52 protein-coding genes (1 of these 52 cut by a window edge) are annotated in these 55,279 nt (G+C 65.7%); 20 read left to right on the top strand and 32 right to left on the bottom strand.

Features of this window, described 5'->3' with window-relative positions; translation table 11 throughout:
• The 3 genes from CAG11_RS24020 to nudC all read left to right on the top strand — a co-directional run.
• Positions 1–609 carry the 3' portion of a class I SAM-dependent methyltransferase gene (locus CAG11_RS24020; protein WP_085598246.1) on the top strand. Its footprint begins 168 nt before the window's first position, so only the last 609 of its 777 coding nucleotides appear in the window; its start codon lies beyond the left edge, outside the window; its stop codon occupies positions 607–609.
• A gap of 131 nt (positions 610–740) precedes the next feature.
• A complete protein-coding gene (locus tag CAG11_RS24015; RefSeq protein WP_053129166.1) occupies positions 741–1,553 on the top strand; it encodes a crotonase/enoyl-CoA hydratase family protein in 813 nt (270 codons plus the stop codon).
• A gap of 6 nt (positions 1,554–1,559) precedes the next feature.
• Positions 1,560–2,390, top strand: a complete 831-nt coding sequence (gene nudC / locus CAG11_RS24010) for an NAD(+) diphosphatase (RefSeq protein ID WP_022644247.1) — start codon at positions 1,560–1,562, stop codon at positions 2,388–2,390.
• On the opposite strand, the gene CAG11_RS24005 is transcribed toward nudC, so the two are convergent.
• Positions 2,358–3,137, bottom strand: coding sequence for a TSUP family transporter (locus tag CAG11_RS24005; RefSeq protein WP_022644248.1), 780 nt, complete (start codon positions 3,135–3,137; stop codon positions 2,358–2,360). The two genes, nudC and CAG11_RS24005, sit on opposite strands and share 33 nt — an antisense overlap.
• Positions 3,138–3,261: 124 nt before the next feature.
• Complete coding sequence (locus CAG11_RS24000; RefSeq protein WP_085598245.1) at positions 3,262–4,497, bottom strand: acyl-CoA dehydrogenase family protein; 1,236 nt, start codon at positions 4,495–4,497, stop codon at positions 3,262–3,264.
• A 333-nt stretch (positions 4,498–4,830) separates the two neighbouring features.
• Between CAG11_RS24000 and sfnG the strand changes: the two genes are divergently transcribed.
• The gene (sfnG, locus tag CAG11_RS23995; RefSeq protein ID WP_085598244.1) at positions 4,831–5,916 is read left to right on the top strand and encodes a dimethylsulfone monooxygenase SfnG; all 1,086 of its coding nucleotides are present in this window, start codon (positions 4,831–4,833) and stop codon (positions 5,914–5,916) included.
• Between the two features lie 153 nt (positions 5,917–6,069).
• On the opposite strand, the gene CAG11_RS23990 is transcribed toward sfnG, so the two are convergent.
• Both CAG11_RS23990 and CAG11_RS23985 read right to left on the bottom strand, forming a co-directional pair.
• Positions 6,070–6,549, bottom strand: coding sequence for a nuclear transport factor 2 family protein (locus CAG11_RS23990; RefSeq protein ID WP_085598243.1), 480 nt, complete (start codon positions 6,547–6,549; stop codon positions 6,070–6,072).
• 58 nt (positions 6,550–6,607) lie between these two features.
• Positions 6,608–7,171 carry a TetR/AcrR family transcriptional regulator gene (locus CAG11_RS23985; protein ID WP_085598242.1) on the bottom strand — a complete coding sequence of 188 codons (564 nt, stop codon included), beginning with the start codon at positions 7,169–7,171 and terminating at the stop codon, positions 6,608–6,610.
• Between the two features lie 179 nt (positions 7,172–7,350).
• On the opposite strand from CAG11_RS23985, the gene pssA reads away from it, so the two are divergent.
• Positions 7,351–8,694 (top strand): CDP-diacylglycerol--serine O-phosphatidyltransferase, encoded by a 1,344-nt coding sequence (gene pssA / locus CAG11_RS23980; protein WP_085598241.1) that lies wholly within the window; start codon positions 7,351–7,353, stop codon positions 8,692–8,694.
• A gap of 167 nt (positions 8,695–8,861) precedes the next feature.
• Here pssA and CAG11_RS23975 read toward each other — a convergent pair whose 3' ends face one another.
• The 7 genes from CAG11_RS23975 to CAG11_RS23945 all read right to left on the bottom strand — a co-directional run bounded on the left by CAG11_RS23975 (position 8,862) and on the right by CAG11_RS23945 (position 16,554).
• A complete protein-coding gene (locus CAG11_RS23975; RefSeq protein ID WP_085598240.1) occupies positions 8,862–10,046 on the bottom strand; it encodes an MFS transporter in 1,185 nt (394 codons plus the stop codon).
• Positions 10,047–10,184: 138 nt separating this feature from the next.
• A complete protein-coding gene (gene efeO / locus CAG11_RS23970) occupies positions 10,185–11,009 on the bottom strand; it encodes an iron uptake system protein EfeO (RefSeq protein ID WP_085598239.1) in 825 nt (274 codons plus the stop codon).
• 36 nt (positions 11,010–11,045) lie between these two features.
• Entirely contained in the window at positions 11,046–12,359 is a 1,314-nt protein-coding gene (gene efeB / locus CAG11_RS23965) for an iron uptake transporter deferrochelatase/peroxidase subunit (protein ID WP_085598238.1), read from the bottom strand.
• A gap of 18 nt (positions 12,360–12,377) precedes the next feature.
• The gene (gene efeO, locus CAG11_RS23960; RefSeq protein ID WP_085598237.1) at positions 12,378–13,577 is read right to left on the bottom strand and encodes an iron uptake system protein EfeO; all 1,200 of its coding nucleotides are present in this window, start codon (positions 13,575–13,577) and stop codon (positions 12,378–12,380) included.
• An 8-nt stretch (positions 13,578–13,585) separates the two neighbouring features.
• Complete coding sequence (gene efeU, locus CAG11_RS23955) at positions 13,586–14,434, bottom strand: iron uptake transporter permease EfeU (protein WP_085598236.1); 849 nt, start codon at positions 14,432–14,434, stop codon at positions 13,586–13,588.
• Between the two features lie 393 nt (positions 14,435–14,827).
• Complete coding sequence (locus CAG11_RS23950; RefSeq protein WP_085598235.1) at positions 14,828–16,120, bottom strand: glycosyltransferase; 1,293 nt, start codon at positions 16,118–16,120, stop codon at positions 14,828–14,830.
• A 74-nt stretch (positions 16,121–16,194) separates the two neighbouring features.
• A complete protein-coding gene (locus CAG11_RS23945) occupies positions 16,195–16,554 on the bottom strand; it encodes a response regulator (protein WP_085598234.1) in 360 nt (119 codons plus the stop codon).
• Between the two features lie 253 nt (positions 16,555–16,807).
• Here CAG11_RS23945 and CAG11_RS23940 point away from each other — a divergent pair, with 253 nt between their 5' ends.
• The 5 genes from CAG11_RS23940 (at position 16,808) to CAG11_RS23920 (ending at position 23,418) form a co-directional block, all read left to right on the top strand.
• Positions 16,808–20,296 carry a response regulator gene (locus CAG11_RS23940; protein WP_085598233.1) on the top strand — a complete coding sequence of 1,163 codons (3,489 nt, stop codon included), beginning with the start codon at positions 16,808–16,810 and terminating at the stop codon, positions 20,294–20,296.
• A complete protein-coding gene (locus CAG11_RS23935) occupies positions 20,296–21,111 on the top strand; it encodes a protein-glutamate O-methyltransferase CheR (RefSeq protein WP_085598232.1) in 816 nt (271 codons plus the stop codon). Before CAG11_RS23940 ends, CAG11_RS23935 begins: the two co-directional genes overlap by 1 nt.
• The gene (locus tag CAG11_RS23930; protein ID WP_085598231.1) at positions 21,108–21,713 is read left to right on the top strand and encodes a chemotaxis protein CheB; all 606 of its coding nucleotides are present in this window, start codon (positions 21,108–21,110) and stop codon (positions 21,711–21,713) included. The genes CAG11_RS23935 and CAG11_RS23930 overlap by 4 nt, the downstream gene beginning before the upstream one ends.
• A complete protein-coding gene (locus tag CAG11_RS23925; RefSeq protein ID WP_085598230.1) occupies positions 21,707–22,915 on the top strand; it encodes a hybrid sensor histidine kinase/response regulator in 1,209 nt (402 codons plus the stop codon). Before CAG11_RS23930 ends, CAG11_RS23925 begins: the two co-directional genes overlap by 7 nt.
• 125 nt (positions 22,916–23,040) lie before the next feature.
• Complete coding sequence (locus tag CAG11_RS23920) at positions 23,041–23,418, top strand: response regulator (protein WP_085598229.1); 378 nt, start codon at positions 23,041–23,043, stop codon at positions 23,416–23,418.
• Between the two features lie 6 nt (positions 23,419–23,424).
• Here the strand turns inward: CAG11_RS23920 and CAG11_RS23915 are convergent, their stop codons facing one another.
• From CAG11_RS23915 to mexE, 7 genes are all read right to left on the bottom strand, one after another.
• Positions 23,425–25,095 (bottom strand): ATP-binding protein, encoded by a 1,671-nt coding sequence (locus tag CAG11_RS23915; protein ID WP_085598228.1) that lies wholly within the window; start codon positions 25,093–25,095, stop codon positions 23,425–23,427.
• Positions 25,092–26,594 (bottom strand): ATPase domain-containing protein, encoded by a 1,503-nt coding sequence (locus tag CAG11_RS23910; protein ID WP_085598227.1) that lies wholly within the window; start codon positions 26,592–26,594, stop codon positions 25,092–25,094. Before CAG11_RS23910 ends, CAG11_RS23915 begins: the two co-directional genes overlap by 4 nt.
• 229 nt (positions 26,595–26,823) lie before the next feature.
• Positions 26,824–27,879 (bottom strand): HEAT repeat domain-containing protein, encoded by a 1,056-nt coding sequence (locus CAG11_RS23905; RefSeq protein ID WP_085598402.1) that lies wholly within the window; start codon positions 27,877–27,879, stop codon positions 26,824–26,826.
• Positions 27,880–27,950: 71 nt separating this feature from the next.
• Positions 27,951–28,850, bottom strand: coding sequence for a bestrophin family protein (locus tag CAG11_RS23900; RefSeq protein WP_053129206.1), 900 nt, complete (start codon positions 28,848–28,850; stop codon positions 27,951–27,953).
• Positions 28,851–29,200: 350 nt separating this feature from the next.
• Positions 29,201–30,622 carry an efflux transporter outer membrane subunit gene (locus CAG11_RS23895; protein ID WP_085598226.1) on the bottom strand — a complete coding sequence of 474 codons (1,422 nt, stop codon included), beginning with the start codon at positions 30,620–30,622 and terminating at the stop codon, positions 29,201–29,203.
• Positions 30,619–33,798: an efflux RND transporter permease subunit gene (locus CAG11_RS23890; protein ID WP_085598225.1), complete on the bottom strand. Its 3,180-nt coding sequence runs from the start codon at positions 33,796–33,798 to the stop codon at positions 30,619–30,621. The genes CAG11_RS23895 and CAG11_RS23890 overlap by 4 nt, the downstream gene beginning before the upstream one ends.
• Positions 33,799–33,813: 15 nt before the next feature.
• Positions 33,814–35,061: a multidrug efflux RND transporter periplasmic adaptor subunit MexE gene (mexE, locus tag CAG11_RS23885; protein WP_085598224.1), complete on the bottom strand. Its 1,248-nt coding sequence runs from the start codon at positions 35,059–35,061 to the stop codon at positions 33,814–33,816.
• A 295-nt stretch (positions 35,062–35,356) separates the two neighbouring features.
• Here mexE and CAG11_RS23880 point away from each other — a divergent pair, with 295 nt between their 5' ends.
• On the top strand, positions 35,357–35,800 hold the full coding sequence (locus tag CAG11_RS23880; protein WP_085598400.1) for a CopD family copper resistance protein: 444 nt from the start codon (positions 35,357–35,359) through the stop codon (positions 35,798–35,800).
• Between the two features lie 105 nt (positions 35,801–35,905).
• Positions 35,906–37,249, top strand: a complete 1,344-nt coding sequence (locus CAG11_RS23875; protein ID WP_085598223.1) for a hypothetical protein — start codon at positions 35,906–35,908, stop codon at positions 37,247–37,249.
• 181 nt (positions 37,250–37,430) lie between these two features.
• On the opposite strand, the gene CAG11_RS23870 is transcribed toward CAG11_RS23875, so the two are convergent.
• From CAG11_RS23870 to CAG11_RS23820, 11 genes are all read right to left on the bottom strand, one after another.
• Positions 37,431–38,918: a cytochrome D1 domain-containing protein gene (locus CAG11_RS23870; RefSeq protein WP_085598222.1), complete on the bottom strand. Its 1,488-nt coding sequence runs from the start codon at positions 38,916–38,918 to the stop codon at positions 37,431–37,433.
• A complete protein-coding gene (gene cobA / locus CAG11_RS23865; protein WP_085598221.1) occupies positions 38,915–39,745 on the bottom strand; it encodes a uroporphyrinogen-III C-methyltransferase in 831 nt (276 codons plus the stop codon). The genes CAG11_RS23870 and cobA overlap by 4 nt, the downstream gene beginning before the upstream one ends.
• A gap of 69 nt (positions 39,746–39,814) precedes the next feature.
• Positions 39,815–40,993 (bottom strand): heme d1 biosynthesis radical SAM protein NirJ, encoded by a 1,179-nt coding sequence (gene nirJ, locus CAG11_RS23860; RefSeq protein WP_085598220.1) that lies wholly within the window; start codon positions 40,991–40,993, stop codon positions 39,815–39,817.
• A 15-nt stretch (positions 40,994–41,008) separates the two neighbouring features.
• Complete coding sequence (locus CAG11_RS23855) at positions 41,009–41,512, bottom strand: Lrp/AsnC family transcriptional regulator (protein ID WP_053129224.1); 504 nt, start codon at positions 41,510–41,512, stop codon at positions 41,009–41,011.
• Positions 41,487–41,930 carry an Lrp/AsnC family transcriptional regulator gene (locus tag CAG11_RS23850; RefSeq protein ID WP_085598219.1) on the bottom strand — a complete coding sequence of 148 codons (444 nt, stop codon included), beginning with the start codon at positions 41,928–41,930 and terminating at the stop codon, positions 41,487–41,489. Before CAG11_RS23850 ends, CAG11_RS23855 begins: the two co-directional genes overlap by 26 nt.
• The gene (locus tag CAG11_RS23845) at positions 41,923–42,429 is read right to left on the bottom strand and encodes an Lrp/AsnC family transcriptional regulator (RefSeq protein ID WP_053129230.1); all 507 of its coding nucleotides are present in this window, start codon (positions 42,427–42,429) and stop codon (positions 41,923–41,925) included. Before CAG11_RS23845 ends, CAG11_RS23850 begins: the two co-directional genes overlap by 8 nt.
• Positions 42,426–42,884, bottom strand: a complete 459-nt coding sequence (locus CAG11_RS23840) for an Lrp/AsnC family transcriptional regulator (protein WP_085598218.1) — start codon at positions 42,882–42,884, stop codon at positions 42,426–42,428. The genes CAG11_RS23845 and CAG11_RS23840 overlap by 4 nt, the downstream gene beginning before the upstream one ends.
• A gap of 1 nt (position 42,885) precedes the next feature.
• Positions 42,886–44,064, bottom strand: coding sequence for a cytochrome D1 domain-containing protein (locus tag CAG11_RS23835; protein ID WP_085598217.1), 1,179 nt, complete (start codon positions 44,062–44,064; stop codon positions 42,886–42,888).
• A complete protein-coding gene (locus CAG11_RS23830) occupies positions 44,061–44,384 on the bottom strand; it encodes a cytochrome c (protein WP_053129239.1) in 324 nt (107 codons plus the stop codon). The genes CAG11_RS23835 and CAG11_RS23830 overlap by 4 nt, the downstream gene beginning before the upstream one ends.
• A 19-nt stretch (positions 44,385–44,403) precedes the next feature.
• Positions 44,404–44,718: a c-type cytochrome gene (locus tag CAG11_RS23825; RefSeq protein ID WP_085598216.1), complete on the bottom strand. Its 315-nt coding sequence runs from the start codon at positions 44,716–44,718 to the stop codon at positions 44,404–44,406.
• A gap of 24 nt (positions 44,719–44,742) precedes the next feature.
• Positions 44,743–46,431, bottom strand: a complete 1,689-nt coding sequence (locus CAG11_RS23820) for a cytochrome D1 domain-containing protein (protein WP_053129244.1) — start codon at positions 46,429–46,431, stop codon at positions 44,743–44,745.
• A 197-nt stretch (positions 46,432–46,628) separates the two neighbouring features.
• Between CAG11_RS23820 and CAG11_RS23815 the strand changes: the two genes are divergently transcribed.
• From CAG11_RS23815 to CAG11_RS23790, 6 genes are all read left to right on the top strand, one after another.
• Positions 46,629–47,423 carry a CbbQ/NirQ/NorQ/GpvN family protein gene (locus CAG11_RS23815; RefSeq protein ID WP_085598215.1) on the top strand — a complete coding sequence of 265 codons (795 nt, stop codon included), beginning with the start codon at positions 46,629–46,631 and terminating at the stop codon, positions 47,421–47,423.
• A complete protein-coding gene (locus CAG11_RS23810; protein ID WP_053129252.1) occupies positions 47,407–47,979 on the top strand; it encodes a cytochrome c oxidase subunit 3 in 573 nt (190 codons plus the stop codon). The genes CAG11_RS23815 and CAG11_RS23810 overlap by 17 nt, the downstream gene beginning before the upstream one ends.
• 10 nt (positions 47,980–47,989) lie before the next feature.
• Entirely contained in the window at positions 47,990–48,232 is a 243-nt protein-coding gene (locus tag CAG11_RS23805) for a cytochrome C oxidase subunit IV family protein (protein ID WP_085598214.1), read from the top strand.
• Positions 48,233–48,322: 90 nt separating this feature from the next.
• Positions 48,323–48,763: a cytochrome c gene (locus CAG11_RS23800; RefSeq protein ID WP_085598213.1), complete on the top strand. Its 441-nt coding sequence runs from the start codon at positions 48,323–48,325 to the stop codon at positions 48,761–48,763.
• Between the two features lie 3 nt (positions 48,764–48,766).
• The gene (locus CAG11_RS23795; RefSeq protein WP_053129261.1) at positions 48,767–50,194 is read left to right on the top strand and encodes a cbb3-type cytochrome c oxidase subunit I; all 1,428 of its coding nucleotides are present in this window, start codon (positions 48,767–48,769) and stop codon (positions 50,192–50,194) included.
• A gap of 78 nt (positions 50,195–50,272) precedes the next feature.
• Positions 50,273–52,111, top strand: a complete 1,839-nt coding sequence (locus tag CAG11_RS23790) for a nitric oxide reductase activation protein NorD (protein WP_085598212.1) — start codon at positions 50,273–50,275, stop codon at positions 52,109–52,111.
• A 20-nt stretch (positions 52,112–52,131) separates the two neighbouring features.
• On the opposite strand, the gene CAG11_RS23785 is transcribed toward CAG11_RS23790, so the two are convergent.
• From CAG11_RS23785 to CAG11_RS34180, 3 genes are all read right to left on the bottom strand, one after another.
• Positions 52,132–52,323, bottom strand: a complete 192-nt coding sequence (locus CAG11_RS23785; RefSeq protein ID WP_085598211.1) for a hypothetical protein — start codon at positions 52,321–52,323, stop codon at positions 52,132–52,134.
• Positions 52,320–53,003 carry a Crp/Fnr family transcriptional regulator gene (locus CAG11_RS23780; RefSeq protein ID WP_085598210.1) on the bottom strand — a complete coding sequence of 228 codons (684 nt, stop codon included), beginning with the start codon at positions 53,001–53,003 and terminating at the stop codon, positions 52,320–52,322. The genes CAG11_RS23785 and CAG11_RS23780 overlap by 4 nt, the downstream gene beginning before the upstream one ends.
• An 83-nt stretch (positions 53,004–53,086) precedes the next feature.
• Positions 53,087–53,218 carry a hypothetical protein gene (locus CAG11_RS34180; protein ID WP_256578694.1) on the bottom strand — a complete coding sequence of 44 codons (132 nt, stop codon included), beginning with the start codon at positions 53,216–53,218 and terminating at the stop codon, positions 53,087–53,089.
• A 360-nt stretch (positions 53,219–53,578) separates the two neighbouring features.
• Here CAG11_RS34180 and CAG11_RS23770 point away from each other — a divergent pair, with 360 nt between their 5' ends.
• On the top strand, positions 53,579–54,769 hold the full coding sequence (locus CAG11_RS23770) for an NnrS family protein (RefSeq protein ID WP_085598208.1): 1,191 nt from the start codon (positions 53,579–53,581) through the stop codon (positions 54,767–54,769).
• An 18-nt stretch (positions 54,770–54,787) separates the two neighbouring features.
• Positions 54,788–55,225 carry a hypothetical protein gene (locus CAG11_RS23765; RefSeq protein ID WP_085598207.1) on the top strand — a complete coding sequence of 146 codons (438 nt, stop codon included), beginning with the start codon at positions 54,788–54,790 and terminating at the stop codon, positions 55,223–55,225.
• Positions 55,226–55,279: the final 54 nt, after the last annotated feature.

The raw sequence follows: 55,279 nt of genomic DNA, 5'->3' as shown, positions 1-55,279 counted from the left end.
AAGTTCACTGCGCGCCTGGCGGCCACCGACGCCCAGGTGATCGCGGTGGAGCCCGTGGCGCAGATGCGTGCCCGGCTGGCCCAGGCCCAGCCCGAGGTCCAGGTCCTGGAGGGCAGTGCCGAGGCGCTGCCGCTGCGCGATGCCTCGGTGGATGTGGTGGTCTGCGCCCAGGCCTTCCACTGGTTCGCCAGCCCTGGGGCCCTGGACGAGATCCATCGGGTACTCAAGCCGGGCGGCCAGCTGGCGCTGGTGTGGAACCAGCGCGATGCACGGGTACCCTGGGTGGCGCGCCTGGACCGCATCGTCAACGCCCTGCAGGGCGATACGCCGCGCTACTACACCGGAGCCTGGCGCCAGGTCTTTCCCCACCCCGGCTTCGGCCCGTTGCAGGAAGAGCATTTTCGCCATGGACACCATGGCCCGGTGGAGGACGTGCTGTTCAATCGCGTGCGTTCCACCAGCTTCATCGCCGCCTTGCCCCAGGCCGGGCGCGACGAGGTGGACCGGCAGATCGCCGCGCTGATCGCCAGCGAACCCCAATTGCGGGACAAGGCCGAAGTCACGGTGCCCTACGAGACCGCGGCGTTTCGCACGGCGAAAGTGGGCTGAGCGGTTGCGCCATCACTGGCGGGGCAGGGCCTGTGCCAGTCCCGCTTTTGGCCAATGCGCTGCCTTACGGGGCGCGCTTGCCACTTGCTATAGTTCGGCCCTCATCTGCTCACCAGAAAAGGATCGCTGCCATGTCCGAATACCAAGCCTTTCGCGTCGAACTCGCTGACAACATCGCCCATGTGCAGATCAACCGCCCGGAAAAGATCAACGCCATGAACGCCGCGTTCTGGCGTGAGATCGTCGATATCTTCCAGTGGATCGACGAGACCGACGCGGTGCGAGTGGTGGTGCTCAGCGGTGCCGGCAAGCACTTTTCCTCTGGCATCGACCTGATGATGCTGGCCGGATTCGCCAACGAACTGGGCAAGGACGTGGGCCGCAATGCCCGCCTGCTGCGGCGCAAGATCCTCGAGCTGCAGTCCTCGTTCACTGCCGTGGACAACTGCCGCAAGCCGGTGCTGGCGGCTATCCAGGGCTACTGCCTGGGCGGCGCCATCGACCTGATCAGCGCCTGCGACATGCGCTATGCCGCGGCCGACGTGCAGTTCTCGATCAAGGAGATCGATATCGGCATGGCCGCCGATGTCGGCACACTGCAACGTTTGCCACGTATCATCGGCGACGGCATGCTGCGTGAGCTGGCCTACACCGGACGGACCTTCGGCGCCGAGGAGGCGCGCCAGATCGGCCTGGTCAATCGCACCTATGCCGACGCCTCCAGCCTGCTGGACGGGGTCATGGAAATCGCCCGGGAGATCGCCGCCAAGTCGCCGATCGCCGTGACCGGCACCAAGGAAATGCTCAGCTACATGCGCGACCACCGCATCGACGATGGCCTGGAGTACGTGGCCACCTGGAACGCCGCCATGCTCCAGTCCAATGACCTGCGCGTGGCCATCGCCGCCCACATGAGCAAACAGAAACCCGAATTCCTGGACTGACTGAAGATGATTGCACGCTGGACCACCGCAGTACTGGATACCGACCTTCCCGGCGGCTGGGCCGTGGCCCGTGGCCCGGAAGGTTTTCTCTACGACGACAACGGCGTGCTGTTCCCCCGGCACTGGCTCAAGAACCAGGACCTGCCGGTGCTGGCCGAGCATGGCATCGGCCACCTCGATGGCGAGCCGGTATACCTGCTCGAGCTCGCTTCCCGTGCCCAGGTCCAGGGCTGCGGCTGGAAAGGCCTGCGGGCCTTCATGCTGGAGGGCGACCACACCCTGTACAAGGTGCTGGGGTACGCCGCGCAGATCGGTACCTGGGCTCGGGAACATCGCTTCTGCGGCAGTTGCGGCCAGCCCATGGCACAGGTGCGGGGGGAGCGTGCGATGTACTGCCAGAGCTGCGACCTGCGGGCCTATCCGCGGATCTCGCCGAGCATGATCGTGCTGATCACCCGGGGCGACGAGATCCTGCTGGCCCGTTCGCCACGCTTCGTGCCCGGGGTCTACAGCACCCTGGCAGGTTTTGCCGAACCTGGTGAGTCGGCGGAGGATTGCCTGGTGCGCGAGGTGCGCGAGGAGGTGAGCATCGAGGTGCGCAACATCCAGTACGTGGGCAGCCAGTGCTGGCCGTTCCCGCACTCGATGATGCTGGGTTTCCATGCCGAGTACGCCAGTGGCGAGATCCTGCCCCAGGAAGACGAGATCGAGGATGCCCAGTGGTTCAACGTGCATGCGCTGCCGCCGTTGCCGGCGTCGCGCTCGATTGCCCGCTACCTGATCGACCTCTATGTGGCGCGTCGCTTAGGCCACGCTGAACCAGTGCTGCCAGGCTAGGCGCACGGTCAAGCCCAGGACCACGGTGATGAACACCGGGCGAATGAACTTGGCACCACCGCTGATGGCGGTGCGTGCCCCGAAGAACGCCCCGACCATCACCGACAGGCCCATGCTCAGGCCGATGATCCAATCCACCTGCCCGGAAAAGATGAACACCGCCAGCGCCGCGATATTGCTGACGAAGTTCATGCTGCGTGCCACGCCACTGGCCTTGACCAGGTCGATGGGGTAGAGCAGCAGGCTGCTGACGGTCCAGAACGCCCCGGTGCCCGGACCGGCCACGCCGTCGTAGAAGCCCAGGCTGAAGCCCTGGGTCGATTGCCATTTCTTCTTGATCGGTGCCTCGCTGTCCAGCGGGGCCTTGGGCGTGCCGCCGAACAGCAGGTACAGGCCGCAGGCGAAGACGATCACCGGCAGCATCTTGTTCAGCCACTCGGCGGGCAGGTAGTGAGCGACTATGGCCCCGGTCAGGGCGCCGACCAGGGTGCCGACGATGGCATGCATCCATTGCCGGGGGTGGAACAGCTTGCGCCGATAGAAGGTGAAGCTGGCAGTGGCCGAGCCGAAGGTCGAACTGAGCTTGTTGGTACCCAGCACCAGGTGCGGTGGCAAGCCTGCGGTGAGCAGGGCCGGGGTGGTGAGCAGGCCGCCACCGCCGGCGATGGCATCGATGAAACCGGCGATGAAGGCCACGAAGGCGAGGATGGCGAGGGTGGTCAAGTCAACGCTGAGATCGAAAGGCATGGATTCGGCTTATTCGGCGGGAGCGCAAGGGGCTGCGCGAAAGGCCGATATCTTACCTGCATCGCGCGCCGCCGCGCGACTGCGACCAAGGTCCTGCTGCCGCCGTTGATGCGTACGCAGCGCCTCAGCTTTTCGGGCCGTTGCCGACCTTCCAGGCGAACGGCGGCTCGTTGCCATTGATCTGCCAATCGCCGACGATCCGCGCCTTGTAGATCGCCGGATTGTGCGATGACACGGTTCGCGCATTACGCCAATGGCGGTCCAGGGCCTTGCCCCGGCGCACGTCCGAAGCCCCGAGGGCATTGAACAGCTCACTGGTGGCACGCTGGATCAGTTCGGTGACGGCGACCTGGGCCGTGGCCGACTCCAGTTCCGCCGCCAGGTTGGCTGCCTGTTCCTGCTCCGGGTCGCCGGCGAACCGCGCCAGGTACGCACGCTGTGCCGGCAGGGCGGCCCGCAGGGTGGCGGCTTCGGCGACATACACCAGGGCGGCGATCTCGCCCACCACCTGCTGCACCTGGGCATCGGCGCTGGCTTGTGGCGCGTTGCCATGGCTGTAGACGCGCTGGCGCTGCCGCACCTCATGGGCCACATCGCGCAGCGCCGCGCGGCCGATGCCGGCCAGGGTCGCCAGCAGGACCAGTTGGTAGAAGGCGGTCTGGTACTTGAAGCGAGTGGCGAAGTCGATGACGTTGCCGGCTTCCACTCTGGCCTGGGTGAAACGCGCCGTGCCGCTGCCGGTGGTGCGCTGGCCGAAACCGTCCCAGTCGTCGCTTTGCTCGACGCCCGGCTGCCGGGTGCGAACGGCGGCGATCACGTTGTCACCGGTGTCGCTGCGCTGGGCGTAGACATCGATCCAGTCGGAGAAGATGCTCCCGGTGCTGTAGAACTTCTCGCCGTCGAGCCGCCAGTGCTCGCCGTCCGGACTGACCTTGGTCAGCACTTGGCCGATCTCCACCGCGCCGATCTCGGTCCAGGCGCAGCCGACGATGTCGCCCTCGACGAACCGCTTGAACCACAGGTCGCGCCCCGGGCCCGGGGTGGCGTTGAGCCGGTCCTCGGCAAAGGCGAAGTGCCCGCGCAGGGCCTGGGGTACGTTGGCGTCGGCCTCGGCCAGCTCGATCAGCAACTGGAACAGCTGGGGCACCGAGGCGCCAGCGCCGCCGTAGGCCACTGGCACCCGCACCGCGCCGAACCCCGCCTCCTTGAGCCAGCGGATGGGTTCGTAGGGCAGCTCGCGCTGCTGCTCACGCTGTACCGCACCCTCGGCGATACGCTGGAAGATCGGCCGGAAGCGCTCGGCCAGGGGCTCGTAGTCGACCCCTGTGGACAATGGATTGATCACCTGGTGTTCGGTCATGGCAAGGCTCCGCAATCGGCAGGAAAAGACAAAAGGTCCTGCTGGTGATTGCACACAGCGTGCCGACTGTCATGGCTGCGGTTTTGCTGGCCGGGCCCGTGCCCGACCCGGCGGTAACTGTTGCCCTGGCAACAGCCCAGCAACAAATCGCTGTCCGCGGTACTTCCCACGCGCTGTGCCGATCCGTGAAAGCCACCCATGGAGCGCAGGCTCGTGTAGTCGCTGCCGCAGGCTGCGCACGGGCGCGCAGTGGCCGCCATGTGAGGCTGTGGCGGGGTTGGCACATATGCTGCTCGGGGCCTGGGTACCTTTCCCAGTCCCGAGGACCGAACCATGAGTCGGCAATCCGTGAAATTCGCCTATTGGGTGCCCAATGTCAGCGGTGGCCTGGTGGTCAGCAAGATCGAGCAGCGTACCCACTGGGGCATCGACTACAACCGCAAGCTGGCGCAGATCGCCGAGGCCGCCGGTTTCGAATACGCCCTGACGCAGATCCGCTTCACCGCCGGCTACGGTGCCGAGTACCAGCATGAGTCGGTGGCTTTCAGCCATGCGTTGCTGGCCGCCACCAGCAAGCTCAAGGTGATCGCGGCGATCCTGCCCGGGCCCTGGCAACCGGCGTTGGCGGCCAAGCAATTGGCGACCATCGACCAGCTGACCGAAGGTCGCATCGCGGTGAACATCGTCAGTGGCTGGTTCAAGGGCGAGTTCCAGGCCATCGGCGAGCATTGGCTGGAGCATGACGAGCGCTATCGCCGTTCCGAGGAATTCATCCGCTGCCTGCGTGGGGTGTGGAGCGAGGATCACTTCACCTTCAGGGGCGATTTCTACCGTTTCGACAACTACAGCCTCAAGCCCAAGCCCCTGGGCCAGCCCGAGATCTTCCAGGGCGGCAGTTCCCGGGCGGCCCGGGACATGGCCGCCAGGGTCTCGGATTGGTACTTCACCAACGGCAACAGCGTGGAGGGGATCAAGGCCCAGGTGGAGGACATCCGTGCCAAGGCCGCGGCCAACCAGCATCAGGTGAAGATCGGGGTGAATGCCTTCGTGATCGCCCGGGATACCGAGCAAGAGGCGCGGGCGGTGTTGCAGCAGATCATCGACCAGGCCGACCCGGAGGCGGTCCGGGCCTTCGGCGATGCGGCCAGGCAGGCCGGCAAGGCTTCGCCGGAGGGCGAGGGCAACTGGGCCAAGTCGAACTTCGAGGACCTGGTGCAGTACAACGATGGTTTCAAGACCAACTTGATCGGTACGCCGGAGCAGATTGCCCGGCGTATCCTCGAACTCAAGGCCGTGGGGGTGGACCTGGTGCTGGCGGGTTTCCTGCACTTCCAGGAGGAAGTGGAGTACTTCGGCCGCCGCGTGTTGCCCCTGGTGCGCGAACTGGAGGCCCAGGCCGGGCAGGACGCCGCGGCCTGAGGCGTTGAAGGCCCTGCGTGCTGGGCGTAGCCGTTGCCGCAGGCTGCGCATGGCCCGCAGGGCCACAAGGGGCTCTGGAGCATTGCAGGCCTGACGGCCTTGTCGCTCGCAGCCGCGCAAGCTCGGCAGCGGCTTGTAGCTCGACTATCGCGATTACAGGCCCAGCTCCGAGAGGCCTGGGTGATCGTCCGGGCGCCGTCCCAGGGGCCAGTGGAACTTGCGGTCGCTGGCCTTGATCGGCATGTCGTTGATGCAAGCGAAACGCCGGGCCATAAGCCCCTGTTCGTCGAACTCCCAGTTCTCGTTGCCATAGGAGCGGAACCAGTTGCCCGAGTCGTCGTGCCATTCATAGGCGTAGCGCACGGCAATGCGGTTGTCGGTGAAGGCCCAGAGTTCCTTGATCAGCCGGTAGTCCAGTTCCTTGGCCCACTTGCGGCTGAGAAAGGCCTTGGCCTCCTCGCGGTTATGGGCGAATTCGGCGCGGTTGCGCCATTGGGTATCCAGGGTATAGGCCAGGGATACCCGTTCCGGATCCCGGGAGTTCCAGCCATCTTCGGCCAGGCGGATCTTCTCGATCGCCGACTCGCGGGTGAAGGGGGGAAGCGGTGGACGCACTTGCGGGTTAGACGACATGACCTGTCTCCAGTGAAAGTTGCTGTTGCAACTAAGAAGTCGCTCAGGTTGCGGGTAATCAAAGGTCCAATAACTTACGCGCCATGCATTGCGCATTATCGGCGGCACTGTGATCGCCCATGACCAGGGCAACGGTGATGGCGCCATCGATCAGCACCAGCAGCTGCGCCGCCAGTTGTGCCGGATGTGCTGCGCCATGTTCCTGGCAGAGCTCGAGCAGGTAGTCGAGCAGTTTCTGTTTATGGCGGCGGGCTACCTGGCGTACCGGGTCTTGCGAGTCACCGGTTTCACCGCTGGTGTTGATGAAGGCGCAGCCACGAAAGCCTTCGCTGGCGAACCAGCCCTTGAGCACGCTGAACAGTGCCAGCAGGCGCTGGGCCGAGCCCTGGGCCTTGTCCACCTCGCCGCGGTACCAGCGCATCCAGCGCTCGTCGCGCCGTTCGAGAGCGGCCACCACCAACTGCTCCTTGTTGTCGAAGTAGCGATAGATGCTCTTGCGCGAAACGCCGGCGGTCTTGACCAGAAGATCCATGCCAGTGGCGGCGATGCCACTTTTATAGATCAACTTCTCGGTGACATCGAGAATGATGTCGCGTGTTTCGGAGTGAGTGATTTCGTTCATGCGGCAGATAGTAGAACGATCGTTCTCCTTGGTCAATATGTTATTCCGAACTGGCCTCCGAGCGACGCCAAGTCCCTTCGGGACAGACAGTTTGAGTGTCATATGAGACAGACAGGGGACTGCGCCCGGTCCATGGTGTAAGCTCTTGCGCTCTTTCGGATTCGAGCCACCGCGAGCCCATGCCGTTGCTTTTCAAACGTACCCTGCTACCCAAGCTGCGCAGCTTCCCCCTGGCCGCCGAGGCCTTCGCCACCCTGCGGGGTGCTGCGCAATTTCGTCAGACCCTGCTGGAGCAGATTGCCCAGGCGACCCGGCGCATCTATATCGTCGCCTTGTACCTGCAGCAGGATGAAGCCGGCCAGGAAATCCTCGAAGCCCTGCACGCCGCCAAGGCTGCCCGTCCGGAACTGGACGTGGTGGTCGTGGTGGACTGGATGCGTGCCCAGCGCGGCCTGATCGGTGCCGGCAAGCAGCCGGGCAACTCGGCCTGGTACCAGGAGATGACCCGCAGCCATGCCAGCGTGGTCCCGATCTACGGCGTGCCGGTGCAGACCCGCGAGCTGTTCGGGGTGTTGCACCTCAAGGGCTTCGTGATCGACGACAGCGTGCTCTACAGCGGCGCCAGCCTGAACAACGTGTACCTGCACAAGCTCGACAAGTACCGCTTCGACCGTTATCACCTGTTGCATAACCGCGAACTGGCCGACTCCATGCACCACCTGGTGCAGCACGGTCTGGTGGAGTCACGGGCGGTGCATCGCCTGGACCTGCCCAAGCCACCGACCACCCGCAGCCTGCGCAACGATATCGGCGACCTGCGCAGCCGTCTCAAGCATGCGACCTACGACACCGCCGCCGGCAGCCTGGACAAGAGCGGCCTGACGGTCAGCCCGCTGCTCGGGGTGGGCAAGGGCAACCGGTTGAATCGGGTGATCTGCGAACTGATGGCCGGGGCCCAGCGCCAGCTGACCATCTGCACCCCGTACTTCAACCTGCCGTTGCCGGTGGTGCGCGAACTCAATCGCGCCCTGGAGCGTGGGGTGAAGATCGATATCGTGGTCGGCGACAAGACCGCCAACGACTTCTTCATTGCGCCCAGCGAGCCGTTCAAGGTCATTGCCGCGCTGCCTTATCTGTATGAAATCAGCCTGCGGCGTTTCGCCAAGCGCTATCAGAAGTTCATCGACAATGGGCAGTTGAACCTGCACCTGTGGCGCGACGGCGACAACACCTATCACCTCAAGGGGCTGTGGATCGACGAGCGCTATACCTTGCTCACCGGCAACAACCTCAATCCGCGGGCGTTCCGCCTGGACCTGGAAAACGCCCTGCTGCTGGACGATCCCAAGGGCGAGTTGCTGGAGCCGCGGCGTGCCGAGCTGGAAGATATCTACCGCCATACCCGGCGCATCGAGCACTTCCAGCACCTGGACAGCCTGGCGGACTACCCGGAGGCGGTGAGCAAGTTCCTGCGTCGGGTCAGTCGCGTGCGTATCGAGCGCCTGCTGTACCGCATCCTCTGATCTGTCGCCGCCAGGCCCTGCCGGCGGCGAGTATCACCGTGTCCCATGCGTGGCATGCGGGCTACACGAAGCTCCGACCCCTGGCCGCTGTCGAGCCTGCGAGGTTGCACAAAGGGCCACAGGCCCTTTGTGCAAGTCGATATCGGCGTGGGGCAGCGGCCAGTGGATCAGCTGGTCTTCGGCGGGTAGGGCCACAGCGCCACCAACGCCAGCAGCAGCGCCGCCAGCAGGTAGGGCAGGCGTGGCTCCATGGCGTAGATCAAGGTGCCGGCCATTGGCCCGACCACTGCGCCCAGGCCCTGGGCGGCGCCGATGCTACCGGCCGTGGCGCCTTGTTCCGAAGCCTGCACCGAGTTGGCTGCCAGGGCCGAGAACGAGGGAAACACCCCACCCATGCCGGCCGCCGAGACGAAGAACGTCAACCACAGCCCCCAGGCACTGTCCACCAGCATGGCCCCGGCAAAACCCACCGCGGAAAGCAGGGCGCCGAAGCGAATCATCCGCAGTGGCGGCCATTCCAGCTTGCGCACCACCAGTTGGGCACAGATCAGGGCCAGGCCGACCATGGTCAGGGCGATCCCGGCGGTCTGCGCCGCATCGGCGGAATTCATCTGCAGGCGATCCATGGCATAGAAGCTCACGGTGATCTGCGCCAGCGTCACGCAGAGCATGGCGACGAAGGCCACCACCATTGGTCGGGCCAGCCGCGGATCGTTCAGGCGCACCCGGCCTGGCGCCTGGGCCAGGTGCAGTTCCTGGCGTGGTAGTTGTCGATGCATCACCACCAGCGCCAGCAGCGGCAGGATGGCCATGACGTAGAAGGGCAGGCTCAAGCTGTGCCGGGCCAGCAGCGCGGCGACGGCCGGTCCTACCACCAGGGCTACGGCGTTGGCCGCGCCCAGGGAGGCCATGGCCCGGGCCCGGTGCTGGGGTTCGAAGTGGTCGGCCACCAGGGCGAACCCGCCCACTGGCACTGCCGCATAGAAGGCGCCGATCAAGCCACGACCCAATACCAGGCCGGCGAAGGCCACGGCGACACTGGGCAAGGTCCGCAGGGATACATCGATGAACAGGCACAGGGCCCAGTAGGCCAGGGTGAAGCCGGCGATCCCGAGCAGCAACACCCGGCGGCGGCCATAGCGATCGCTGGCCTGGCCCCAGGGACGGGCCAGCAGGACCCAGATCACCCCGGCCACGGTCACCGCCACTCCGGCATGCCAGGTTTGCAGGTGCAGCACCCGGGAAATCGGCCCGATCAGCGAGACGAAGGCCATCATCGACATGGTGCAGGCCATGTAGGCCGCCATCAGCGGCAAGAGCGAGAGGGGCCTGGAGGCGGCGGGAGTGGGCATAGCGGGTCTTCCATGAGGAACATCGGGGCGTGCACGTTATCGGGATAACGCACGGCTGCCCAGGCCTAATTTGCAGCGCAAGAGAGCGGAGCGATGGAGCAGGAACCGGCACGCCGGTTCCCGCCAGGGGCCGAGGAATCAGTTCAGGCCCAGCTTGCCGCGCAGGGTGGAGAGGTCCTCGGCCAGGGTATTGACCGGGCCCACCAGGGCCTTGCGGTCGTTCTCCTTGACCTTGTCGTAGGTCATGAAGCCGCCGTCCGCGGTCTTGTACTTGGCCAGGATCTTGTTCACGGTGGCGAAGTTCTTGTCCACCTTGGCGACGAAGCCCTGGTCCTGTTTCTCGATCTGCGGACGGAACAGGTCGACGATCTTCTTGGCCCCGTCGATGTTGCCCTGGAAGTCATAGAGGTCGGTGTGGCTGTAGCGGTCTTCCTCGCCGGAGACCTTAGTCGCGGCCACTTCCTCGAGCAGGGCAGCGGCCCCGCCGACCACTTTTTCCGGTGGGAAGGTCAGGCCGGCGACGCGGGCTTGCAGGTCCTTGACGTCCTTGTTCAGGCGGTCGGCCAGGTCGCCCAGGCCCTGGGTGCTGTTCTCGGAGAACAGCGAGTACTCCAGGCGGTGGAAACCGGTGAAGTCCTCGGCCTTGACTCCCTGTTCGTGGTCGTCGACGCGTGAGTCGATGGAGGCGTCCAGGTCGCTGAACAGCTCGGCGATCGGCTCGATCGACTCGTAGTAGACCCGGGTCGGTGCGTAGAGCTGCCGGGCCTTGGCCAGGTCGCCTTGCTTCACCGCATCGGTGAACTGCTGGGTATGGCTGGCCAGTTCATCCAGTTGTTCGGTGACGTAGATCTTGTAGTCGGAGATCGGCCCCACCAGCTCCAGCGGCGCGGGGGCGGCCAGTGCCGACAGCGGAGCGTGGAGCAAGCCAAGGGTCAGCAACACAGCGAGAGGCGACTTTTTCATGGGACGTTTCCGTGGGGGTTATTGTGTTGGGGCAGATCAGGTATTGGCCTTGGCAGCCGTGGCGGCGAGCAGCGAACGACCGATGAAGTCCTGGTCGCCGGTGACTCCCGGCAGGGTGAAGAAATAACCACCGCCGGTGGGCTTGAGGTACTCCTCCAGGGGCTCGCCGTTGAGCCGGTTCTGCACGGTGATGAAGCCTTTTTCCAGGTCCGCCTGGTAGCAGATGAACAACAAGCCCATGTCCAGCTGGCCGTTCTTGTTCACGCCGTTGGAGTAGTTGAACGGTCGGCGCAGGATCAGGTTCTGCTGGGTCTTGGCGGTGCGCGGGTTGGCCAGGCGGATGTGGGCATCCAGCTTGGTCACCTTGCCGTGGGGGTCCTTCGCGTAGTCCGGGACCTGGCTTTCGTGCTGGCCGTCCATGGGCGCGCCGCTGGCCTTGATCCGGCCGAGGATGCTTTCCTGCTCTTGCAGCGGGGTGCGGTCCCAGCGTTCGACGAAATTGCGGATGATGCGCACCGCCTGGTAGCTGCCATGGGCGGCCCAGGCCGGTTCGTCGCTGCCGGGCTGGACCCAGACGATCTGCTGCATGGCCTTCTGGTCGTTGGAGTCGGGGTTGGCCGAGCCATCGCGAAAGCCCAGGAAATTGCGCGCGCTCTGGGCCGGCTCGCCCGGTTTGGCCGGGGCCTGGGGCGGTACGCTGCCTTCCTGTTTCCAGCGTACCAGCAGCAGGTCCGGCAGGTTCTTCACGATGTCGCGCAGGGCATGGATGTTGGTGTCGGCGGTGTTGGAGCAGAACTGCAAACTCAGGTCGCCATGGCAGCAGGCCGGCTCCAGGGCGTCGTTGGGAAAGCCCACCATGCGCACCAGGCGCTTGGGCTTGGCGTCGGCCAGGCCGAAGCGTTCGTCGAACAGTGACTCGCCCACCGAGACGGTGATGGTCAGGTTGTCCGGGGTCACCACCGGGCCGAGGATGCCCGAGTCCAGCGGCGGCAGTTTCGGATCGACCTGGGGCACCGGGCCGCCCTGCATGAGGAAGGCGATGCGCTCGTTGAGGGTGCGGAACAGGCGCTCCAGGTCCTCGCGGTCGCTGGCCAGAACATCGAAGGCCACCATCATTCCGGCAGCAGGGCGCGCGGTGACGATGCCGCTCTGGTGCTGGCCGTGGAAGGCGTTGTGCTCCTGGGTCTGGTCGCTGCTGGGTGCCACGGTCACCTGGGCCGGCGCCTGTTCGGCCCTGGCCGGGCCGGCCAGGCTGCTACCGGCCAGGGCCACGCCGGCGGCGCCCATGCCCAGCAGCACGCGCCGGCGCTGGGCGCTGAAGGAAGGGTTGGACTGGTCTGAATCGTTCATTGCGCAGGACTCGTGTGGTTACAGGCCCGAAAGGCCCAGTGCGGGATCGATGCCATCGAGGGCGTCGGCCAGGGCCTTGGCCTTGTCGGCGAGCTCTTGGCGTTGGCCGGCGTCGACCTTGTCGTAGCCCTGGTAGCCGAAGCCGTCGCGCAGGTTGTCCAGGCGCGCCCCCAGGGCGTTGCCGGCCTCATCCACCCGGGCCAGCAACGGCGCGGCGGACTTGGCCAACAAGGGCCGCAGCAGGTCGACGACCTTGCGCGTGGTCTCCAGGTTGGCGGCAAAACCGCTGAGGTCGCTGTGGCTGTAGCGTTCCTCCTCGCCGCTGGTGGCGCGCAGCTCGGCCAGGTTGCGCATGTTGCGGGCGACGCTGCCCACCAGTTGTTCCGGCGGCAGGGTCTGGGCCAGCAGTTGCTGCTTGAGGCTGGCGACATCCTGGGACAGGCGTCGAGCCACCGGGGCCAGGCCCTTGAGGTCGTGGCGCTGGAACAGCCCGTACTCCAGGCGGTGGAAACCAGTGAAGCCCGGGTCTTGCTCGCGTTGCTCGAAGTAATCGGCGCGGGCATTGATGGCGTTGTCCAGCTCGGCCAGGCGCTGGGCGGCCGCAGCCAGGCGCTGGTAGGCGGCGCGGGCCGGCACGTAGAGGGCCTGGGCCTGGGCCAGGTCATCGGCCTCGATGGCTTGCTGCAAGGCCGTGACCGCCTTGACCAGGGCGCTGCCCTGGGTGCTCAGGTAGACGCGAAACTCCGACAGCGGGCCGACGAAGGCCACCAGCGACGGCCGGGCCTTGGCCTGGGCGTCGGACTCGGCGGTAGGGGTCACGTGCAGAGTGCCCCGGGGATTGCTCAGCAGGCCGCAGGTGATGGCGTAGTCGCCGGGCTGCAGGTTGGCGTTGATCACCTGGCTCAGGCCCGGGGCGATGTTTTCCCGCTCCTCGACCACCAGCACGCCATCGAGGATTTCCCACTCCACGGCGCGCTCCGAGCGGTTGACGATGCGGAAGCTGGCGCGGCCGGCGGGCACGGTAAGCGCGTTGGGCTCGCAGCTGTGCGGGTGGATGGTCACGGTGATCTCGCCCTGGTGGGCCTGGCGCTTGCTGACCGCCAGTTGCGAGGCGTAGTAGAACAGCCCGCCGGCGGCGACCATCACGATCACCGAACCGGCAACCGCCCAACGCAGAGCGCGAGGCGGCGAGGCCTGGGGAGAGGCTTGCTGGGTCATGGGGAACCTTACTGACTGGAAACGGAAGACGACGGGCCGGGCGCCTTGGCAGGCGTGGCGCCGGGCAGGAAGAACAGTACCAGGGTCACCGCCAGGTACAGCATGTAGGCGCCTAGGGTGCTGATGGTGGGGGCCTCCTGGTAGCCGAACATGCCGGCCAGGACCGAGCCCAGGGGGCTGTCCATGGGCAGGCTGGCGCTGAAGTCGAAGAGCACGGTCTGCAGGTGGTTCCACAGCCCGGCCTCATGCAGCGCCTGCACCGAGTTGGCGAGGATGCCGGCGGCCACCACCAGGATGAACAGCCCGGTCCAGCGGAAGAAGGCGCCGAGGTTCAGGCGCATGCTGCCGGTATAGATCAGGTAGCCGACGATGATCGCCGCTACCAGCCCCAGCAGGGCGCCGATGGGCGCGCCGGGGCCTTCGCTCTGCTGGAATACCGCCAACAGGAAGAACACGGTTTCCAGGCCTTCGCGGGCGACGGCGAAGAACACCATGGCGATCAGCGCAATGAGCTGGTTCCGGGAGCCGGCCAGGGCCTGGTCCAGGGAGGCTTGCAGGGAATGCTTGATGGAGCGTGCGACCTTGCGCATCCAGAACACCATCGAGCTGAGGATGCCCACGGCCACCAGGCCGACGATGCCCTCGAACAATTCCTGTTGCTTCTGCGGGAACTCGGCGCTCACCAGCTCCAGCCCGCCGCCGACCAGCAGGGCCAGGGCCGCGGCGAGGAACACGCCAATCCACACGGCGGGCATCCATTGGCCGCGTCCGGTCTGTTGCAGGTAGCTGGCGATGATGCCAACGATGAGCGCGGCTTCGATCCCTTCGCGCAGCATGATCAGAAATGGAACGAGCATTCAGCCCCCGCGGGGAAACAAGGTAGGGAGCTAAGTTGTAACATAATGATACTCATTACTAAATGAAGATTGTTGACAACTGCTGAATGGAAGCTGAACGAGATCGCTTCTCAGAATGGACGCCTTTGTCGGTTTGGCTCGGCCGATGGCGTCTTGCCGACGACCGTCGTCCCGGACCGCGAACCGCAGTGCCTGATAGGCGCGCGGCTGGCCGGGCCATGGCTGAGGGTCGCAGGCCCGGTAGCGAAGGGAGTGCCGGGTGGCACGGGCAAGGACTCAGGCCCCAGTGCTGCAAGGGGCCTGGTTGAAGAGGGGGGATAGGCCAACCGAATACGGCTCGAACGCCGATTGAGAGGGACTTTCCACCGGCGCTGCGTTATCGGCGGCCAAGGATCAGGGGCGGTTCTTGGCCTCGATCCATTGGGCCATGTACTGGGTGCTCTTGTGATGGTGGTGGCGCAACATGGCGCCGGTGAAGTTGTCCCGACGCTCTTGTACCAGATGCTCGCGGCATTCTTGCAGGCGCTGGATCAAGGCCGGGCCATGGACTTGCCGCCGGTAACGCGCCTCTAGCAGTCGCATGCCATCGGCCTGGGCCTGTTGCCACAAGGCCTGGTCCTGGTACAGGCGCACTGCCGCCGTCGCCAGGGCGCTGGCGGATTCGGCGACCATGCCGGGCCAGGGCAGGCCAGGTTCGTTCATGGATTCGCTACCCATCGGCGTGGTCACGCTGGGGGTGCCGCAGAGCATGGCATCGAGCAGCTTGCCCTTGATTCCGGCGCCAAAGCGCAACGGCGCCAGGCAGATGCGCGCGGCGCTCATTACCTGCAAGGCATCTTCGGCCCAGTTCATGATGTAAAAGCCCTGGGCCGGGTTATGCAGGGCCACCGCCTTGGGTGGGGTATAGGCGCCGTACAGCTGCAGTTGCGCGTTGGGTAGCTGCTGGCGGATCAATGGCCAGACGCGGCTTTTCATCCAGAGCACGGCGTCCCAGTTCGGCGCATGGCGGAAGTTGCCGATGCTGAGGAAGTGCGCACGTTGCTCGAAGGGCACGCAGGCCTCGGGCCATGGGTCGAGCATCAGTGGGCACCAGTGCAGCAATGCCGGCGGCAGGCGGAACTGCTCCTGCAGCAACTGGATCTCCACCTGTGAAACCATCAGGCTGAGGTCGCAACGGTAGATGGCGGCGATCTCGCGCTTGGCCAGGTCGGTCTCGGCCATGTGCCGGAACTCGTCCGCCTGGGCCCGGGCGAACAGCGGGCTGAAGTCGTCGTCCCCGGCGCCGCTGTTCAGGTGGTCCTTGAGGCGCTGGTGGCGGGCATGGCGCAGGCATTGCAGGTCCGAGCTCTCCAGGACCCGAACGGCTGCGGGGCAATGCTGCTCCACGCGCCAGCCGAATTGCTCCTCCATCATGAACTGGTCGAACAGCACGATGTCCGGCGCCAGCTCGGCGACGAAGCGGTCGAAGCTGGCGTTGTTCAGCTCGATCGGGCATTCGCGGATGCCCAGGGCCTCGAGGTCTTCCTTGTGTTCGCCGGGCTTGGCCGGGCTGCTGAAGGTCAGGTCCCAGCCCTGGTCGAGAAAGCACTGCAGGATCTGCATCATGTGCCCGCCGGCGGCCGAGGAGCGCGGCTCGGGCCAGACATAACCAATGATCAGGACCTTGGTCGCGGCGGTGAGGGGCATGGAGTAGGGTTCCTGGCGGGCGAGAGCAAAAAAAGGCCGCCATTAAACCACAGCCCCCGGGGGGCAGACCCGCTTCAGCCGAGGATGCTGCGCACCTTGTCGCGCAGTTGGTCGATGGAGAACGGCTTGCCGATCACCGCCATGCCGCCGGGTACGTCGATGGACTCGGCATAACCGCTGGCGAACAGCACCGGTAACCGGGGACGCAGCAACAGTGCGCGCTCGGCCAGCTCCCGGCCGTTCATGCCCGGCAGGCCGACATCGGTCATCAGCAGGTCGATGGCTTGCTCCTGGTCCTGCAAGCGTTCCAGCGCCGCCTCACTGCCATCGGCCTCGAGCACCGAAAATTCCAGTTCTTCGAGGACGTCGACGATCAGCATGCGCACGATGGCATCGTCTTCGACGACTAGGATGGTAGGGGCACTAGCGGGCATAGGGGCACTCTCAAGGGTTGGATTCGGTGGAACCGCAGCAGGCGGCCCTGTGCATCAGTAAATGGCGCGAGGTCACAAGTTCCCGAAACTGTACAAAAAAAATCGCTTGTACAAGTGCTGGCAAGAATAACCGCTTCTATTGTGCTACGGCAGGGCAAATCCCAGATTACCGGCATGCAGGTTATAAAAAATAGCTGCAATGGCCGAATGTGGGGCAAACTTCCTTCTTTTCACCAGTGCCAAGGTCCATTCAATGATTCGTCCGTCCTCGGTTGATGAACAGAGTTTTCGCAAGCTGCTGACCCGCAACATCAGCCTGCCGCTCGGCGTGGGGGTACTCAGTGCGGTGTTTTTCGTGTCCTTGATCACCTACCTGCTGTCGGTGATCCAGTGGGTGCAGCACACCGACCGGGTGATCAACAACTTCAACGAGGCCACGCGCCTGACCATCGACCTGGAAACCGGCATGCGCGGTTTCCTGATCACCGGCAACGAACATTTCCTCGATCCCTACGAAGTGGCCAAGCCGCGCATCATCAGCGAGCTGCGCGGCTTGCAGGAACTGGTGGCGGATAACCCGCAGCAGGTGGACCGGATCCGACGCATCGAGGCCCTGCAACTGGAATGGAACAACTATGCCCAGGGCATGATCGAGCTGCGCCGCAAGAACGGCGACTACCGCGAGGCGGTGCAGGCCGGGCGCGGCAAGCGCCTGACCGACGAGGTCCGCAAGGAATACGACGATGCGGTGGCCATGGAGCAGCAACTGCGCCAGCAGCGTAATGAAAACGTCAGCCGTACCACGATTTTCAGCGTTGCCCTGTACCTGCTGTTCGTGGTGGGTATCAGCGGCTTGCTGGCCTATGTCGGGCGCCGTGACCTGTTGTCCCTGTCGCGCAGCTACAGCGACAACCTCGAAGCCGAACTGCGCAGTGCCCGCAGCCTGGAGCGCCAGGCCTGGTTGCGCAATGGCCAGACCGAGCTGGCCGAACAGATGCTGGGGCAGCTGAGCCTGAACCTGTTGGGGCGCAACATCCTGCAGTTCTGCGCCCAGTACCTGGGGATGGCGGTGGCGGCCTTGTATGTGCGCGAGGAGCATGGCGGTCTCAAGCGCGTGGCGACCTATGGCTTTTCCCGCGAGCAGGAAGATCAGGGCCAGGCGTTGTACAGCGACGAAGGCCTGGTGGGCCAGGCGGCCCAACACAAGCGGGTGATTCGCCTGGACGAGGTGCCGGTCGATTACTTCAAGGTCAGCTCGGGCCTGGGCGAGGGTCTGCCCCGCAGCGTGCTGGTGGTGCCGTCCCATGATGACGGGCGGGTCAACGGGGTGGTCGAGCTGGGCTTCCTGCGGGAGCTGGACGAGCGCGATATCGAGTTCCTGGAACTGATCGCCGGCAACATTGGTACCTCCATCGAGGCGGCGCGCTACCGCCAGCGCTTGCAGGAAGTGCTGGCCGAGACCCAGCAGCTCAACGAAGAGCTGCAGGTCCAGCAGGAAGAGCTCAAGACCGCCAACGAGGAGCTGGAAGAACAGTCGCGGATTCTCAAGGAGTCCCAGGCGCATCTGGAAACCCAGCAAGTGGAGCTGGAGCAGACCAACGAACAGTTGGCGGAGCAGGCCCAGGTGCTGTCCGAGCAGCGCGACGCCATGGACCGCAAGAACAGCGAGCTCAACGATGCGCAGATCGAGCTGCAGGAGCGCGCCGAAGAACTGCAGCGCTCGAGCAAGTACAAGTCCGAGTTCCTTGCCAACATGTCCCACGAGCTGCGCACGCCGCTCAACAGTTCGCTGATCCTGGCCAAGCTCCTGGCCGAGAACGCCCAGGAAAACCTCAGTGAGGAGCAGGTCAAGTTCGCCGAGTCGATCTATTCCGCGGGCAACGACCTGCTGAACCTGATCAACGACATCCTGGACATCTCCAAGGTCGAGGCCGGCAAGCTCGAGGTCCGCCCCGAGAACGCCAGCGTATCGCGCCTGGTGGAGGGCTTGGGCAACCTGTTCCAGCCACTGACGGCGGAAAAAGGCCTGGAGTTTCGCGTCGAGTTGCAACCCGGGGCGCCGCAGACGCTGTTCACCGATCGCCAGCGGGTCGAGCAGGTGCTCAAGAACCTGCTGTCCAACGCCGTCAAGTTCACCGAGCAGGGCCAGGTCAGCCTGACGGTGTCCGCCCACCCCGGTGCCGGGATCGCCTTCGCCGTGCAGGACTCCGGGATCGGCATCGCCCAAGACCAGCAGCAAAGCATCTTCGAAGCCTTCCGCCAGGCCGATGGCACCACCAACCGGCGTTATGGCGGCACCGGCCTGGGCCTGTCCATTTCCCGCGACCTGGCCAACCTGCTGGGGGGCTCCATCAGCGTCAGCAGCGAGCCGGGGCGCGGCAGCATCTTCACCCTGGTCTTGCCGGAGCACTACGATGCCGAGTCGCCGGTGCTCCCGGCGGAACCTGCTGCCATTGCGCCGGTGGCCGTGGCACAGCCGCCGCAAGCGGTGCCGGAGGTGGTGGAGCTTGCCCCGATCCCGCGTTTCGCCGACGACCGGGACAAGGCGCCGTTCAGCGGCCGCAGCATCCTGGTGGTGGAGGATGAAGCCAACTTCGCCCATATCCTCTTCGACCTGGCCCACGAGCTGGGCTACCAGTGCCTGGTGGCCCACGGCGCCGACGAAGGCTACGGCCTGGCCACGCAGTTCAACCCCGATGCGATCCTTCTGGACATGCGCCTGCCCGATCACTCCGGCCTGACCGTGCTGCAGCGGCTCAAGGAGCATCCGCAGACCCGGCACATCCCGGTGCACGTGATCTCGGTCGAAGACCGGGTGGAAGCGGCGATGCACATGGGCGCCGTGGGCTATGCGGTCAAGCCCACGACCCGCGAGGAGCTCAAGGACGTGTTCGCCCGCCTGGAGGCCAAGCTGACCCAGAAGGTCAAGCGCGTGCTGCTGGTGGAGGACGACGACCTGCAGCGCGACAGCATCGCCCGGCTGATCGGCGACGACGATATCGAGATCACCGCCGTGGGCCTGGCCCAGGACGCCCTGGAGCTGCTGCGCGAGAACATCTACGACTGCATGGTCATCGACCTCAAGCTGCCGGACATGCTGGGCAACGACCTGCTCAAGCGCATGTCCACCGAGGACATCTGTTCCTTCCCGCCGGTGATCGTCTACACCGGCCGCAACCTGACCCGCGACGAAGAGGCCGAGCTGCGCAAGTATTCGCGCTCGATCATCATCAAGGGCGCGCGTTCACCGGAGCGCCTGCTGGACGAAGTGACGCTTTTTCTGCACAAAGTCGAATCCCAGTTGTCCCATGAACGGCAGAAGATGCTCAAGACCGCCCGCAGCCGCGACAAGGTGTTCGAGGGGCGCAAGATCCTCCTGGTGGACGATGACGTGCGCAACATCTTCGCCCTGACCAGCGCCCTGGAACACAAGGGCGCGGTGGTGGTGATCGGCCGTAACGGCCTGGAAGCCATCGCCAGGCTCAACGAGGTCGAGGATATCGATTTGGTACTTATGGATGTGATGATGCCGGAGATGGACGGTTTCGAGGCCACCGCGCAGATCCGCAAGGACCCGCGCTGGCGCAAGCTGCCGATCATCGCCGTCACCGCCAAGGCCATGAAGGACGATCAGGAGCGTTGCCTCCAGGCCGGCGCCAACGACTACCTGGCCAAGCCCATCGATCTCGACCGGTTGTTTTCACTTATCCGCGTGTGGCTACCCAAGATGGAAAGAATTTAGTGGAGCGCAATACCGAGATCGAACTGCGTCTGTTGATCGAAGCTATCTACCTCAAATACAGCTACGACTTTCGCGATTACTCCGGCGCCTCGATCAAGCGCCGGGTGCAACATGCCTTGCGCCAGTTCGACTGCAAGACCATTTCCGCCTTGCAGGAACGGGTCCTGCACGACCCGACCGCGTTCATGCAGTTGCTGCAGTTCCTGACCATCCCGGTCAGCGAGATGTTTCGCGACCCCTCGCATTTCCTGGCCATCCGCCAGGAAGTGGTGCCGCTGCTCAGGACCTATCCGTCGCTGAAGATCTGGATCGCCGGGTGCAGCACCGGTGAGGAGGTCTACTCCATGGCCATCCTGCTGCGCGAGGAGGGGCTGCTGGAGCGCACCATCATCTATGCCACGGATATCAACCCCAGCTCCCTGGAAAAGGCCAAGCAGGGCATCTTCTCCCTGGAGAACGTGCGGGCCTATACCCACAACTACCAGCGTGCCGGCGGCAAGCGTTCATTCGCCGACTACTACACTGCGGCCTACGACTACGCGATCTTCGACAAGAGCCTGCGCGAGAACGTGACCTTCGCCGACCACAGCCTGGCCACCGACAGCGTATTTTCCGAGACGCAGTTGATTTCTTGTCGTAACGTATTGATTTATTTCAATAAAAAGCTTCAGGATCGGGCCTTCGGGCTGTTTCACGAGTCCCTTTGCCACCGTGGTTTCCTGGTGCTGGGCAGCAAGGAGACCCTGGACTTCTCCGCCTATGCCAAGCATTTCGAGCCCTTGGTCAAACAAGAACGGATCTACCGCAAGTCATGAACCAGGACATCCGCAGTACCAATCCCCGGCCACAGATCGAGGCCGTGGTGGTGGGAGCTTCCGCTGGTGGCGTCGAAGCCTTGCTCAGCCTGTTCGGCGGCTTGGGTCGTGGGTTTCGCCTGCCGGTGATCGTAGTCCTGCACTTGCCCGATGAGCGCCGCAGCCAATTGGCCGAAGTGTTCGACCGGCGCCTGTCGTTGCGAGTCAAGGAAGCCGACGACAAGGAACAGATAGTTCCGGGCACGCTGTATTTCGCGGCTCCCGGCTACCACCTGTCGGTGGAGCAGGACCGCAGCCTGTCCCTGAGCCAGGAGGAGCGGATCCACCATTCGCGTCCATCCATCGACTACCTGTTCGAGTCCGCCGCCGATGCCTATGGCGAGCACCTGGCCGCCGTGCTGCTGACCGGGGCCAACCAGGACGGCGCCGCCGGGCTGGCCGAGGTCAAGCGCCAGGGCGGCCTGACCATCGTCCAGGACCCCGACGAGGCCCATGTCTCGACCATGCCCGATGCTGCACTGGCCCTGCACCAGCCGGACCATATTCTCCCTTTGCGCGGTATCAGCTTGCTGCTGGCCGAGCTGGAACCAATCGCATGTTAAGTAATATCCAAGCCAAGTTGCTGATCGTCGACGATCTGCCGGAAAACCTGCTGGCCCTGGAGGCGCTGATCAAGCGCGAGGACCGCCAGGTGTACAAGGCACTGTCGGCCGACGAAGCCTTGTCGCTGTTGCTCCAGCATGAGTTCGCCATGGCCATCCTCGATGTGCAGATGCCGGGCATGAACGGCTTCGAGCTGGCGGAACTGATGCGCGGCACCGAGAAGACCAAGAACATCCCCATCATCTTCGTCAGTGCCGCCGGGCGCGAGCTCAACTATGCCTTCAAGGGTTACGAGAGCGGGGCGGTGGACTTCCTGCACAAGCCCCTGGATATCCATGCGGTCAAGAGCAAGGTCAACGTGTTCGTCGACCTGTACCGCCAGAGCAAGGCCATGAAGCAGCAGGTCGAGGCCCTGGAGCAGAGCCGGCGCGAGCAGGAGGCCCTGCTCAGGCAACTGCAGTCCACCCAGAACGAATTGGAACAGGCCGTGCGCATGCGCGATGACTTCATGTCGATCGTCGCCCACGAAGTGCGTACTCCGCTCAATGGCCTGATCCTCGAGACCCAGCTGCGCAAGATGCACCTGGCCCGGGACAATGCCGCGGCCTTCAGCCTGGACAAGATGCACGCCATGGTCGATCGCGACGAACGGCAGATCAAGAGCCTGATCCGCCTGATCGAGGACATGCTGGACATCTCGCGAATTCGTACCGGCAAGTTGTCGATCCGCCCGTCACGTTTCGACCTGGCGCAGTTGGTGCGGGGCCTGGTGGAGAACTTCGCCCCCCAGGTGGAGGCGGCGCAGTCCACCCTGAGCCTGGATGCCGAGGAGCCGGTGGAAGGCAACTGGGACGAGTTTCGTATCGAGCAGGTGGTTTCCAACTTGCTGACCAACGCCCTGCGCTATGGCGCCAAGAGCCCCATCCAGGTGCGGGTCTACTGCCATGCGGGAGAGGCCCGGGTCGAGGTCAGGGACCATGGGATCGGGATCAGCGAGGACAACCAGCGGCGTATCTTCCAGCAGTTCGAGCGCGTCAGCGCCAGCCATGTGGCCGCGGGCCTGGGCCTGGGCCTGTTCATTTCCGAGCAGATCGTCACCGCCCACGGCGGCACGATCAGCGTCGAAAGCCGGATTGGCGAGGGCGCCCTGTTCCGGGTCGCGCTGCCCCTGGCGGAGGCGGCATTGCCCGCTGGTGCGTAAAAGCGTCACGCCCACGCAACCTCTGCGTGAGCCAATGGTCGTACAGTGGCTGCTGACGTTTGCCTGCGGGCAGGTCGGCAAACGCCAACAGCTCCTTGCAGTAATTGACCGAATAAAGGTTTTCCATGAGTGAAGATGCACAAGACGTCGTACTGATCGTCGAAGATGAACCGGTGATCCTGATGCTGCTGGCCGACTACCTGTCGGGCCTGGGCTATCGGGTACTGCAGGCCGAGAACGGCGAGCAGGCGTTCGAGATCCTGGCCACCAAGCCCAACCTGGACCTGATGGTCACCGATTACCGGCTGCCGGGTGGCATCACCGGGGTGATGATCGCCGAACCCGCAGTCAAGCTGCGCCCGGACCTGAAGGTGATCTTCATCAGCGGTTATCCCAACGAAATCCTCGAGTGCGATAGCCCCATCACCCGCAAGGCGCCGATCCTGGCCAAGCCGTTCGACCTCGACAGCCTGCACGAGCAGATCCAGCGACTGCTGGCCTGAGACGCCTCAGTCGCGGAGCATTTCCCGCACCTTGGTGGTCAGCAGGTCGAAGGTGAACGGCTTGGTGATCAGCTGCATGCCAGGATCGAGGAAGCCGCCCCGGACCGCCGCATGCTCGGCGTAGCCGGTAATGAACAGCACCTTGAGCTGTGGGCGCAATTGCCGCCCGATTTCCGCCAGCTGCCGTCCGTTCATGCCTGGCAGGCCCACGTCGCTGACCAGGAGATCGATGCGCTGTGGTGAATCGAGAATCGGCATGGCGTCATGTGCATCGCCGGCCTCGAGGAAGTGGTAGCCCAACTCGCCCAGCACGGTACTGACCAGCACCCGCACCGCCGGGTCGTCTTCGACGATCAATACCGTCTCGCCGTTTTGCGCGGCGACCGCTTGCTCCTCTGCCTGATGTTCATCGCTGGCCGAGTCACCGCGAAAACGCGGCAGGTACAGGCAGACCTGGGTGCCCTGGCCCTGGGTACTGTCCAGGGTCACGTGGCCGCGGGACTGCTTGCTGAAGCCATAGATCATCGACAGCCCCAGGCCAGTGCCCTGGCCGATGGGCTTGGTGGTGAAGAAGGGATCGAATACCCGGTTGAGGATGGCTTCGGGCATGCCGCAGCCGTTGTCGCTGACTCGCAGCACCACGTAGTCGCCGGGTTCGAGGTTGTCGTGGGCCTGGGTGAAGGCTGCGTCCAGCTGGCGATTGAAGGTCTCAACCAGCAACTGGCCTCCGTCGGGCATGGCATCCCGGGCATTGAGCGCAAGGTTGAGCAGGGCGCTCTCGAGTTGGTTGGGATCGGCCTCGGCTACCCACAGCTGCTCGTACAGGCGCAGTTCCAGCCGGATGTTCTCGCTGAGGCTGCGTTGCAGCAGCTCGCCCATGGAGCTGACCAGGGCATTCATCTCCACGGGCTTGGCATCCAGCGATTGGCGCCGGGAGAAGGCCAGCAGGCGGTGGGTCAGGCCGGCGGCGCGGTTGGCCGAGGTCACCCCGAGTTCGATCAGGCTGTCCAGGTCTTCGGTCCGGCCCCGGGCCAGGCGCCGACGCAGCAGCTCCAGGCTGCCGATGATGCCGGTGAGCATGTTGTTGAAGTCATGGGCGATGCCGCCGGTGAGCTGGCCGACCGCTTCCATCTTCTGCGATTGGCGCAGGGCCTCTTCGTTATGCCGCAGCTGCGCGGTGCGTTCCTCCACCTGCTGTTCCAGGGTTTCCAGGGTGCGTTGCAGGCGCAGCTCGCTCTGGCTCAGGTCGATCAGCCGGTCCCGGGCCTCGTATTGGCGGCGCCGGCCACGCAATGCGGTACTGACCAGGCTGATCAGGGTAGCGGGGTGGAACGGCCGTTCGAGGAAGCTGACGTTGCCCAACGGCGTACTGAACCTGGCGGCCGGATTCTGTTCCGGCCCGCCATGGTGGGTCAGCAACACAATGGGCAGGTCCGACCAGGCCGGCTGCTGCTCCAGATGGCGCAGCAACGGCTCGAGGTCGACCCCCAGCAAGGCTTCGGCGGCGATGATCGCCAGCCCCGCGCCTTGCTCCAGTTCTTCGCACAGGGCACCCAGGTGCGGGGTGATCAAGCTCCTGACGCCGGCTTCGCTCAGCATCATCTGCGCCAGCTGGCTGTCGCGGCCATGGGGCGTGAGCACCAGGGCCCGTTCGGAAAAGGCCGGGCCTAGGGTCATGGCACCTCGTCCTTGAGCAATGGCTTGTCCTCGCCCTGGTAGTTGGGCACGCCACGCAGTACGCCCTGGAAGGCCTCCAGGGGCTCGCCGATGGTCAGGCCCTGGCCGCTGATGCGGTATTCGCGGATGGTCGATTCGTGGCTGCCGGTGCGTTTCTTGATGATCGAGATGGCTCGGCGCACCTTGCCCAGGGCTTCGAAGTAGCGCAGCAGGATCACCGTATCGGCCAGGTAGGTGATGTCCACCGGGGCTTGCATGTCGCCCACCAGGCCATGCTGGGCCACGGTCATGAAGGTCGCCGCGCCCTGGCGATTGAGGTACAGCAACAGCTCGTGCATGTGCAGCACCAGGGCGTTCTCTTCGGGCATCGCCGCCTGGTAGCCATTGATGCTGTCGATCACCACGGTCTTGATCTGGCCCTGGTCGACGCAGCGCCGCACCCGGTGCGACAGCTCGCCCGGCGTCAGCTCGGCGGCGTCCACCTGCTCGATGATCAGGTCGCCACTGTCGCGCAAGGCGTGCAGGTCGATGCCCAGGTTGGCCATGCGCTCGAACAAGAGGCCCAGTTCTTCATCGAAGATGAATAGCGCGGCCTTCTCGCCCCGGGCCACCGCGGCGGCGGCGAAGATCAGCGCCAGCAGCGACTTGCCGGTGCCGGCCGGGCCGAGGATCAGGGTGCTGGAACCGCTGGCTATCCCGCCGCCGAGCAGGGCGTCCAGTTCGGCGATGCCGCTGGTCAGGGTTCCGCGCTGGTAGCCGCTGCGGTACTCGGCCGCCACCAGGCGCGGGAACACCTGTACGCCGCCGCCCAGGATGGTGAAGTCGTGGAAGCCGCCGCGGTACTTCTGGCCGCGGTACTTCATTATCCGGATACGCCGGCGTTCGGAGCCGTAGCTTGGCGTCAGTTCTTCCAGGCGGATCACCCCATGGGCCACGCTGTGCACGGTCTTGTCCAGGGTGTCGCTGGTCAGGTCGTCCAGCAGCAGGACGGTGGCGTCGTAGCGCACGAAGTAGTGCTTGATCGCCAGGATCTGGCGGCGATAACGCAACGAGTTCTGCGCCAGCAAGCGGATCTCCGAGAGACTGTCCACCACCACCCGGGTCGGCTTGACCCGTTCCACCACCTCGAAGATCTGCCTTGTGGCTTCTCCCAATTCCAGGTCCGAGGAATACAGCAGGCTTTGCTGGTGTTCGGTATCGAGCAGGCTCTCCGGTGGGGTCAGCTCGAAGATATGGATATTGTCGTCCAGCTCCCAGCCATGGGACTGGGCGCCCTGGCGCAATTCGCGCTCGGTTTCCGACAGGGTGATGTACAGGCAGCGCTCACCGGCCTGGGCCCCGGCCCGCAAAAAGTGCAGGGCGACGGTGGTCTTGCCCGTGCCGGGTTCGCCCTCCAGCAGGAATACGTGGCTGCGGGACAGGCCGCCGTTGAGAATGTCGTCCAGGCCTTCGATGCCGATGCTGGCCTTTTCGCTGAGCAACGCAGATGAAGTGATCAAGCAATCCCCTCGCAATGGATCCGATCGGCGGCGGCACGCGGGCCGCGATGCCGCTTTGATCACTTGACCGTTTGCCGCCAGCGCGGTTCAACCTTTTATCGCCACCATGGGTTATAGCCGGTGCAGCAGGCGGGATCGCCTGAAGATCGAAGAAGGTCCTGCGGAGCTTGGCGCAGCCTCGCGGGCGCGTAGCGGCCACGAAAGGGATCGCGCGGTAGGGGGCGAAAGGTCAGAGTCCTTGCTGCAGGGCCGGGTCGTCGGGGTTCTGTTGTTCCAGCTGGGCCAACAGCACCTGGACATTCTGCAACTGGCCGCTTTCCTTCCAGTAACTGATCAGCAGCACCCGCGCCTTGCGGTTGTAGGGTTGGCGCTGGACGATTTCCTCCAGCTGCTTCTGCGCGGCCTCCAGTTCGTGCTCGCTGTGCAGGGTCGTGGCCAGGTCGTAGCGGTAGGCGGCATTGTTCGGCTCCAGCTCCACTGCCCGGGCCAGGCCCAGCAGGGCGAATTCACCCTGGCCGTGGTGCAGCAGCCAGAGCCCCAGGGCGTGCTGCAGGTAGGCCGAGTCCTGCTGGGCCTGCAGTTGCTTGGCCAGCAGCTGGCGGGCCGCCTCGCTCTGGCCCTGCTTGTCCAGCACCTCGATCTGCAAGACCACCGCCTGCAGGTTGTCCGGCGCCAGTTTCAGTGCCTGCTCCAGGGTCTGCTGGGCTCTGGCCAGGTCGGCGTTGTGCAGGTACAGGCGTGCCAGCTGGTACTGGGCCTCGACATTGTCGCCACGGGTCCTGAGCACCTGGGTGTATTCATCGATCACCTGCTGCAGCGGGCCGAAATACAGGCCCTGGTCGTCCGGGGACAGGCCCAGCAGGGCGTCCACCGCGGCGAAGCGCACGCTTTGCTCCGGATCGCTCAGCAAAGGCCCCAGCAGCAGGCTGCGCTTGCCGCTGGGCACCAGGCCGAGCACGCTCTTGATGGCCGCCTTGCGCACTTCGGGCGAAGGGTGCTGCAGGTCGGCATCGGCCAGCTTCAGGGCCTGGGGGCTGGGGTAGTTGGGCAGTACCGCCAGCAGGCGGATACGTTGCTGGTCATCGAGATCCGGACGCCCCAGTTGCTGGTAGAGCACCCTGGCCGCACCGGGTTGGCCGTTGCGCGCCTTCTCCAGGGCCTGGCCGTAGCCGTGCCTGATGGCATCCGGCACCGCCGGCGGAGCGCTGCGCCAGAACGACCAGGCCAGGACCAGTAGGATGACGATGGGCAGGCTGATCAGCAGGTAGCGACGGGCTCGGGTCATGGGCATGGGAAATTGGCGACTTGAAGAGGGAGCAAGCTTCGACCAGGAACCGGCCCGAGTCAAACCCGCGATCAGGTCAACACGTATTCCCGGGGTTCCAGCGGCGGTGGCAGTTGCGGTTCACCCAACGCCGCCAGCACTTCGCGCTCCAGGCCGCGCAGTAGAGCACTGCAGGGCAGGTCGTTGTCGTCGTAGCCGAAGGGGTTTTCGAGGTCGTCGCCGATTTCGTCCAGGCCCAGGAAGGTGTAGCTGACGATGGCGGTGAAGATCGGCGCCAGCCAGCCCAGCGGCTCGGCCATGGCGAACGGCAGGAGGATGCAGAACAGGTAGATGGTGCGGTGCAGCAGCAGGGTATAGGGGAAGGGCAGCGGAGTGTTCTGGATACGTTCGCAGGCCGCCTGGACCAGGCTCAGGCTGACCAGGCGAGTTTCCAGCTGGGTATAGCGCCATTCGCTGATCAGTCCTTGTCGTGCCCATTGCGAGCAGCGCCGGCCGATGTGCTGCAACTGGGCGTCGGTCAGGTTCGGGTGCTGCCGGTCCACGGGCGCCTGGGCCCAGGGTGCCAGGGCACTGGCCTCGTCCTCGTGGCGCAGCCGGGCGATCAGGCTGTGGGCGAAACCACAGAGGTCACGCAGCAAGCCTTCACGTTCGCGATGGCCTTCGAGCACCAGGCTCTCGCGGATCAGCGAGCGCACCTCGATGGCCAGCTGCCCCAGTTGCTTGCGGCCCTCCCACCAGCGGTCATAGCAGGCGTTGTTGCGAAAGCTCATGAAGATCGACAACGACAGCCCCAGCAGGGTGAACGGTGTGGCGCTGACCCTGGAGAAGTAGCTGGGCTGCAGGGTTTCCACCAGCACAATGACCGAGGCCAGCAGGGTCACCAGGGCGCAGCGCAAGGCGATGCGCTTGGCGATCGAGCCCTTGAGGGCGAAGAGCAGGGCGATCAGGTTCGGTTTGGGACGCACGATCATGGGGATGAAGGCCTGGGCGACTACGAGGCGAGCGCAGGTTAGGAGCGGGCCGGGTGGCTGTCCAATCGTAATGGCCGACTGGTTGATCGAGCGCCTCTATCGGCGATCCTTCGCCGTGTAGCCGCTGTCGAGCCATCGGCGAGGCTGCACGAAGGCCCGCAGGACCTTGCTTGGCGATCTTCAGCGGTGGCAAGCGCCTGCGCCTGCTACTTCGACCTGCCACCCAAGCCGGACGCAGCCTTGCGTGGCGGCAGGTCGGTATCCGGGCAAAAAAAGGCCCCGCGACCGAATGATCCACGGGGCCAAACATTGGTTGGTTGCGGCCAACCAAAGGAGCTCGTTGCAAATACTTAGTTGCTGGCCACCGTCTCGGGTTGCCAGCCACCGCCCAGGGCCTTGTAGATGGCGACGATGCCGCGGTACAGCTCGACTTCGGCCTGGGCCTGGGAGTCTTCGGCGGCCAGGCGTTCGCGCTGGGCATCCAGCAGCACCAGGAAGTCCACGGTGCCTTCGCGATAGCGGATCTCGGCCAGGTCGGCGGCGGCGCGGCTGGACTCGCTCTGGCGGATCAGCGAGAGCAGGCGCTGCTGGCGCTTGCCGTAGTCGCTGAAGGCATTCTCCGATTCTTCCAGGGCCAGCAGCACCTGCTGCTCATAGTTGGCCAGGGCTCCGTCGGCATTGGCGTCGGCGCCGCGCAGGCGCGCCCGCACGCTGCCCAGGTCGAAGGCGGCCCAGGTGATGCTCGGGCCCAGGGCCCAGGCATTGGCCGCCGAGGAGCCGATCTGCGAACCACGCCCGGCGGTGAAGCCGAGGAAACCACTGAGGCTGACCCGCGGGAACAGATCGGCCTTGGCCACGCCGATTCGCGCGGTGGCGGCGGCCAGCTTGCGTTCGGCGCTGAGGACGTCCGGCCGTCGCTGCAGCAGCTCGCCCGGATCGCCGATCGGCAAGGCCTTGGCGATGGCCGGCAACTGCGCGGGCGAAAGGTCGACACTGAGCTTGTCCGGACGCTCACCCAGCAGGGTGGCGATGCGGTTGCGCTGGCGCACCTGCTCGGCCTGCAGTTGCGGCACGCTGGCCTCCACCGCGGCCAGGCGCGCATCGGCGCGGACTACGTCCAGCTGGTCGCCCACTCCGGCATCACGCAGGCTTTCGGTGATCTTGCGCGAGGCCTTCTGGTTGTCCAGGTTGGCCAGGGCGATCTTTTCCCGCAGTTGTGCGCCACGCAGCTGGCCGTAGGCATCCACCAGCTCGGCGATCATGGTCACCTGCAACTGGTAGAGGTCGGCCTCGGCGGCTTGCTGGTCGGCTTCGGTGGCTTCCAGGTTGCGCTGGATGCGGCCGAACAGGTCCAGCTCCCAGGCCATGTCCAGCCCCAGGTCGTAGCGCTCGCTATTGACCCGCTTGCTGGTCTGGCCGGGCACCTGGCCCTTGCCCAGGTTGCTGCTGGCGCGGCTGGTGATGGTCGGCATGGCGTCGTTGCTGGCGTCATCGCGGATCGCCCGGGCGGCCCGCAGGCGGGCGAAGGCCACCCGCAGCTCACGGTTACCCTTGAGCGACTGGCTCACCAGCTGGTTGAGCGTCGGATCGTCGAACTGCTGCCACCAGATGCCTTCGAAGCGCGCGCGATCGAAGTTCCTCTGGCCTGCAGCGGTGTCGCCGGCGGCGCTGATATGCGCCGCCTCGGTGCTCGGGGTCTGGTAGTCCGGACCTACCGCACAGGCGCTCAGGGCCAGTACCAGCAGGCTCGGCAGGAAGACTTTCGAACTCATTGTTGCGTCTCCAGTTGCAGGGCGCGGGCGGCCTTGCGGGCCTCGCTGCGCTCCACGTAGTTGCGGATCAGGACATAGAACACCGGGGTCAGCAGCAGGCCGAAGAAGGTCACCCCGAGCATCCCGGAGAACACCGCCACACCCATGGCATGACGCATTTCCGCACCTGCGCCGCTGGAGATCACCAGGGGCACCACGCCCATGATGAAGGCGAAGGAGGTCATCAGGATCGGCCGCAGGCGCAGGCGGCAGGCTTCCAGTACGGCGGCCAGCGGGTCCAGGCCTTCCTCTTGCTTGTCCTTGGCGAACTCGACGATCAGGATCGCGTTCTTGCACGCCAGGCCCACCAGTACGATCAGGCCGATCTGGGTGAAGATGTTGTTGTCGCCCCCGGAGATGATCACCCCGGCAATGGCCGACAGCAGGGTCATGGGCACGATCAGGATCACCGCCAGTGGCAGGCTCCAGCTTTCGTACTGGGCGGCCAGCACCAGGAAGGCCAGCAGTACGCACAGCGGGAACACGAACAGCGCGGTGTTGCCAGCCAGGATCTGCTGGTAGGTCAACTCGGTCCATTCATAGGTCATGCCGTTGGGCAGTTCTTCCTTGAGCAGCTTCTCGATCGCCGCTTGCGCTTGCCCGGAGCTGTAGCCCGGAGCTGCCGCGCCGTTGATCTCGGCGGTGACGAAGCCGTTGTAGTGCATGACGCGGTCGGGACCTGCGGTGTCGCTGACCTTGATGAAGGTCGCCAGGGGGATCATCTCGCCCTTGTTGTTGCGCACCTTCAGCTGGCCGATCTGCTCGGCTTCCAGGCGGAACTGCTGCTCGGCCTGGACGTTGACCTGGTAGGTGCGTCCGAAGCGGTTGAAGTCGTTGGCATACAGCGAACCCAGGTAGATCTGCAGGGTGTCGAAGATGTCCGAGATCGCCACGCCGTGGGTCTTGGCCTTTTCCCGATCGATGGCCGCGTCCACTTGGGGCACGTTGACCTGGTAGCTGGTGAACAACCCGGCCAGTTCCGGCACGCTGCGGCTCTTGGTGATGACGTTCTGCACTTCCTTGTACAGGTCCTCGTAGCCCAGGCCGCCACGGTCCTCGACCTGCAGGCGGAACCCGCCGATGGTGCCCAGGCCTTGTACCGGTGGCGGTGGGAAGATCGCCATGTAGGCATCCTGGATGTCAGCGTACTTGCCGTTCAGGGCCCCGGCGATGGCGCCGGCGGACATGCTCGGGTCCTTGCGCTCCTCAAAGGGCTTCAAGGTGACGAAGACGATGCCGTTGTTCGGGCTGTTGGTGAAGCCGTTGATCGACAGGCCGGGGAAGGCCACGGCGCTTTCCACCCCAGGCTGTTTCAGGGCGATGTCGGACATGCGCTTGATCACGTCTTCGGTACGATCCAGGCTCGCCGCATCCGGCAACTGGGCGAAGGCCACCAGGTACTGCTTGTCCTGGGCCGGAACGAAGCCGGTGGGCGTGTGGGCGAAGCCGAACCAGGTCAGGACCATCAGGCCGGCATACAAGAACAGGGCGATGCCGCTGCCACGGATGACCCGGCGCACGGTGCCGACGTAGCCGTTGCTGGCGCGCTCGAAGAAGCGGTTGAACGGCTTGAACAGCCAGCCACCCAGCAGCTTGTCGAGGAACAGCGAGAAACGGTCCTTGGGCGCGTGGTGTTCCTTGAGCAGCACTGCCGCCAGGGCCGGGGACAGGGTCAGGGAGTTGAAGGCCGAGATCACCGTGGAAATGGCGATGGTCAGGGCGAACTGCTTGTAGAACTGTCCGGTCAGGCCACTGATGAAGGCCGCGGGCACGAATACCGCGCACAGCACCAGGGCGGTGGCGATGATCGGGCCGGTCACTTCGCGCATGGCGCGCTTGGTGGCTTCCACCGGGTTCAGGCCCAGGCCGATGTTACGTTCGACGTTCTCCACCACCACGATGGCGTCGTCCACCACGATGCCGATGGCCAGTACCAGGCCGAACAGCGACAGCGCGTTGAGCGAGAAGCCGAACATGTGCATCACCGCGAAGGTGCCGATCAGCGAAACCGGGACGGCCACCAGCGGGATGATCGAGGCGCGCCAGGTCTGCAGGAACAGGATCACCACCAGCACCACCAGTACCAGGGCTTCGAACAGGGTATGCACCACTGCCTCGATGGAGCCACGGACGAAGATGGTCGGGTCATAGACGATGCTGAAGTCCATGCCTTCGGGGAAACTCTGCTTGAGCTCGGCCATCTTGGCCCGCACTTCGTTGGAGATCTCGATGGCATTGGAGCCCGGACGCTGGAAGATCGGGATCGCTACCGCCGGCTGATTGTCCAGCAGCGAGCGCAGGGCGTACTGGCTCGACCCCAGCTCGACCCGGGCGATGTCTTTCAGGCGGGTGATCTCGCCGTCTTCGCCGGAGCGAATGATGATGTTCTCGAACTCTTCCTCGGTGACCAGGCGGCCCTGGGTGTTGACCGACAGCTGGAAGCTGGTGGCGTTGGGCGCAGGTGGCGCGCCCAGGGCACCGGCAGCCACCTGGCGGTTCTGTTCACGGATCGCGGTGACCACGTCGGTGGCGGTCAGGTTGCGCGAAGCGGTCTTGTTCGGGTCCAGCCACACGCGCAGCGAGTAGTCGCCCATGCCGAACAGCTGCACGTCGCCCACGCCGCCCAGGCGCGCCAGCTCATCCTTGATGTTGAGGATGGCGTAGTTGGACAGGTAGAGCATGTCGTAGCGTTTGTCCGGCGAGGTCAGGTGCACCACCATGGTCAGGTCGGGGGAGGCCTTGTCCACGGTGATACCGATGCGCGTCACTTCTTCCGGCAGCTTGGGCTGGGTCCGGGTCACGCGGTTCTGTACCTGGACCTGGGCATTATCCAGGTCGGTGCCCAGGGCGAAGGTCACGGTCAGGGTGATCTTGCCGTCGGCGGTGGATTGCGAGGACATGTAGAGCATGTTCTCGACCCCGGTGATGGCCTGCTCCAGCGGCGCGGCCACGGTTTCACCGATCACCTTGGGGTTGGCCCCCGGGAAGTTGGCGCGTACCACCACGGTCGGCGGCACTACTTCCGGGTATTCGCTGATGGGGAGCTGGAACAGCGAGATGGCGCCGGCGATCAGGATCAGCAGCGATAGCACCGCTGCGAAGATCGGCCTTGATATGAAGAATTGGGAAAAATTCATCTTGAGAGTCGTCCCTTAACCGCGCGGAGTCGCGGCGGCGAGTTTCACGGCCACAGCCGGCTTGGCAGGGCTGACCTGCGGCAGGTTGCTGGCTTCCAGTGCTTGGCGTTGTTGGGCCAGGGCGGCGAGGGTTTCCTTGCTGGCCATGGGGATCACTTCAGGCGTGACCGGTGCCCCCGGGCGTGCCCGTTGCAGGCCCTTGACGATGATGGTGTCGTCCTTGCTCAGGCCGTTGCGCACGATGCGCAGGCCTTCGATCTTCGGCCCCAGTTCGACGGCGCGGTAGGCCGGCTTGTTATCGGCGTCCATCACCAGCACGAACTTCTTGCCCAGGTCGGTGCCCACGGCTTCGTCGTTGATCAGCATCGCCGAGTAAGTACCGCTGCCCACCAGCTTCAGCCGGGCGTAGAGGCCCGGGGTGTAGCTGCCGTCGCTGTTGTCGAACACCGCGCGGCCACGGATGGTGCCGGTCTTGGGGTTGACCTGGTTGTCGACGAAGTTCATCTGGCCCAGGTGCGGGTGGCCGTCCTCGTTGGACAGGCCCAGGTACACCGGGGTGCTCTGGCCACGCTGGCCCTGGCGGGCAAGCTGGGTGTACTTGAGGTACACGCGCTCGTCGGCGTCGAAGTAGGCGTAGACCTTGTCGGTGGAGACCACGCTGGTCAGCGCGGTGACGTCGGCGGTCACCAGGTTGCCGGCGGTGATCTGCGCCCGGCTGACCCGGCCGCTGATGGGCGCGAGGACGCGGGTGAAGCTGAGGTTGAGCTTGGCCAGGTCCAGTTGCGCCTGGATCGCGTCGACCCCGGCCCGGGCTTCCTGGGCGGCGCTGGTGCGGGTGTCGGCCAGCTCGGCGGAAATCGCGTTGCTGGTCAACAGGCGCTGGCCACGCTGGGCTTCGTTGGCGCTGCGGGTCGCGGTGGCCCGGGCCTGTTGCAGCTGGGCTTCCAGGCGACGCACTTCGGCCTGGAACGGCCGTGGGTCGATCTGGAACAGCAGGTCGCCTTTCTTCACCAGGGCACCTTCGGTGAAGGCCACCTGGTCGATCTGGCCCGACACCCGTGGGCGGATCTCGACGGTTTCCGGGGCCTCCAGGCGTCCGGTGAACTCATCCCACTCGTTGACGGGTTGCTCCAGCACCTTGGCCACGCTGACCTTGGCTGCCGGCGGGGCGGAGGCGGTCTGTGGAGCCTTGCCGCAGGCGCTCAACACCAGCACGGCGAGCGCGGCTAGTGGAAAACTTAAGAGTTTGACTGACTGGTCCATGGGTACATCCGCCAAGGTAATTTGAGATGGGCGGATGATGCTCGGCGGGTTTGTATCTCACGAATCGAATGAAGCAAAGGTAACTATCATTCGGAATGATATAAGCCCATGGCAAGCCCTCTAGCATGCGCTTTTCGTTAGGCCCCTATCAATTCCCTCGGACGCAAATAATCATTGTCCTGGACGCAATATTTGCGCGGCGCTACCTCGACGCGAAATTCCTTGATTGGCATCAAACGGCTCAAGCCAGCGCGGCGCTAGGCTGGAATCCACACCGGCCATCGACGAGGGGATGATGATCTATCCCGTACTGCTGATCCTGCATCTGTTCGCCGCGCTGGTATTCATCGGCACGGTGTTCTTCGAAGTGCTGTTCCTGGAGAACATCCGCCGTCAATTGCCGGCCAGGCTCATGCTGTTGCTCGAACAGGCCGTCGGCCGACGGGCGCGACAACTGATGCCCTGGGTATTGCTGGTGCTGTTCGGCGCCGGCATCGGCATGGTCTGGCAGCGTTACCTGCCGTTGCTGGCTGCGCCGCTGGAGTCCTCGTTCGGCACCTTGCTGCTGCTCAAGATCCTGCTGGCCGCCAGCGTCCTGGTGCATTTCCTCGGTGCCATGCTGCTGTTCCGTGCCGAGCGCATGACCGCCCGCTGGGTGCGCTTCATCCACGGCAGCGTCTTCACCCACATGCTGGCCATAGTGCTGCTGGCCAAGGCCATGTTCTACCTCACCTGGTAGCCGTGCCCCGCGCCGGCCACCCCAGGCGGGTTTGATGCAGGTCAAGGTCCCTCTGCGGCCAGCGGTCGACACTGAAGTTTTGCAGCCCGTCTCGGAGCTTCTGTCATGTTCGATCTCATTCACTCTCGCCGCGGACGGGGCGTGCAGCATGACCAGGGGGGACTCGAGCCCCGCTACCATGTCGAGGTCGGCCAGTTCCATGCCGGCGTCGGCTCCCTGGATGTGCTGCGGGCCTTGCGCGCCAGCCGGAGCAAACCCCGGCCATTGGCCCTGAACCTGCACCTGCCCGGCAGGTTGCGGATCACCGGCCAACCCATGGCGGCCTACCTGGATGCCCTGTCCCGGGAGATCCGGCTAGTGGCCTGCCACCTGGGCAATACCCCGCGGGTCGAGCAGTTCCACTTTGCCGGCGGCACCCCCGACCCGGCGCACTTGCAGCGGCTGATGGAGCTGCTGCGCAAGCGCTTCAACTTCCTCGACCACGACAGCGGCGACTATGGCGTCGAGGTCGATTTGCCGAGCACCGACTGGGCCAGCATGGGCCTGCTCCGCGAACAGGGTTTCAACCACGTGAGCATTGGCGTGCCCGATGGCGCTTGTGCCTGCGAGCGCGCGCCGGCCTGGCGCCAGGATCCGGCGCCGATCCAGTCGTTGCTCGATGCGGCGCGTACCTTCGGTTATCGCTCGGTGAGCGTCGACCTGGGCTACGGCCACGCCTGGCAGACCCCGGACAGCTTCGCCCTGAAGCTCGATACCCTGGTCGAGCTGGAGCCCGACCGCGTGCAAGTATTCGACTACGCGCAACCGCCCCGGCGCTATGCCCAGGCTCCCCGGCAGGCGGCCAGCACCCAGCGGGACAAGGCGCGGATGCGCCGCCTGTGTTTCGAGCGCCTGCCCCAGGCGGGCTACCTGCACATCGGCCTGGGGCTGTTCGTGCGTCCCGATGATGACCTGGCCATGGCCCAGGAGCGTGGCGCCCTGAGTCGCAACTACCAGGGCTTCACCCGGCACGGCTACTGCGACCAGATCGGCCTGGGGCTGGGCGCGGTCAGCCAGTTCGATGCTCTGCATGCGCAGAACACCGAGGTGCTGGGCGACTACCTGGAGCAACTGCAACACAACCAGCTGGCCACCTGGGGCGGCTGGCGCTGCGAGGGCGGCGCGCAGATCCGCCAGCAAGTGATGGAGCGCCTGGCCTGTGACCTGGAGCTGGATGTGCGAGCCGTCGAGCAACGTCATGGGCTGGTCTTGCGCCAGTTCTTCCCCGGTGCCTGGCGTGCGCTCGAGGCCATGAGCAGCGCAGGGCTGGTGGAACTGAGCGAGGATTTCATCAGCATCCTGCCGGCCGGGCGCCTGAAAGTGGACGCCATCTGCCAGCTGTTCGAGCACCTGGCGCCGGCGGGACCGGCGGCCGGGAGCGACTGGCTGGACCACGACGCCCGTCCTTGATGGCGGGCGCGTTGGCCAGGGCTAGCAGGCCGTTGAAAAACTGCCTGCGTTGCCATCGCTGCGTTGAACACAAGCTGGTGCGCCAGCCCGGTCAAAATGCTCGTTTACCACTCGTAAACTGCGCTTTTTCGCCTGTTCTTGTCTTGCGCTGACTGCCTCGCCTACGTTTTTCGACGGTCTGCTAGTGCGAGGTGCCCTCGGCGAACTCGATCTTGTTGCCCACGTTGTACTTGCCTGAAGGCTTGTTCATGGGAATGCGCTTGATCTCCTTCAGCGTCTGGCTGTCGTAGACGATCAGTGCGCCGTCGTTGGCCCAGATGCTCAGCAACAGGTAGCGGCCGTCATGGCTGAACTCTACATGGGCGGCGGTCTTGCCCGGCACGGGGCGCAGGGTGTGGGCGATTTCCAGGGTCTGTTTGTCGATCAGGTGGATGGCGTCGTTGTCCGGGCCGAAGAACACATCGGTCCAGGCGTAGGCCGAGTTGGCATGGCTGCGCATGAAGAAGCCCGGGCCCAGGGTCGGGATCTCCTTGATCAGCTTCCAGGTCTTGAGGTCGATCACCGAGACCAGGCCCTTGCTGATGTTCGGCGTGGCGAACACCCAGTCGCCGTTGCGCTGCCAGTAGGTCCCCGAGCCCAGGTGCGACATGCCGGGCAGGGCGATGTTGGCCACCACCCGGCCGCCGTCCAGGTCCAGCACCTGGCCGCCCTGGGCCTGGCGCGAAGTGGCCAGCAATTGGCGGTAGTCGGGTGAGAAGGAAAAGTCGTCGAGCATGTCCTGGGCCTGGATCCGCCGTGGGCTGAAGTCCGGGTTGCTGCCGGCGCTGGACAGCTCCCAGACTTCCTTCACGTCCTTGAGCGCGACGATGAAGCTGTCCCGGGGTGGGGCGGTGTACACCGCGCTGACCCGCGACGGGGTGCCGTCCTGGCCGATGGCGGCGATGCTTTTGACCGGGGTCAGGTCGCGGGCGTCCAGCAGCACCAGGTTGCCCGGCAGGTAGTTGCCCACCAGCACCCAGCGTCCATCCTTGCTCACCGCCAGGTTGCGGGTGTTGAGCCCGGCCCGCACCTCGGCCACCAGCTTGAGGTTGTGCAGGTCGTACTGGCTGACCCAGCCATCGCGGGAGGCCAGGTAGACGAAGCGCCCGTCGGGGGAGAATTTCGGCCCGCCGTGCACGGCGAAATGGGTGGCGAAACGCGCCAGCACGGTGAAGCGGTCGCCATCGAGGATGCTGATGTGATGGTCGCCGGCTTCCACCGCCACGAACAGGTTCAGCGGGTCGGCGCCATGCTGGGGTGTGGCGGGCAATCGCTCGATGGGGTTGAGCACCTGGTGGCTGGCGCGGACCTGCTCCTCGCTCCAGGTCGGCGGCGTGGCCGGCGGTTGTTGCAGGTAGGCGGCCAGGGCGTCGATGCGCTCCGGGCCCAGCACCTGGGCGAAACCCGCCATCTGGCTGGCCGGGCGGCCGGTGCTGATCACTTGGCGGATCTCGGCCGGCTTGATCCGCCCCAGGCTCTCGGGCAGCAACGCCGGCCCGCTGCCGCCAAAGCGGTTGGCGGCGTGGCAGGCCTGGCAATGCTGCTGGTAATCCCGGGCGGCCTGGTCGAGGGCCGGGCTGCCATGGGCCGGGCTGATCCACAACAGCGGCAGCAACCACAGGGCCCTCATGGCGTCAGCTCCAGTTCGAGCCCGGCGCCGGCGAAATGTGCGGGTTGCTCCATGCTGTGCTGGGCGAACAAGCCGACCACCTTGCCGATCACGGTGAGCGTCGGGGTGGCCAGGGAGCATTGTCCGGCCAATGCCGGCAGTTGCGCCAGGCGGCCGCGCAGGACCTGCTGGTCGCGGCAGGTGCCCCGGCTGATCAGCGCCGCCGGGGTATCGGCGGCCAAGCCGGCGGCCAGCAGACGCTCGGTGATCAACCCGAGGTTGCCCAGCCCCATGTAGAACACCAGGGTCTGGCTGCTGTCGGCCAGGCTCTGCCAGGGCAGGTCGAGGGCGCCATCGCGTTGCAGGTGGCCCGTGATGAAGCGGCAGGAGCTGACCAGGTCGCGATGGGTCAGGGGAATCCCGGCATAGGCGCTGCAACCGGCCGCGGCGGTGATGCCCGGCACCACCTGGCAGTCCACGCCTTGTTGCAGCAGGTAGTCCAGTTCCTCGGCGCCACGGCCGAAGATGAACGGATCGCCGCCCTTGAGCCGCACCACCCTCAGCCCTTGTTGGGCCAGCTCGGCCAGCAGCTGGTTGATCCGCGGTTGCGGCAGGCTGTGGTAGCCGCTGCTCTTGCCCACGTAGTGGCGCTGGCAACGGCTGGGAATCAGCGCCAGCAGCTCGGCGCTGATCAGCCGGTCATGGACCACGGCATCGGCCTGCATCAGCAGGCTCCAGGCACGCAGGGTCAACAGGCGCGGATCGCCCGGCCCGGCGCCGACCAGGGCGACTTCCCCGGGGTTGAACGGCGAGTGCAGGGCGGCAGGTAGAGTGAGGGCTGAATGCATGTGGGCGATCCTCGATCCATCATCAGGGTGGCCGGCTGCGCCTGTATCGACACTTGCCGGGCCAGGTTCTCAACAGGTGACGCAGGGAATGCGGGCGAGCGGGGGCAGGCCGATTTCTTCATCGCTCAGGTGGCAGCCCGGGTCCTGGCCCCAGAGGTCGCCGGCGGCCCAGGCGCGGGTGCGGGTATTGCCGTTGCAGATGTCCAGCCAGCGGCAGCTGGCGCAACGCCCGGTGACGGCGCGCGGATGCTGGCGCAACTGGCGCAGCAGGGCGTCGGGTTGCTCCAGCCACAGGGTGCGAAATGGCGTGCGCCGTACGTTGCCCACCGAGTGTTGCCACCAGTAGGTGTCGGGGTGCACTTCGCCGGTGTTGTCGATGTTGGCGATGCCGCTGCCCGAGGCATTGCCGCCCCAGGCCCGGAGCATCTGTTCCAGCTGTGGGTACTGCCCGGGAAGGTGGCGCCGGGTCCAGTGCAGCAGGAGGATGGCGTCGGCGTCGTTGTTGCCGCTGACGAAGTCGCTGTCACGGCCCTGGGCGATGTCCTCCCAGGCCCGGTCGAACAACAGTGCCATGGCCTCGCGGCTCATCTGCAGGTGGGCATCGAGGCCACGGCTGCGTTTGCCCCGGCCACTGTAGTTGAGGTGCGAGAGGTAGAACTTCTGCACGTCCAGGTCGCGCATCAGGGCCAGCAGCTCGGGCAGTTGTTGGTGGTTGTCGCGGGTCAGGGTGGTGCGCATGCCCACGCGGATGCCTCGCTCGCGACACAGGCGCATGGCCTTGAGCGAGCGGGCGAAGCTGCCCTTGAGCTGGCGAAAGCTGTCGTGGGTGTCCTGCAGGCCGTCGATGCTGATGCCCACGTAGTCGAAATCGGCGGCGCTCACTTGCTCGATATTGTTCTCGTCGATCAGCGTGCCGTTGCTCGACAGCGCGACGAACATGCCATGGGCCCGGGCGTGGGCGCTGAGCTGGAACAGATCGTCGCGCAGCAGCGGCTCGCCGCCGGAGAGGATCAGCACCTTGACCCCGGCCTCGGCCAAATCGTCGATCACCTGCAAGGCCGCCGAGGTGTCGAGCTCGTCGCGGAACACGCTGTCGGCCGAGGTGGCGTAGCAGTGCTTGCAGGTCAGGTTGCACCGGCGCAGCAGGTTCCAGATCACCACCGGCGGGCGGCTGCTGCCCGGTCTGCTGGTGCGGGGGGGCGGCGCCTGGCCGGCCAGGACGCGCAGGTAATGGCTGATCCTCAACATGCAACTCTCCTTGTCTCAGTGCTGTTGGGCGTGCAGGCGCAGGCCGGTCTTCTTCAGGATGCGGCTGCTGACCAGCATCTCGTCGGCCCGGCAGGCCTGTCCCAGCAGATAGCGCAGGTGCTCGCGATAGCTGTCGATCTCCATGGCGCTGCGGCCGTGGACCATGGCGAACAGGTTGTAGCGCCACTGCTCGCGGCGCGGGCGCCGGTAGCAATGGCTGACGAAGGGCTGGGCGCCGATCAGTTGGCCCAGGCGCGGCATGTGCTCGTCGTCGACGTCCCAGACGGTCATGCCGTTGAAGCGATAACCCAGGCGATAGTGGTTGGGCACCGCGGCGATGCGGCGGATGGCGCCCTCGGCCTGCAGGCGCTGGAGCAGCTCCAGGGTTGCGTCGCGGCTCAGTTGCAGTTGCTCGGCCAGCCAGCCCCAGGGGTCGTCCACCAGGGGCAGGCCGGCCTGGGTCAGGGCCACCAGGCGCAGCTCCAGCGCGCGTTCAGACCGGGAAGTACAGGCCGACATGGTAGGTCTCCTCCTTGGGCAGGTTGAGCACGGCAAGGCCGCTGTCCTGCTCGATGCGCCGCAGGGTCTGGCGCAGCTCGCGCTCGCTGGCGCAACCGAGCACGAACCACATGTTCCAGGCATGTTCGCGACGGTAGTTGTGGGCCACCTCGGGCATGGCCTCCAGCAGCGCCGCGACCGCCTCGAAGCGTTCCTCGGGCACGCGCAGCGCCGCCAGGGTGAAGGCGCCGCCCAGGCGCTCGATATCGAACATCGGGCCGAAGCGGGTCAGGGTGCCGTCGTCCAGCAGGCGCTGCACGCGCTGGCGCAGGACCTGGCTGTCGCTGCAGAGCTCCCGGGCCAATACCTGCCAGGGCTCGGGCACCAGCGGCAGGCCCAGTTGCAGGCGGTTGACCAGGCGCCGGTCCAGCTCATCCATGGCTCACCGCCCCCGGGGCGAAGCGCCCGCCGCACTGCTTGAAGGCCTGGGTGCTGAACAGCACCTGGTGGGGCAGGTCACTGAGCAGATGGCGCTGCAACAGGTCGTGGATCTGCGCCTCGACCCGTTGGCGCTGGCGGCCGTGGATCATGCAGAACAGGTTGTAGCGCCATTGCGGCAGGCGCCGCGGCCGCTGGTAGCACAGGCTCACCGCCGACTCGCCGCCCAGGCGCTGGCCGACTTCGTCGATCAGCGCGTCGGGGATGTCCAGTACCAACATGGCGTTGGCGGTAAAACCCAGGGCGCGATGGTTGAGCACCAGGCCCAGGCGACGGAACAGCCCCTGGTGCTGCCATTGTTCGACCTGGGCCAGCACCTGGGGCTCTTCGGCGCCGATCTGCCGGGCCAGGGCTTGGTAGGGGCGGGCCTCCAACGGCAGGCCGGTCTCCAGCAGGCGGCGCAGGGCCAGGGCCTGGCAGGCATCGAGGGCGGCGTTCATGGGGCGTCTCCCAGGGCGAAACCCAGGTCGATGCGATAGGCCGTGAGCATCGGCAGGTCCAGGGGGACCAGGCCGGTGTCGGCCTGCAATTCGGCGAGGACGTTCTGCAGGTGCGCCCGGTCCGGTCCGGTGAGCACGAACCACAGGTTGTAGTGGTGCTCGCGGGCGTAGTTGTGATTGACCTCGGGGTAGTGGTTGATGCGTTCGGCCACTTGCTGCAGGCGCTCCTGGGGCACCGCCAGGGCGGCCAGGGTGCTGGCCCCGGCGCGGCGGTGCTCGAACACCGGGCCGATGCGCGACAGGCGCCCGTGCTCGGCCATCCGCTGCAGGCAGGCGATCACCTGCTCCTGGCTGCAATCCAGGGCCTGGGCCATTTCCAGGTACGGCTCGGCGCACACCGGCATGCCGTGCTGGAAGCGTTCGATCAGGCGTTGTTCCAGGGTATCGAGGGGCATGTCAGTACCCCATCTGCTGGGCGCGGCTGCTGAAGAAAATCCCGCTGGGCGCGGCGGCCGGCAGGCTGTGCCGCAGCTTGAGGCGATAGGGGTCCCAGATTTGCAACTGGTCGCCATCGCGCACCGACAGCCACAACTGGTCGCCACGGGCGGTGAATTCCATATGCAGCACCCCGGGCCCGGGCCGCAGGTCGGCGACGATCTGGTGGCTCTGGCTGTCGATCACCTGCACCCGGTCGTTGTCCGGGTAGGCGAAGTTGACCCACAGCTGGCGGCCATCGGGGCGCGCGGTGACGAACACCGGCTGGCCGGCCACGGCGATGGCGGCGCTCTGCTGCCAACTGTGCGCATCCATTACCAGTACCTGGTGGCGGCCCACGGCGGGGACGAACGCCTGGTCGCCGGCCACGGCCCAGCCTTCCAGGTGGGGCATCTTGTACACCGGCAGTTTTTCCTGGCCGCGGCCATAGTCGCCAAGCACTCGCTTGACCCCGCGTTCCGGGTGCCAGAGGTCGAGCTGGGCCATGCCGTCCTCGCCGAACAGGCCGGCCATGTAATAGCGGCCGTCGGTGGTGATCAGCGCATCGTAGGGCTGCTGGCCGATGCCGGTGTAACGGGTGATGCGCGGCGTGTTGCCCTGGCTGAAGTCGGCGCTCCAGATCTCGCCGGTGTCGAACAGGCTGAACACGAAACGCTGGCCCGGGGCATCCACCAGGCCCACCACCCGCGAGCGCTGCTTGCCGCCGGCCAGCAGGGTGGCGGGGATATCGGCCACAAGCTCCAGGGTGGCGGCGTCGAACACCTTGACCCCGCCCGGCACATAGTTGGATACCGCGATCAAGCGCCCGTCCTGGCTGATGGCGCCGCCGATGCTGTTGCCGCCCTGGATCACCCGCCGGGCGATGCGCTGTTCGAGCAGGTCGACCTGGGTCAGGCCGCCGTCGCGGCCGAACACATAGGCGTAGCGCTGGTCGCGGGAGAACACCGCCGAGGCGTGGGACAGGTCGCCCAGCCCTTCGATACGGGCCAGGGCCCGGCCCTGGCTGCTCTCGACGATCTGCACGCTGCCGGTGGCACGCTCCACCACCAGGCCCAGGTCGCCACTGCCACGCAGCGGGACCTGGGCACAGGCGGACAACAGCAGGGCGCACGCCGCGCCGAGCATCAGGGGACGGATCATGGTTCAGAGGTTCCTTGCAAGAGATGATCGACCAGCCAGCCGATGTCCTCGGCGCTCAGTAGCGGCTCCCAGGGCGGCATGGCGGTGCCGGGGCGACCCAGGCGCACGGTGGCGACCAGGCCGTCGCGGGGTTTGCCGGCCAGGGCGGCAGGGGTCAGTTCCGGCCCCAGGCCGCCGGTCAGGTGCAGGCCATGGCAGGCGCCGCAGTCCTGTTCCAGCAGGTGTTGCAACTGCGCCTGGCGCTGGGCGTCAGGCGCGGCATGAAGAGGGGGGCAAAGCAGGAGGGTCGCCAGGATCACTGCGCGGGGGTAGCTGTTCATGACGCCCTCCTGGTCGGTTTCATTTCAGGCTCAGGACCCACTTGGCCAGCTGCGCCGCTTCTTCTTCGCTGACCGCGTTGGCCGGCATCGGGATCGGCCCCCAGTTGCCCTGGGTGCCGTTCTTGATATGTCCGGCCAGGGTCTGGGCCGCTCCGGCGACCCCGGCATTCTTGGCCGCCACCTCCTTGAGCGCAGGCCCCACCAGCTTGCTGTCCACGCTATGGCAGGCCACGCAGGACTTGCTCTGGAACAGGGCCGGGCCGTCGTCGGCCAAGGCGGTTTGCAGGTTCAACGCACAGCTCAGGACGAAGAGTGAAAGCAGGGTATTTTTCATGGCGATTCCTTGCGTTGATAAAACTCAATAAATGTCGTTCTGGGTGTTGTAGACATTGAACTTGCCGGTGGGGGTGATCAGCCGCTGGTCCTTGATCACCTGCTTGACGGCCAGGGTCTTGTCGTCGATCACCACCAGCGCCGACTCCTCGGTCTGGCCGTTCCACACCGAGAACCAGACCTCGTCACCGGCCTTGTTGTACTCGGGCTGCACCACCCGCAGGGCGCCTTGCTTGATGCCGGAGTATTCGGCGATCGGCAGCACCTTGTAGCCGGCGTCGAGCTTGTCGATGTCGAACACCGCCACCGACTGGCTGAGCTTGGCGTCGGGGTTGAGGGTGGTATCCACGTACAGGTGGCGGGATGCAGGGTGGGTCTTGATGAACAGCGAGCCGCCGCCCTGGCCCTTGAGCGAGCCCACTTGTTTCCAGGCGTATTGCGGGTGCTTGGCCGGGTCGGTGCCGATCATCGAGATGCCGGCGTCGCCCAGGTGGCTGGTGGCCCACACCGGGCCGAACTGCGGATGGTCGAAGTTGGCGCCACGGCCCGGGTGCGGTGTCTTGCCCACGTCCACCAGGGCGGTCAGGCGACGCTCCTTGGAGTCGATCACCGCCACCTTGTTGGAGTTGTTTGCCGCCGTCATGAAGTAGCGGTGGCTGCTGTCCCAGCCGCCGTCATGCAGGAACGGCGCGGCATCGATGCTGGTGATGGTCAGGTTCTTGATGTCCTCGTAGTTGACCAGCATGACCTTGCCGGTTTCCTTGACGTTGACGATGAACTCCGGCCATTCGTGGGAGGCGATGATCGCCGCCACCCGTGGCTCGGGGTGGTACTCCTGCTTGTCGACGGTCATGCCCCGGGTCGAGACGATCTGCTTGGGCTCCAGGGTCTGGCCATCCATGATGGTGAACTGCGGCGGCCAGTAGGAGCCGGCGATGGCGTACTTGTCCTCGTAGCCCTTGAACTTGGAGGTCTCCACCGAGCGTGCCTCGATGCCCACCTTGATCTCCGCGACCTTGGTCGGCTCCTTGGGCCACAGGTCGATCATGTCGATGCGCGCATCGCGGCCGATCACCAGCAAGTAGCGTCCGGACGCGGAGATCCGCGAAATGTGCACGGCATAGCCGGTCTCGATGAGCTTGACGATCTGCTTGCTGTCGCCGTCCACCAGGGCGATCTTGCCGTCGTCGCGCAGGGTCACCGAGAACAGGTTCTGCAGGTTGAGGGTGTTCATCTGCCGGGTCGGGCGATCCTCGGGCTTGACCAGCAGCTTCCAGGTGTTGCGGGTCTCCGCCATGCCCCATTCCGGCGGGGTGGGCGGGGTGTGCTGGATGAAGTTGGCCATGGTGGTGATCTGCGCCTTGGTCAGGGCGTTGGAGGTGCCCCAGTTGGGCATGCCCGCCGGCGAGCCGTAGGTGATCAGCGCTTCGAGGTAGGCCTGGCCACGGGCCTGGGTGATGTCCGGAGTCAGGGGCTTGCCGGTGGCGCCCTTGCGCAGTACGCCATGGCAACCGGCGCAGCGCTGGAAGTAGATCTCCTTGGCGGCGTCGAAGTCGGCCTGGCTCATGTCCGGCGCCCCGGCGCTGGTGACCATGGCCGGCGGTGCCGCACCCGACGCCTTGGACTCGGCGGCGGCAGTGGGAAGGGCCAGCGCCAGTGCCGAACACAGGCTGGCGACGGACAGGGCAAGGGTTTTTCGATTACTGATCAGCATCCTTCTCTCCTCAGGCATGACCTTTGCGATGTGCTGGGAGGGCCAGGACAGAGCGCAGGTTCTTGGTGCACAAGAAGGCTATTGCGCAGCAGGGCATTGCTCACTTGATCGCGATCAAGTTTGCCTTTCGCGCTGCTTGCCAGGTTGTCGCAGGGACTCTTAGCGTGATCGCGAACCCGTCGTCATCCAGGTATCCCATGGACCTCACTGAACCCCGCTGCGAACCCTTCTACCAGGCTCAGGGCAACGAGCCGGCCCTGTTCGAGCAAGCCTGGCGCCACGGCCTGCCGGTGCTGATCAAGGGCCCCACCGGCTGCGGCAAGACCCGCTTCGTCCAGCACATGGCCCAGCGCCTGCAACTGCCGCTGCACACCGTGGCCTGCCACGACGACCTGAGCGCCGCCGACCTGGTGGGTCGGCACCTGATCGGTGCCCAGGGCACCTGGTGGCAGGACGGCCCGCTGACCCGGGCGGTGCGCGAGGGCGGTATCTGCTACCTCGACGAAGTGGTGGAGGCGCGCCAGGACACCGTGGTGGTGCTGCACCCTTTGGCCGACGACCGCCGCGAGCTGTTTTTGGAACGCACCGGCGAAGTGCTCAAGGCGCCGCCGTCGTTCATGCTGGTGGTGTCCTATAACCCCGGCTACCAGAACCTGCTCAAGGGCATGAAACCCAGCACCCGCCAGCGCTTCGTGGCCATGCGCCTGGGTTACCCGGATGCCGCGCAGGAGGAGTGCATCGTTCGCCGCGAGGCCGGGGTCGATGCGGCCCTGGCCAGCCAGGTGGTCAAGCTCGGCCAGGCCCTGCGCCGGCTCGACCAGCACGACCTGGAGGAGGTGGCCTCGACCCGCTTGCTGATCTTCACCGCGCGCCTGATCGGCGCCGGCATGGACCCGCACCAGGCGTGCCTGGCCTGCCTGGCCGAGCCACTGAGCGACGACCCGGTGACCGTCGCGGCGCTGATGGACGTGGTCGATGTGCACTTCCCCTGAACCGAGGGCACGCCGCTTGCCGGGGGACCTGGCGATGTGGCTGTTCATCCTGGTTGAGCTGTCGGTGTTCGCCTTGCTGATCCTGGCGTTCGCCGTGACCGCGCAACTCAAGCCGCAACTGTTCGCCAGCGGCCGCGCCTTGCTCGACACCTCCACCGGCCTGGCCATGACCCTGAGCCTGCTGGGGGCCGGGTTGCTGGCGGCGCTGGCCCTGGAGCAACTGCGCGAGCTGCGGCCTCGGCGGGCGGCCTGCCTGCTGGGCCTGGCCTGCTGCGTGGCCGGGGTCTATGCCTGGCTCAAGCTCGGCGAGTACCGGCACCTGGCGGACCTGGGCCTGGGGCTGGAGCACGACACCTTCTTCACCCTGTACTGGCTGCTCACCGGCTTTCACTTCCTGCATGTGCTGCCGGGCATGGCGATCCTCGCCTGGCTGGCCTACCGCGCCTGGACCCGGGCCCCGCTAGTCGATAGCGGCTTCGAATCCGGGGTGCTGTATTGGCACATGGTGGACCTGGTGTGGGTGGTGCTGTTCCCGCTGGTGTACATCCTGGATTGAGGAGATCCCCATGACGGCTTCACGCATCCTGCTGCTGTGCGGGCTGGCCCTGGCCGTGCTCAGCCTGGGCACCGTGCTGCTGGGCCAGGGCGGGTGGGTCATGGCCCTGGCGGTGGCCAAGGCCTGGCTGATTACCGAGGGCTTCATGGAATTGCGCCACAGCCCCTGGCGCTGGCGCTTGCCTCTGTTGGTCTGGGCCCTGGTGGTGCTGGCCCTGGTGGGCCTGGTATCGCACCTGCCGGGCAAAGCCTGAGTAAAACAATCGGTCTTTCTTGATTGCCATCAAGCGGTTTCGGACCCCGCGCTTTCTATCATGGCCACGCCAAGCAAAGAGGACGCGACCATGTCAGAGACCTTCACCAAGGGCATGGCCAGGAACATCTATTTCGGGGGAAGCGTGTTCTTCTTCCTGATATTCCTGGCCTTGACCTATCACACCGAGCAGACCTTTCCCAAACGTAGCAACCAGGCGCAGCTGACCGAGGCAGCGGTGCGCGGCAAGACGGTCTGGGAGCAGAACAACTGCGTCGGCTGCCACACGCTGCTGGGCGAGGGCGCGTACTTCGCGCCGGAGCTGGGCAACGTCTACAAGCGCCGTGGCGGCGAGGAGGGGTTCAAGCCCTTCATGCAGGCCTGGATGAAGATGCAGCCTTTGGGCGTGCCCGGGCGCCGGGCCATGCCGCAGTTCCACCTGAGCGAGCAAGAGGTCGACGATATCGCCGAATTCCTCAAGTGGAGCTCGAACATCGACACCAACGGCTGGCCGCCCAACAAGGAGGGCTGAGTGATGAGCATTGCCAATCCACATCTGAAATTCGCCTCGCAGGCCGTGGCCAAACCCTACTTCGTGTTCGCCCTGATGCTGTTCCTCGGCCAGGTGCTGTTCGGCCTGATCATGGGCCTGCAATACGTGGTCGGCGACTTCCTGTTCCCCACCATCCCGTTCAACGTGGCGCGCATGGTCCACACCAACCTGCTGATCGTCTGGCTGCTGTTCGGCTTCATGGGCGCGGCCTACTACCTGGTGCCGGAGGAAGCCGACCGCGAACTGCACAGTCCGAAACTGGCGATCGTGCTGTTCTGGGTGTTCGCCGTGGCCGGGGTGCTGACCATCCTCGGCTACCTGCTGGTGCCCTATGCGGGCCTGGCCCGGCTGACCCACAACGAACTGCTGCCGACCATGGGCCGGGAGTTCCTGGAGCAGCCGACCATCACCAAGCTGGGCATCGTGCTGGTGTGCCTGGGGTTCCTCTACAACATCGGCATGACCCTGCTCAAGGGGCGCAAGACCACGGTCAGCATGGTGATGATGACCGGCCTGATCGGCCTGGCGGTGTTCTTCCTGTTCTCCTTCTACAATCCCGGCAACCTGGCCCGCGACAAGTTCTACTGGTGGTGGGTGGTGCACCTCTGGGTGGAAGGCGTGTGGGAATTGATCATGGGTTCGATGCTGGCCTTCGTGCTGATCAAGATCACCGGCGTCGACCGCGAGGTGGTGGAGAAGTGGCTGTACGTGATCATCGCCATGGCGCTGATCAGCGGCATCATCGGCACCGGCCACCACTTCTTCTGGATCGGCGCGCCCGAGGTCTGGTTGTGGGTCGGCTCGATCTTCTCGGCCCTGGAACCGCTGCCGTTCCTGGCCATGGTGATGTTCGCCTTCACCATGGTGCGCAACCGCCGGCGCCAGCACCCCAACCGTGCCGCCACGCTGTGGGCCAAGGGCACCACGGTCACCGCGTTCTTCGGTGCCGGGGTCTGGGGCTTCCTGCACACCCTGGCGCCGGTCAACTACTACACCCACGGCACGCAACTGACTGCGGCCCACGGCCACCTGTCGTTCTACGGGGCCTACGCGATGATCGTCATGACCCTGATCAGCTACGCCATGCCGCGCTTGCGCGGTCTGGGCGAGGCGCCCGACGAGCGTGCGCAGACCCTGGAAATCTGGGGCTTCTGGCTGATGACCCTGTCGATGGTGATGATCACCTTGCTGCTCACCGCCGCCGGCGTGGTCCAGGTGCTGCTGCAACGCTGGGCCGAAGACGGCAGCGCCTTGCCGTTCATGTCCACCACCGAGCACCTGCGTGGCCTGTTCTGGGCGCGCCTGGCCAGTGGCGTGGGCTTCATGGCCGGGCTGATCTGCTACCTGCTGAGCTTTCGCCAGCGGGGTCGCGCCGCCCTGGCCGCACCGGCCCCGGTGGTCGCGTCCTGAGGCTGGCTGGCGCTTGAAAAAAAACGTGGCCCGGCCAGTGCGGCGGGCCGCTTCCTGGCGTTCAGAGGAGGTGCCGCAATGGCCTTCACGGTTGAACTGGAAGAATGGGTCGGCAGCGTCTGGCATCGCTTCATCACTCGCCGGGCCAGTAGCGATTTTCCCGAGGCGCGGGTCGAGCTGGCGTCCCGGCAGCGGGCCCTGGCCGTGCTGTATCGGGCCATGGGCGGTGCGCCCGGCAAGAACCTCGAGGCGGCCAGCGAGCGCGACCTGTTGCTGCGCCGCAGCCTGCTGCAGCAGATCGCCGGGACGTGCCGGCAAGCGCCCCTGGCCTGTTGCGACGAACAACACCTGCGCTTGCCGGCCAGCCTGGCGGTGTTTCCCGATCCACAACTGAATACGGAACTCTATCGCTGGCTGGTGCTGCTGGCGGCCCAGGCCGGCCCCATGCGCCACTGGGGGCGAGACAACCAGCGCTGGACCCAGGCATTGCTGCAGGCCTATCCGGGGCTGGCCGCGCGCTACCGGCGCCTGGTGGAGGCGCACCTGCAGTTGCGCCCCGACCCGGCCACGCTGCGACCGGACGAGGCAGCCCTGGAGCGCGCCCTGTGCCAGGCCCTGCGCGAGCCGGGCAGTGTCCGTGAGTTTCCCCGTAGCGAACGGGCCGCCTGGCCGCTGCCCCTGTGGCTGTATCCGCCGCTGCACCTTTGCAGCCCGCAGGCGGCGGACTTCGAGCAGGACGACAGCCCACTGCCGGCCAGTGCCGGTGAGCAGCAGGGCGGGCGCAAGCGGGCCACGCGCATCGACGACGCGCCGGCCAAGGGCGGCCTGCTGATCGTGCGCCTGGAGAACCTGTTCAGTTGGACCGAGCACGTCGAGCTCGACCGCTGGGAGGATGACAGCCAGGACCCCGACGCCGCCCGGGTCGCCGAGGACCTCGACCACCTGACCCTGTCGCGCACGCGGATCCGCAAGGGTGGCGGCCTCAAGTTGCACCTGGACCTGCCACCGGCGGACATCGACGACCTGCCCCTGGGCGAGGGCATCAAGCTGCCGGAGTGGGATTATCGCCAGGGCCGGCTGCGGGAGGACTTCGTCAACCTGCAGCTGTTCGAGCCACGGGATTGCCAACCGCAAGCGCTGCCGGGCCATCTGCAAGCCCCGGCCCGGCGCTTGCGCCGCCAGTTCGAGCAGTTGCGCGACCGGCGCCAATGGCTGCGCCAGCAACCCCAGGGCAGCGAGCTGGACCTGCAAGCCTGGTTGGACTTCCACGTCGAGCGCCAGCACGGGCGCAGCGCCGCGCGCGGTTTGTTCCTGGAGCGGCGCCAGACCCAGCGCGACCTGGCGTGCCTGCTGCTGGCGGATGTGTCGATGTCCACCGATGCGCACCTGAACGACCAGCACCGGGTGATCGAGGTGATCCGCGACAGCCTGCTGCTGTTCGGCGAGACCTTGTCGCTGCTCGGCGACGATTTCGCCTTGTACGGTTTCTCCTCGCTGCGCCGCCAGCAGGTACGACTGCAAGAACTCAAGGGTTTCGACCAGGCCTACGACGACCGTATCCGGGGCAAGATCCAGGGCCTCAGGCCCGGCTACTACACCCGCATGGGCGCAGCGATCCGCAAGGCCACGCGCCTGCTGCAAGGGCGCAAGCACCAGCGCAAGCTGCTGTTGCTGCTCACCGATGGCAAGCCCAACGACCTGGATCTGTACGAAGGGCGCTATGGCGTCGAAGACACCCGCGAGGCGCTGCGCGAAGCCCGGCGCCAGGGGCTCACGCCGTTCTGCATCACCATCGATCGCGAGGCCGGGGCCTATCTGCCGTACATGTTCGGCAGCCACGGCTACAGCCTGATCCACCAGCCCGAGCAGCTACCCCTGCGCCTGCCGCAGCTGTACCGCCAATTGACCCAGGCCTGAGGCCGGGTCGAGGGCGATGCCTAGCGCGGCAACCACAGCACCATCGCCAGGCAGAACAGCGTCAGGGCGATGCAGAACCCCATGAAGCGCTTCTGCCGGCGTGCCCCGGCCTGGGCCGCCCTGGCCGGCAATGGCATGCCGCAGTGCTGGCAGTGGCCGGCCTCGGGCGGACTGTCTTGTTGGCAATACAGGCATTGCACCTGGGAGCTCATTCGAATTGCTCCAGCCGTGGCCGGTCGAGAATGACGATGCGCCGGCCGTCCTGGCTGATGATCTTGTCGTCGATCAGGCGCCGGATGATCCGCGAGAAGGTCTCGGGCTGGATCGCCAGGTGCCCGGCGATCAGTTGCTTGGCCATCGGCAGCTCGAACTGGCGCTCCACAGGCTGGGCCTGCATCAGCTGGGTGAGCAGGTAGCGCACCACCCGGTGGGTGGCGTTCTTCAGCGACAGCGTCTCGATCTCGTCGACCCGCTGGTGCAGGCGTACGCAGAGCTTGCCCAGCAGGGCGAAGGTCAGCCGGCTGTTGCTTTGCAGCAGGCGGATATAGGTGGCATTGGACAGCCGGTAGAGCTGCGTAGGGCCGACGGCCTCGGCCGAGGCCACATAGTTGGGGGTGTCCATCAGCATCATCGCTTCGGCGAAGGTCTGGCGCGGGCCGATCACCTCGAAGACCTTCTCCTGGCCGTCCGGGGTCAGGCGGTAGATCTTCACCGCCCCGGCAATGACGAAATAGAACGCATCGGCGGGTTCGCCCTGGTGGAACAGCGGCTCGCCCTTGTCGACGCTGAGCAGTTGGCTGGTGGCCATCAGCTCGTCAAGCTGCTCGTCGTTCAAGGGCTCGAACAGGTGATGGCTGCGCAAGATCTGGTGGTGGACTCGGTGAAGCACCATGGCTATTGATCCTCGTGTGGGCAAGGGCAGGGAAGGGGGGGCAGACCAGGCTCAGAACCTGTTCACGATCTGCTGCGCTTAGCTCATGCGGCGTTAAAAATGCCTGAGCGTCGCTCGCTAGAGCGTGAGCAGGTTCTCAGGGAAATACCGCTGGCGGCCGCCACCAGGGCGCTGAGGATGCAGAACCAAGCCAGGGGCTGGATGATGTTTTTCATGGGAACTCCAGGAACGCGGGACAGCTTTGCCGAGCAAGACCCGGACCAGGCCCGGGCGCCCGCAAATCCTGGGCCTGAATGGCGGCAGGGTTTAAATGACCCTGGTGATTAGGGTTCTAATGACCATGATCGGGTTGTTTTTACCCTGTGATGGGCACAAGGGTGCCGGTCAGCCGCGCCCGGGCACAGGGCACGACCCTTGCACTACCCGCCTGGACAGCCAGGTTGCGGTTGTCGTCGACCCGCCCATCGACTGCTTCGTTGATGTGGCGCAGCGGCGACGGTCGGCGAATGGCAGAAGGTGACGCCGGGATTCGCTTCGCCGTGGATAGCACCGGCAACAAGGTAAGGAGTGGCTTGATGCAAGTACTTGATCGCCGTAAGGCCCTGGCCGTAGCGCCGTTGTTGCGCCTGGCGTTCCGTCCGATGTTCCTCGCCGGCTGCGTCCTCGCGCTGCTGGCGATACCGCTGTGGCTGGCGGCGCTGCAGGGTGTGCTGGGCAGTTGGCAGCCCGCGGGTGGCTGGCTGGCCTGGCACCGCCACGAGCTGGTATTCGGTTTCGGCCTGGCGATCATCGCCGGGTTCCTGCTCACCGCGGTGCAGACCTGGACCGGCCAGCCGGGCCTGTCCGGCAAGCCGCTGGCGGGCCTGGCGCTGTTGTGGCTGGCCGCCCGGGTAGCCTGGCTGGCGAACCTGCCCTGGCCGCTGCTGGCGCTGCTGGAACTGGGTTTTCCATTGCTGGTGGCGCTGGTCATGGCGCGGACCCTGTGGCGGGTACGCCAGCAGCGCAACTATCCGCTGGTGCTGGTCCTGTTGTTGCTGACGGCGGTGGATGGCCTGGCGGTGTGCGGCCTGGTGCGTGGCGATGAGGGTTGGCAGCGCCAGGCGGTGCTGGCCGGTATCTGGCTGGTGGCGGCGATCATGGGCCTGATCGGTGGCCGGGTGATTCCGTTCTTCACCCAGCGCGGGCTGGGGCGGGCCGAGGCGGTGGCGCCCTGGCCCTGGCTCGACTGGCTGTTGCTGGGCGGTTCGGCCCTGGTGGCGCTGCTGTATGCCGCTGGGCTGGCCCTGGCCCCGAGCCCCTGGCTGGGCCTGTTGTTCGCCTTCCTGGCGCTCGGGCACCTGGTACGCCTGTGGCGCTGGCATGATCGCGGCCTGTGGCAGGTACCGCTGCTGTGGTCGCTGCACCTGGCCTATGCCTGGCTGGCGCTGGCCTGCCTGGGCATGGCCCTGTGGCATGGCGGGGTGGCGCTGAACCCGAGCCTGGCGGTGCACTGCCTGACCATCGGCGCCATGGCCGGGTTGATCCTGGCGATGATCGCGCGGGTCAGTCTCGGGCATACCGGGCGGCCGTTGCAGCCACCGGCGGGGATGACCCAGGCTTTTATCCTGATCAACCTGGCGGGTGTCTGCCGGGTGCTGCTGGTGCCCTGGCTGCCCCAGGCCGGGTTGTGGCTGGCGGGCGCGTGCTGGGCCCTGGCCTTCGCCCTGTATGCCTGGCGCTACGGGCCGATGCTGCTGCAGCCACGGGTCGACGGCCACCCAGGTTAAGGTCCGGGAGAGTCCAGGATGTTCTATCCCTATCTGTTGTTGATCCACCTGCTGGCGGCCATCGCATTCATCGGCACGCTGTTCTTCGAGCTGCTCATCTGGCCGGCGGTGCGCCGCCAGGTGCCGGCCACGGCCCAGGCCGAGGTCGACCAGGCACTGTCGGTGCGCTCGCGCAAGGTCCTGCATGGCGTGGTGCTGTTGCTCTATGGCGCCGGCGTTGGCCTGGCCTGGCACCACGGCCTGGCCCTGGCGCATCCGCTGGGCAGCACCTTCGCCAGCTTGCTGGGGCTGAAGATCGTCCTGGCCCTGAGCATCATCGGCCATTACCTCCTGCTGGCGTTCTGGCTGCTGGGCGGACGCCTGAGCGAGGCCCGGGCGCTGGGCATCCGCCGCAGCATCCTTGGGCACATGGTGTTGATCGTGATCCTGGCCAAGGCCATGTTCTATTGGCATTGACCGGCGCGGACCGGCTCGTTTCCACCAGGGAACGGGCCGGTCCGGGAGGGGGGG

The sequence above is a fragment of the Pseudomonas sp. B6(2017) genome (assembly GCF_002112765.1).
Taxonomy (GTDB): Bacteria; Pseudomonadota; Gammaproteobacteria; order Pseudomonadales; family Pseudomonadaceae; genus Aquipseudomonas; species Aquipseudomonas piscis.
This window is presented reverse-complemented; position numbering and strand designations above follow the sequence as displayed.

What these genes read in the sequence shown, in the direction of transcription:
- CAG11_RS24015 (WP_053129166.1), top strand. Translation starts at nt 741, where the DNA reads ATGTCCGAATACCAAGCCTTTCGCGTCGAACTCGCTGACAACATCGCC.
- nudC (WP_022644247.1), top strand. Translation starts at nt 1,560, where the DNA reads ATGATTGCACGCTGGACCACCGCAGTACTGGATACCGACCTTCCCGGC.
- CAG11_RS24005 (WP_022644248.1), bottom strand. Translation starts at nt 3,137, where the DNA reads ATGCCTTTCGATCTCAGCGTTGACTTGACCACCCTCGCCATCCTCGCC.
- CAG11_RS24000 (WP_085598245.1), bottom strand. Translation starts at nt 4,497, where the DNA reads ATGACCGAACACCAGGTGATCAATCCATTGTCCACAGGGGTCGACTAC.
- sfnG (WP_085598244.1), top strand. Translation starts at nt 4,831, where the DNA reads ATGAGTCGGCAATCCGTGAAATTCGCCTATTGGGTGCCCAATGTCAGC.
- CAG11_RS23990 (WP_085598243.1), bottom strand. Translation starts at nt 6,549, where the DNA reads ATGTCGTCTAACCCGCAAGTGCGTCCACCGCTTCCCCCCTTCACCCGC.
- CAG11_RS23985 (WP_085598242.1), bottom strand. Translation starts at nt 7,171, where the DNA reads ATGAACGAAATCACTCACTCCGAAACACGCGACATCATTCTCGATGTC.
- pssA (WP_085598241.1), top strand. Translation starts at nt 7,351, where the DNA reads ATGCCGTTGCTTTTCAAACGTACCCTGCTACCCAAGCTGCGCAGCTTC.
- CAG11_RS23975 (WP_085598240.1), bottom strand. Translation starts at nt 10,046, where the DNA reads ATGCCCACTCCCGCCGCCTCCAGGCCCCTCTCGCTCTTGCCGCTGATG.
- efeO (WP_085598239.1), bottom strand. Translation starts at nt 11,009, where the DNA reads ATGAAAAAGTCGCCTCTCGCTGTGTTGCTGACCCTTGGCTTGCTCCAC.
- efeB (WP_085598238.1), bottom strand. Translation starts at nt 12,359, where the DNA reads ATGAACGATTCAGACCAGTCCAACCCTTCCTTCAGCGCCCAGCGCCGG.
- efeO (WP_085598237.1), bottom strand. Translation starts at nt 13,577, where the DNA reads ATGACCCAGCAAGCCTCTCCCCAGGCCTCGCCGCCTCGCGCTCTGCGT.
- efeU (WP_085598236.1), bottom strand. Translation starts at nt 14,434, where the DNA reads ATGCTCGTTCCATTTCTGATCATGCTGCGCGAAGGGATCGAAGCCGCG.
- CAG11_RS23950 (WP_085598235.1), bottom strand. Translation starts at nt 16,120, where the DNA reads ATGCCCCTCACCGCCGCGACCAAGGTCCTGATCATTGGTTATGTCTGG.
- CAG11_RS23945 (WP_085598234.1), bottom strand. Translation starts at nt 16,554, where the DNA reads ATGCCCGCTAGTGCCCCTACCATCCTAGTCGTCGAAGACGATGCCATC.
- CAG11_RS23940 (WP_085598233.1), top strand. Translation starts at nt 16,808, where the DNA reads ATGATTCGTCCGTCCTCGGTTGATGAACAGAGTTTTCGCAAGCTGCTG.
- CAG11_RS23930 (WP_085598231.1), top strand. Translation starts at nt 21,108, where the DNA reads ATGAACCAGGACATCCGCAGTACCAATCCCCGGCCACAGATCGAGGCC.
- CAG11_RS23925 (WP_085598230.1), top strand. Translation starts at nt 21,707, where the DNA reads ATGTTAAGTAATATCCAAGCCAAGTTGCTGATCGTCGACGATCTGCCG.
- CAG11_RS23920 (WP_085598229.1), top strand. Translation starts at nt 23,041, where the DNA reads ATGAGTGAAGATGCACAAGACGTCGTACTGATCGTCGAAGATGAACCG.
- CAG11_RS23915 (WP_085598228.1), bottom strand. Translation starts at nt 25,095, where the DNA reads ATGACCCTAGGCCCGGCCTTTTCCGAACGGGCCCTGGTGCTCACGCCC.
- CAG11_RS23905 (WP_085598402.1), bottom strand. Translation starts at nt 27,879, where the DNA reads ATGACCCGAGCCCGTCGCTACCTGCTGATCAGCCTGCCCATCGTCATC.
- CAG11_RS23900 (WP_053129206.1), bottom strand. Translation starts at nt 28,850, where the DNA reads ATGATCGTGCGTCCCAAACCGAACCTGATCGCCCTGCTCTTCGCCCTC.
- CAG11_RS23895 (WP_085598226.1), bottom strand. Translation starts at nt 30,622, where the DNA reads ATGAGTTCGAAAGTCTTCCTGCCGAGCCTGCTGGTACTGGCCCTGAGC.
- CAG11_RS23890 (WP_085598225.1), bottom strand. Translation starts at nt 33,798, where the DNA reads ATGAATTTTTCCCAATTCTTCATATCAAGGCCGATCTTCGCAGCGGTG.
- mexE (WP_085598224.1), bottom strand. Translation starts at nt 35,061, where the DNA reads ATGGACCAGTCAGTCAAACTCTTAAGTTTTCCACTAGCCGCGCTCGCC.
- CAG11_RS23880 (WP_085598400.1), top strand. Translation starts at nt 35,357, where the DNA reads ATGATCTATCCCGTACTGCTGATCCTGCATCTGTTCGCCGCGCTGGTA.
- CAG11_RS23875 (WP_085598223.1), top strand. Translation starts at nt 35,906, where the DNA reads ATGTTCGATCTCATTCACTCTCGCCGCGGACGGGGCGTGCAGCATGAC.
- CAG11_RS23870 (WP_085598222.1), bottom strand. Translation starts at nt 38,918, where the DNA reads ATGAGGGCCCTGTGGTTGCTGCCGCTGTTGTGGATCAGCCCGGCCCAT.
- cobA (WP_085598221.1), bottom strand. Translation starts at nt 39,745, where the DNA reads ATGCATTCAGCCCTCACTCTACCTGCCGCCCTGCACTCGCCGTTCAAC.
- nirJ (WP_085598220.1), bottom strand. Translation starts at nt 40,993, where the DNA reads ATGTTGAGGATCAGCCATTACCTGCGCGTCCTGGCCGGCCAGGCGCCG.
- CAG11_RS23855 (WP_053129224.1), bottom strand. Translation starts at nt 41,512, where the DNA reads ATGTCGGCCTGTACTTCCCGGTCTGAACGCGCGCTGGAGCTGCGCCTG.
- CAG11_RS23850 (WP_085598219.1), bottom strand. Translation starts at nt 41,930, where the DNA reads ATGGATGAGCTGGACCGGCGCCTGGTCAACCGCCTGCAACTGGGCCTG.
- CAG11_RS23845 (WP_053129230.1), bottom strand. Translation starts at nt 42,429, where the DNA reads ATGAACGCCGCCCTCGATGCCTGCCAGGCCCTGGCCCTGCGCCGCCTG.
- CAG11_RS23840 (WP_085598218.1), bottom strand. Translation starts at nt 42,884, where the DNA reads ATGCCCCTCGATACCCTGGAACAACGCCTGATCGAACGCTTCCAGCAC.
- CAG11_RS23835 (WP_085598217.1), bottom strand. Translation starts at nt 44,064, where the DNA reads ATGATCCGTCCCCTGATGCTCGGCGCGGCGTGCGCCCTGCTGTTGTCC.
- CAG11_RS23830 (WP_053129239.1), bottom strand. Translation starts at nt 44,384, where the DNA reads ATGAACAGCTACCCCCGCGCAGTGATCCTGGCGACCCTCCTGCTTTGC.
- CAG11_RS23825 (WP_085598216.1), bottom strand. Translation starts at nt 44,718, where the DNA reads ATGAAAAATACCCTGCTTTCACTCTTCGTCCTGAGCTGTGCGTTGAAC.
- CAG11_RS23820 (WP_053129244.1), bottom strand. Translation starts at nt 46,431, where the DNA reads ATGCTGATCAGTAATCGAAAAACCCTTGCCCTGTCCGTCGCCAGCCTG.
- CAG11_RS23815 (WP_085598215.1), top strand. Translation starts at nt 46,629, where the DNA reads ATGGACCTCACTGAACCCCGCTGCGAACCCTTCTACCAGGCTCAGGGC.
- CAG11_RS23810 (WP_053129252.1), top strand. Translation starts at nt 47,407, where the DNA reads ATGTGCACTTCCCCTGAACCGAGGGCACGCCGCTTGCCGGGGGACCTG.
- CAG11_RS23805 (WP_085598214.1), top strand. Translation starts at nt 47,990, where the DNA reads ATGACGGCTTCACGCATCCTGCTGCTGTGCGGGCTGGCCCTGGCCGTG.
- CAG11_RS23800 (WP_085598213.1), top strand. Translation starts at nt 48,323, where the DNA reads ATGTCAGAGACCTTCACCAAGGGCATGGCCAGGAACATCTATTTCGGG.
- CAG11_RS23795 (WP_053129261.1), top strand. Translation starts at nt 48,767, where the DNA reads ATGAGCATTGCCAATCCACATCTGAAATTCGCCTCGCAGGCCGTGGCC.
- CAG11_RS23790 (WP_085598212.1), top strand. Translation starts at nt 50,273, where the DNA reads ATGGCCTTCACGGTTGAACTGGAAGAATGGGTCGGCAGCGTCTGGCAT.
- CAG11_RS23785 (WP_085598211.1), bottom strand. Translation starts at nt 52,323, where the DNA reads ATGAGCTCCCAGGTGCAATGCCTGTATTGCCAACAAGACAGTCCGCCC.
- CAG11_RS23780 (WP_085598210.1), bottom strand. Translation starts at nt 53,003, where the DNA reads ATGGTGCTTCACCGAGTCCACCACCAGATCTTGCGCAGCCATCACCTG.
- CAG11_RS34180 (WP_256578694.1), bottom strand. Translation starts at nt 53,218, where the DNA reads ATGAAAAACATCATCCAGCCCCTGGCTTGGTTCTGCATCCTCAGCGCC.
- CAG11_RS23770 (WP_085598208.1), top strand. Translation starts at nt 53,579, where the DNA reads ATGCAAGTACTTGATCGCCGTAAGGCCCTGGCCGTAGCGCCGTTGTTG.
- CAG11_RS23765 (WP_085598207.1), top strand. Translation starts at nt 54,788, where the DNA reads ATGTTCTATCCCTATCTGTTGTTGATCCACCTGCTGGCGGCCATCGCA.